The following is a 44,536-nucleotide window of genomic DNA, read 5'->3' on the forward strand; positions in this document are numbered from 1 at the left end:
GACTTCTTGCCAGAATCATTCATAACTTGAACCTTGTTATCAAGGCGGTAATCAATGTAAGGACCTTTTTTTAGTGAACGTGCCATCTACTATTTTTTTCTTCTACTGATGATAAGACGATTAGTGTTTTTCTTTGGATTACGAGTTTTCTTACCCTTAGCCAATAAACCAGTACGTGAACGTGGGTGACCTCCTGAAGAACGACCCTCACCACCACCCATTGGGTGATCAACTGGGTTCATAACAACACCACGAACACGTGGACGACGACCCAACCAACGATGACGACCTGCTTTTCCTAAGTTCACATTCATGTGATCCGAGTTTGATACGGTTCCGATTGTTGCAACACAACGAGCCAATACCATACGCATCTCACCTGAAGGCAACTTCAACGTAGCATATTTTCCATCACGCGCTAACAACTGAGCATACGTACCTGCAGAACGAACCATTTCAGCTCCTCTACCCGGTTGCAACTCAATCGCGTGAACTAATGTACCCAAAGGGATATTTGCCAGAGGCAAAGTGTTACCAACCTCCGGTGCAACTGATTCACCCGAGATTACGGTTTGGCCTACTTGAATACCTGCAGGAGCTAAGATGTACGTCTTAACACCATCAGCGTATTCGATTAATGCAATACGAGACGTACGGTTAGGATCATACTCAACAGTCAAAACAGTCGCTGGTACATCAAACTTTTGACGCGCGAAATCAATTACACGGTAACGACGCTTGTGACCACCACCGATGTAACGCATCGAGCGACGACCATCCGCATTACGACCACCGGTACGCTTGATAGGCTCCAAAAGGGGCTTATACGGCTTATCCGTTGTAATCTCCTCGAACGTAGGCGCAATGCGATGACGCTGTCCTGGAGTTGTTGGTTTAATTTTTTTAATTGCTGCCATTTAATTAGTTCAATTTATCGGGATGAACCCCCTTAATTTAGTTGTATTAAATTCCTTGGTAGAAGTCAATTACTTCTCCCGCTGCTACTGTAACGATCGCCTTCTTGTAAGTTGACGTGCGCCCTGAAGTAACTTTTGTACGTGTGCTCTTGGATTTAACTTTTCCAATCTGACGCATTGTCTGTACATCTTGTACATCAACTCCGTACATTTTCTTAACCTCCTTGGCAATTTCAATCTTGTTTGCTGTCAATTCAACTACAAACACGTATTTGCCTTTTTCTTGCATGGCTTGCGACTTTTCAGTCAAGGCCGGACGTTTAATAATGCCCATTGTTTATTTCGTTTAAACAGAACCGAAGTCCCGTAAATTATTTACTAAATGTTGACTCAATTTTTTGGATCGCATCCACGGTAATTAACAATTTCGATGCATTAACCAAATCATATGTATTTACGTCTGCCGCGTTCGATACCTTTGTTTTCGGTACATTACGACCTGACAATACCACGTTCTTGTCTACTTCATTCGTAATCAATAACGATTTTGTGTTGTCCAAAGAAAGAGCCTTCAACATAGCTAAGTATGCTTTTGTTTTTGGAGCATCAAATGAAACAGCATCCAAAACTGCGATATCGCCTGACTGAGCCTTTGCAGCTAAAGCTGATTGACGAGCCAATGACTTCACTTTCTTATTCAATTTGAAATGGTAGTCACGTGGACGTGGACCGAAGATACGACCACCACCTTTCATTAAAGGAGATTTCATCGAACCAGCACGCGCACCACCCGTACCTTTTTGTTTCTTAATCTTGCGCGTTGAACGCGAAACTTCTGCACGCTCCTTCGCTTTGTGCGTTCCTTGACGTTGGTTAGCTAAATATTGCTTCACATCCAAGTAAACCACATGCTCGTTTGGAACGATTCCAAAGACCTCGTCAGAAAGGGTTACTTTCTTTCCGGTATCTTTTCCTGCGATGTTATATACTGATAATTCCATACTTCAGAATGTCTATAGGCTATGCCCGAATTTTAATTTTCAATGATTACGTATGAGTTCTTTGCTCCCGGTACCGATCCCGATACAACCAATAGGTTTTTCTCAGGATAAACTTTCAAAACTTGTAGGTTTTGAACCTTCACTCGATTACCACCTGTACGACCTGCCATGCGCAAACCTTTAAATACACGAGATGGGAATGAACACGCACCAATCGAACCTGGGTGACGACCACGGTTGTGCTGACCGTGCGTTTGACCACCTACACCGGCAAACCCATGACGCTTTACAACACCTTGGAAACCTTTACCTTTCGATGTTCCTACCACGTCAACATACGTATCAATTTCTAGCATTTCAACAGTCAAAACATCCCCTAATGCTAAAGGTTGTTCGAACGTACGAAACTCAACAAGTTTTTTCTTGGGAGTGGTGTTAGCTTTTTTGAAGTGACCCAACAAAGATTTTGTTGTGTGCTTATCCTTCTTTTCACCATAACCGATTTGAACGGCGTTATAGCCTTCTTTCTCAACGGTCTTTACCTGCGTTACCACGCAAGGTCCGGCTTCAATCAGCGTACAAGGGACAGATCTTCCGTCTTCCATGTATAGGCTGGTCATTCCGATTTTTTTACCAATAATTCCAGACATAGTATTTTATATTTATTAAAAAATATGCTTACAAGGCGATCGAGGCTTGTTGTAAGACTTTTATTCAAAATCGTTTCGCAACGATATAAGAATCACATTAAATAAGCAGAATTGGTACAAGGCGACAAAGTGGAGTCACTGTGGATAACAGTGAAAATCACTCTGTGTAGCTTAATATTCAATTAATACGTTGGGCATTCAACTTGTACTAACCAATACCAGTTCTGACACAAAAATCGAGCTTACCTCAATTTAAACCCTGTTTCGACCCGCATTTTTGTGTTTAAAATAAATTCGAGAAGTTCTGCCAACCTCTTTCGGAATTGAAAACTGCGTTTGTCGAACGGGAGTGCAAAGGTACAGAAAAAAATAACACGTGCAAGAGTATGTGTAAAAATATTTTGAAAGTCAGGGAATTAGGGAGCAGTTGCTAGTTGTCAGTCAACAGTTTTCAGTGTCCAGTTATCAGTCCGGAGTCCGGAGGAATAGTCAATATGTTAAATCATCAATTTAGCTACTATAGTTTATTCCTGCATAGACTAGCGACTAATAACTGACTACTTTTACCTTCGGACTCTGGACTAACTACTCGCTAATGTCCACCTCTCCCCCTAGGCTGCGGACTTCGGACTGACGACTAAAATTGTATTTTTCTTATTTTTACGCCTTTAAATTGAACTTATTTTAGTACTTTTGGACTTTACTTGTTGAAAATCAGGTACTTTATATTTATTTCCAAAGAAAAAAAAGCATTATGTCAAGTTTAGCCAATCAAACAGGAGTGTTGCACGGAGATGCGGTTCAAGCGTTATTTGAAATCGCGAAAAAAAATCAATTTGCACTTCCTGCAGTAAACGTTACCGGTACTAATACAGTAAATGCCGTGTTGGAAACAGCCAAAGCTGTTAACTCACCTGTAATCATTCAATTTTCCAATGGTGGTGGTATTTTCTACGCCGGAAAAACCCTTTCAAACGAAAATCAAGCTGCTGCAATCGCTGGTTCTATCGCCGGCGCATACCACGTTCACCAAATGGCCAAAGCTTATGGTGTACAAGTTGTATTGCACACTGATCACTGCGCTAAGAAACTTTTACCGTGGATCGACGGGCTATTGGATGCTGGTGAAAAATACTTTGCTGAAACTGGCCAACCACTTTTCTCTTCACACATGATCGATCTGTCAGAAGAGCCTTTGGAAGAAAATTTGGAAATCTGCGCTAAATACCTTGAGCGTATGTCCAAAATGGGTATGACGCTTGAAATCGAGTTAGGAGTTACGGGTGGCGAAGAAGATGGCGTGGATAACTCGGATGTTGACTCTTCTAAATTATATACACAACCAGAAGAAGTTGCTTACGCATATGAAGTGTTGAGCAAAATCTCGCACCGCTTCACAATCGCAGCTGCCTTCGGAAATGTACACGGTGTATACAAACCAGGTAACGTAAAATTACAACCCGTAATCTTGAAAAACTCGCAAGAGTTTATCAAAGCGAAATACAATTTGACTCCTGAGAAACCCATCAACTTTGTATTCCACGGCGGTTCTGGTTCATCTCGCGAAGAAATTCGTGAGGCATTATCTTATGGTGCAATCAAAATGAATATCGATACAGATACACAATGGGCCTTCTGGGACGGAATTTTAGGATTCTACAAAGCAAACGAAGGTTACTTACAAGGTCAAATCGGCAACCCTACAGGAGACGATTCGCCTAATAAGAAATACTACGACCCACGTGTTTGGTTGCGTAAGGCAGAAGAAGCATTAGTAACGCGTTTAAAAACCGCTTTCGAAGATTTAAACGCGACAAACGCAAATCAATACTTATAATCTTTCGAGAATCTTGCATTAAAAAGGGGGCTGCTGCGCAGCCCCCTTTTTTCTTACCTTTGCCAATCCTCCAAGGTTTGGCAAAGGTAGGGGATTTCAAGATTTTCTCAATCTTCATCGCCTGACAAAAAAGTGCGAATATCAACATCTTGATTTTCCTTCATATGGAAACGGATGAATTCTGGTAGACTACCAAACCAGTCTAAAACAAACTTACGATCTACCACCGATTCACTTGGCGTCACAATATACCGATAGGAGCTCCAATCCCACATTCTAAAATCATCGCATAATTTGTTCTTCTCAGGATTAACATGAATATATTGAATCAAATAAGACAAGTAATGACTATCCCCTACAAGAACCCGCTTAAATGGACCCTCAAACAAAGAACCCGTACGGGTATGATGTTTGTTAAATGCTAAAGCATAGGTGCGGAAAAATATTTTAAACTGCTCCGCAATCAATTCATGTTCTGTGCGTCCCATCAACTGCTCCTCACTAAAGTAACGAACTCGAACCAAAAAATGAAAGTGATTCGCATTTAAACTGTACGAAACGACGTCCAAATATTCCCCCAGGTATCGTTTCCATAAAATCATAAAGTAATAGTAATTCGAACGCGACTTGAACATTAACTTCCGATCAATTGCACGATTATAAATGTGGTAATAATTCCCCGACTGAAATCGAGTTAAATAATGCGATAAGTGTGACATAGTTTTAGTGATTAGATTTTCACTAAAACTAGGCACGGATAAACGAAAAATAAATATGGTTAAAGCATTTTACCAAGAACATGATAATCGCATTTTCCTGAACTAAAAATATCAGCGCTAACCCCTACCTTTGCCAAACCTTGGAGGATTGGCAAAGGTAAGAAGGCGTTTACTTTCGAAAAACAATATTTTTTGTCAGCTCATTCAAGGCTTTTATCTTCGCTTGAAAATCCCCCTTCAAGGTCTTCCGCGCAGCCTCCATCCCCTCAAGCCCCTCCTGTATCTCCTCCGGAATCACATCCTCCAAAAACGCTCGAATCCGCTTAGCTAACGTCGGCGACTTACCATTCGTAGAAATCGCAATCTTCAAATCCCCCTTCTGCACAATCGACCCCAAATAAAAATCACATAAGTCCGGCGTATCCGCAACGTTACAAAGTAAATGACGCGCTCCACATTCCTCTTTTATCTCCTCATGCAACGCACGATTATCCGTCGCACAAATCACTAAATCCCGGCCATCCAAATCCGCCATCTCAAACCCACGCTCGTACATAACAACTTGCGGATAATCTGCTAAAAATGCCACCGTATCCGCGCGAAACATCGGTGCCACCAACGTTACCCGCGCCGCAGGCGAATTGCGCAACAAGGCAGACGCCTTCTCAAGCGCCACATTCCCGCCCCCCACGACCAGCGTGTTCAAACGGTCCAACTTTAAAAAAATAGGGAAAAGCTCATTCATGGGCTTATTTTTTACCGGCCAACTGGCCACAGGCCGCATCAATATCTTTACCGCGCGATCGGCGGACATTCACAATCATCTTCTTACTCTCCAAAAACGCCGTAAACTTAGCCAAGGCATCCGCCTCAGCATTCACAAAATCAGCCTGCTTAATCGGATTGTACTCAATAATATTAATCTTACATGGCAAGCGACGCGCAAATTCATACAACTCCCGCGCATCCTCAACCGAATCATTAAACTTATTAAACATGATATACTCTAACGTAATCTCATTCTCCGTCTTCTCATAAAAATACCGCAACGCCTCCGCCAAAGCCTCCAACGTATTCGACTCATTAATCGGCATAATGCGATTCCGCTTCTCATCATTCGCCGCATGCAACGACAAAGCCAAATTAAACTTCACCTGATCATCACCCAACTTCTTAATCATCTTCGCAATACCCGCCGTCGAAACCGTAATCCGACGCGACGCCATACCCAAACCCTCCGGCGATGTAATCATCTCCACCGACTTCAGCACATTGGCATAATTCAATAAAGGCTCGCCCATCCCCATATACACAATATTTGTCAAAGGTATCCCATACTTCTCCTGCGCCTGATCCCGAATCAACACCACCTGATCATAAATCTCAAACGCCTCCAAATTCCGCTTCCGATCCATATACCCCGTCGCACAAAAACTGCAGGTCAACGAACAGCCCACCTGCGACGAAACACAGGCCGTCATCCGCTCCCGCGTCGGAATCAAAACCCCCTCAATTAAATGATCATCATGCAAGGCGAAACTCGACTTAATCGTCCGGTCCGTACTCACCTGCATCTCCGAAGTCGTTACACACTGCAAATCAAAGTTGGCCGCCAACCACTCACGCGTCGACTTAGGTATATTCCCCATCGCATCAAACGAGCGCGCCGACTTCTTCCAAATCCACTCATATACCTGTTTGGCGCGAAACGCAGGCTCCCCATGCTGAACCATTTCCTGCTTCAACATCTCCAAACTCAAATTCCGTATCGCCCGCTTCTCCAATACCATGTTATTTTTTCAATAATTCACCCACTTTGGCAGAAATTGCCTTGCCGTCCGCTAAACCAGCCAGCTGCTTCGACGCAACACCCATCACTTTCCCCATATCCGCCGGACTTGTCGCTCCCACAGAAGCAATAATCTCAGCAATACGTGTCGTCAATTCTGAATCTGACAATTGCTTGGGCAAAAACTCCTCAATAATCGTCAACTCCGCCTGCTCCTTCTCCGCCAAATCCGCCCGATTTTGAGCCGCATAAACCTCCAACGAATCCTTCCGCTGTTTGGCTGCTTTCATCAAAATCTTCATCTCTGCGTCCGCAGAAATACCTCCCTCTGAAGCGCCCGAAGTCTCTTCTAATAATATCATCGATTTAATCGCACGTAAAGCACGTAAGCGATCTGCATCTTTTGCACGCATAGCATCTTTAATGCCTGCCTCAATTGTTTCTTTTAAAGCCATTTTATTGATTTATTTGAGCCAAAACTCCTTCTAAAAACTCACGATGATTACTCAAGCGTGGCACTTTATGCTGCCCCCCTAATTTCCCTCTACTCCGCATCCAACCATAGAATGTACCAGCTGGTGCTTCATGAATTCTAGGAGGTCCCAAAACCAAATCGTAGGAACGCTTCGCATCATAATCCGAATTGTTCGAACGTAAGGTTTCGTCCAACACAGCCGCAAAGGTACGTAAATCTTTTGGTGCTCGCGAAAATTCAATCACCCATTCATGACTTCCGCGTTTTCCCCCATCCATATAGGCCGGCGCAGCCGTATAATCTTTGATTTCAGCATTCGTTTCCCTACATGCTGCCGCAACTGCCTGTTCCGCATTTTCAATAATTAACTCTTCCCCAAACGCATTAATAAAATGCTTCGTCCGACCAGAAATCTTTACCCGATAAGGGCTCAAAGATGAAAAACGAACCGTATCCCCAATCTTATATCGCCATAAGCCTGAATTCGTCGTAATCACCATGGCATAATTTACCCCCATTTCCACCTGCTCCAGCGGCATAATCAATTCCGTCTCCTCCCCCGTTTCTCCCATCGGAATGAACTCATAAAAAATCCCATAATCCAACATCAGTAACATCTCGTCCGGACGATTTAAGTCATCCTGAATGCCAAAAAATCCTTCCGAAGCATTATAAATCTCCAAAAATCGCACCTCCGAAGACGGAAAAATATGCGTCTTAAATAAATCCCGATATGGCCCGAATGCCACCGCCCCATGTACTAAAAACTCAAAATTAGGCCAAACCTCTAATATTGACTGCTTACCCGTTATCTCCAAAATCTTCTCAATCAGCACCAAGGTCCACGTTGGAACCCCCAAAATACTTGTTACATTTTCTTGAGAAGTTTCCAGCGCCATTTTCTCAATCTTCTGATCCCAATCCCCCATCAACGCCACATCCAACGACGGCGTCCGAATCATCTGCGCCCAAATGGGTAAATTCTTCATAACCACCGCTGAAACATCTCCCATCAACATACTTGAATTCATGGAATCAGTTGTCAAACTACCACCAATCGATAATCCTTTCCCTTCAAAAATCTTAGTATCCGGCTTGTTTTGAATCAATAAGGTAATCATATCCTTTCCTCCCATCATATGGCATTCCTCCAAAGATTCTTTGGAAACTGGAATAAATTTACTCCGAGCATTTGTGGTTCCAGATGATTTAGAAAACCAATTGATAGGTGAAGACCACAATACGTTCTGTTCCCCTTGCATCATCCTTTCGATATAAGGAAACATTTCTTCATACGTCGAAATAGGTACCCTTTCACGAAAAGTAGCATAAGAACTAAAATCAGCGTAACCATATTTACGCCCCCATTCCGTATCCCGCCCAGCCTCAATTAATTGCGCCAATCCATCATACTGCAGATCCAACGGGCGCTCATACATAGCCTCAATCCGCGGCATACGCCGCTTCATAAACCACAATAAAGTCTCATTAAATAAGGACATATTAACGAATCATGGGGGCTCTGTTGGGATAATCGGTAATAATGCCGTCCACTCCCAATTGTTCAAAACGTTGCATCTCCTCAGTCGAGTTAATCGTCCAAGGCACCACCTGCATCCCATGCGCATGACAAAATTGAATCATATCAGCTGTCAAATAACGATGACTGGAACTAAAGATGGCTGGAGTAAATCCTAATTCAGCTAAAACGTTAGTTGGCGATTCTTTTTCGACTAAGGCCGATAAATTTACCGACCCCCAAACAGTATGCCAATACTTTAATACCTGAAAATCAAAACTTTGCAAGACCACATAAGACCAATCGACCTGAGCCGCAATCACAGCATGAACCGCCTTAGAAAACTCAGCTACATCGGAAGGCTGTGACTTTCCATATTCAGACGGATCTGATTTAATCTCAATATTGTAGTAAACTGGCTTACCCGATGTCCTACGAAACTCCTCTCCCAAAGCCAAAACATCACGCAATAAAGGTTTGACCGCCGCTACCGCACGTTGTTCAGGAAATAAGCGATTCCCTCTTTTCCCAACATCATACTTGGTTATCTCTGAATACATCATCCGATACAAATTCAAAGATTCTTCTTCCGATTTCAAAACTGGATTCCCTGAAGGATGACTAGCATACAACGAGTTCATGTATGGTTCATGGCTAACGACCACCTCTCCATCTGAAGAGAGACATACATCCATTTCCAAAACCTGCACACCTATGTTCAACGCATGCCTAAAAGCAGGCAATGAGTTTTCAGGGTAGATACCCCGGCAACCTCTGTGGCCTTGAATAAATGGAAATTGTGCCATAATTGAAGTACTTAAAAATAACAAACAGAAAAGAAGCTTCATCTTATTTTTTCAAGAGCTGTTTTTTGGCTAAAGCTTCGTTAACTTTTTGATAGAGCTCCATAAAATCTTGTGGCTCTTGTACATAAGAAGCAAAGCTGTTGGTAAATACCGTCGAGTCAACCCCATGTCGTTTCAGTGTTGCACGCTCCAACTGATTATATAAAATGACTGAGGTGTCTGCACTGACGATATTCATTGCACTAATTTTCCCTTCATCCAAATGAATATCTGCCAATATTTCTGCCATTTGGTCCTCAGGAAGACGATTTGAAGTTGACGAATCCGAGCAAGCCCAACAGGCCAATAAGAGAATAAAGATATAAAATCGCATAAACCAAATTTGATACAAATTAGAAAGCTTTTCTCGCTTTTCATCCAAAGTGCTCAAAAAATCGGTAATTTAGCACGATTCTAAGGCAAAATTTCAGCAAATAGAAGTGGATATTCGATCATTCCTTTCTCGTATTGTACAACTGGAAATTCGCATTCGCAAGGCGATAAACACCCAAATGCACGGCAACTTTTCCTCAATTTTCAAGGGGTCAGGCTTAGAATTTAGTGACCTAAGACAATATCATTATGGCGACGATGTTCGACACATCGATTGGAATACCACGGCTAAGGGCCATGGTACCTTTGTTAAACTTTACAAGGAAGAAAAAGAACAAACCGTGTTTTTTTTGTTGGACGTTAGCGCCTCTCAACTCGTAGGTAAGCGCCAAGCACAGAAGCTAAATACCTTAAAAGAAGTCGCTGGGGTATTGGCATTTTCTGCGATGCAAGAGGCTGGCCACATAGGCTTCTGCGCTTATTCAGACCAAAATGAGAAATTTATCGCGCCAGGCTCTGGCAAAAAACATGGCTATAAAACGATTTTAGAAATCTTTAAATTGAACCCTACGGGATTAGGCACCGATTTAAAGGCAGGCTTAAAATTTACCCTGCAAGCATTAAAAAGAAAAAGTCTTGTTTTTGTTCTTTCTGACTTCATTGACGACAATTATCAAGATTTGCTTAAAGCCATAGCTCAGAAACATGATTTAGTCGTTGTTCATATTCAAGACAATATTGAATATGAATTACCCAAAATGGGAATCATTCCAATATATGACCCGGAACGCAGACAGACTACCTGGGTAAATACCTCAGCTAGCGCATTTCGGGAGCAGTTAAAAGATAATTTCAAGGGTTATGAAGCACTAAAGACCCATTGTAAACAATGGCAGGCAGACTATGTTCGCATCCAATCCGGCGAAGATTATGTCCCCGCTTTGGTCAAACTTTTTAATGTCCGAAAATGATGCAAGAAAAACCCATTCGCGTTCAGGGACACTTTTTAGAAGATTCTGCCAAAATTGGCCAAGACATTCACTACATCTTGCGCGTGTCACATGCGCCCAAACAGGAAATATTTTTCCCGAGCATTCATCAAAATTTTGGGGTATTTAAGCCCGTCAAGAAAGACTACTTCCCCACGAGGACTGACGAAAAAGGAATTAGCATAGATTCTGCAGTCTATACATTTCGACAATTCTCCATTCGCGATTTCCAAACAATCCAAATAAAAGTAGCGATTCAAACAGAATTAGACTGCACCCTGGTGGCCCCAAAAGCAGATACCATATATTTAAAAAGGCTTATGCCTAATGCAAAGTCAATCAAGATTGACTCCCTCATTCAAGCAATTCCAGTAAGTCCGCTTAAGCCTAAACCTGATTTACGTAATCTTACTATTGGTGCCGTCAGTATACTTTTGACAGCAGGCCTAATTTATTGGGTATTAGGCAAACGTATTCGTCAAGGGATAAATCTTTACCTGTTATGGAGAAAAAATATAGAATTTAGACGCGCTTACCAACGGCTTATACGCAACATTTCAAATTCAGCTAAAGGACTCCAAAATCTTGAAAATGCCATGGCCTTGTGGAAAAATTACTTGGAAAAGCTCACCAATATTCCTTTTGCGACATTTACAACAACTGAGATGGTCGACAATTTACCCGATAAACGATTAGGAAAAACATTAAAAGAAGTTGATTCCACCATTTATGGAGGCAACTTCTCTGCTCGTACCCTCAATGCCGTAAGCGTATTACTTGAGATTGCAGAAACCGTATATTTACAAGAAAGAGACAAAATCAATAACGAGGCAAAGCGATCATGAAATTCAATCTCTCTTATTCTTGGCTTCAACTGAAATCCATTTTCAATTATTCTTGGGAAAATGAATTGTATCTATATTTAATTCCACTACCCTTTTTAATTATACTTATCCGTTTAGTAGCCAAAAGAAAGAATCAAGCACGGGTCGTATTGTCATTCAATTCCCCACTTACACAAAATAAATTTACCCGATTCTTAACATTCTTGCCGGATACGATCCTGAGTATGTGCATCGTAGCACTTATTTTAGCCCTTGCTGACCCATATAAATCCATATCCCATTCACGTATCCAACAAGAAGGTATTGACATTGCCATCGGCATAGATATTTCATCTTCCATGTTAAGCAAAGACGTTTTACCTTCCCGTTTGGCCGTTGCAAAACAAACTGCTAATGCCTTCGTCTCCGCTAGGCATTTTGATAAAATCGCCTTAGTGGCATTTGCCGGTTCGCCTTACCTAGCTAGCCCTATCACGTCAGATACCAGTTTCTTATCACATTCGTTAAGGACACTTTCAAGCCAACAAATTACAGAAGAGGGTACAGCTTTAGGTGATGCGCTCGGGATGTGCATCAATCAAATTCGCGAGGAAAACAATCCAAAGAAAATCATTATTCTCATTAGTGACGGGAATAATACGGCAGGTAATTTAGATCCTATGACCTCCGCAGAATTAGCTAAAAACTTTAAAATTAAAGTATATACCATCGCTGTAGGTACCCTTAAAGCTAATCTTGATCCGGTTGACGAAAGTACCTTACGCATGATAGCCGAGCAATCAAACGGCCGCTTTTACCGGGCTACAGACCAACAAACATTAAAAAAGATTTTCCAAGACATTGATGTTCTAGAAAAATCGAGAAAACTCTTGGTCAAAGATGTGAAACATGAGTCAGCGGCCATTGTATTTTACCAACTAGCCTTTTTTCTATTCTTTCTTAATCTCCTGCTTAAAGTTATCGGGATCAGCAATACACTAGAAGACTAATTATGATATTATTCCCCAATGCCAAAATCAATTTAGGCCTTTATGTAACCGAAAAAAGAGCGGACGGTTTTCATACTATAAGTTCTTGTTTTTACCCAGTACCCTGGTCTGATGTATTGGAAATTACCCCGAATACTACATTTGAATTTAGTACGTCAGGTTTGGAGATATCAGGAAAATTAGAAAGCAACTTGTGCTATCGTGCCTATAAACTACTTGAAAATTCACACCAAATTGGCCCTGTTCATATACATCTTCACAAAGTTATACCGATGGGAGCAGGCCTAGGTGGGGGCTCCGCTGACGCAGCTTTTACCTTGATTGGACTTCGGGACTTGTTTCAACTGCCATTGAGTAATCTGGATTTAATTCCATTTGCGCAACAATTGGGGAGCGATTGCGCTTTTTTTCTCACAAACAAAGCACAAATGGGATCCGAAAAAGGGGATGTCTTAGCGCCTATCGAGCTGAACCTAAGTGGCAAATTTTTGGTATTGATTTATCCAAATTTTGGCATTTCGACTCAAGAAGCCTATGCAAAAATCAAGCCCAAAAAAGCTTTAAAAAACTGGGGAAAAAAATTATCAAATCCCCCAATAACATGGAAAGAGACTATTTCAAATGATTTCGAAAATAGCCTCTTTCTTGCTTATCCTTTACTAGCGGAAATCAAAGATGAACTCTACACCCGCGGGGCAGATTATGCTTCCATGAGCGGGTCAGGCTCAACAATCTTTGGCTTATTTGAAAAAGAAATCAAATTACCTGAACATTGGAATAGCTATAAAACTTGGTCGGGATTCTTACCTTAGTCTTTGGCAAAAATAGCTTCTAATGCAGATGCCCCGCGAATTACCACCTTACCTGCTGGCATTTCTTTCGTCGGCCGAATGCCCACCCAATCCACATCGCTACTGCGAATTTCAACAGGAATTTGAACCATCGTACCATCGGCTTTCTCCACATATATAAAGCCTCCTTTACCTACCCGAGCTAATCCCGCCTGCGGAATAGCTAAAACCTTTTGTACCCCTATTTGAACGCTTGCATTAACAAATTGACCAACCGTGAATTTATCTTCATCGGCTTCAATACTGAAATGCCCATGTACAGGGGTTAAACGCGTTTCCAAGTTAACTTGCTTACCAACTAAAAATACTTTGCCTACGGACTTATTACCATCACCTTCAAATTCAATCGTTTGACCAATTTTTAGTTTGGATAAATCTCTTTCAAATACACTTAGCTCAACATGCTTATGCGCAACACCAACAATTTTTACCAATACATCCGTTGGCGTTATGTATTTCCCAATAGCCAAAAATTGATCCTGGATAAAACCGTCAATCGGGGCTCTCAAAGTTACATTAGCACTCATTTTGCCTTGCGCCAAAGCCTTCATGTCACATCCAACAATCTCTAATTTCATCGCTAAGGCGCGTGAAACTGCTTGTAGATTACCTAATTCTGCCTCAGCTTGTTGATACTTTTTCTTTGATCCTACTTCTTCTTGTTGTAAAACTTGCTGGCGCGAACGTTCGGACATCAACAAATTCATTTGGCTTTGAGCCTGAAGGTATTCTTGTTGCATCTGTATATACTCCATACTCGCGATGGTAGCTAAAACCTGCCCTTTGGAAACTTGCTTTCCGGGTAATACTTCTATGGTAGACTTTACATACCCGGCAATTGGCATAGAAACGGATGCCATTGAAAGGGGCGGCACATCCACTAAACCGGTACAAAAAATGCGCTCTGCCATGGACTTTTCTTCCAAAACTCCGAACTCAATTCCTGCATTTTGCTTTTGTTCTGCAGTCAATTTAACTGCCGTACTCACAGCGGTAGATTCCGTGGCAGCCTCTTTCCCACAACTGGCCAATAAAATGGCTACAGATATTATGATGATTAACTTATTCATTTCCTAAGATGGTTTCAATTTGTACGATTGACTGATTATAAGCCAATACCTCTTGTAAATATTGTTCACGAATTTGCCAAGCCTGCTGCGTATTCTGTAACATCTCCACATATTCGATTTCTCCTTGTTGGTAACTTTTCAAGGCCGTTAACTCCAACCATGCCGCTTGCGCCAATCCCGTTTGCTGGTAATAATTTATACCATTTAAGTGCTTTTCTAGTTGGACAAATTGGCTTGACAAATCCGCACTAAGTTGTGCAATTCCTTGATCTTTCTGACTAGCCAGCAATAACTCGTTCTGTTCTGCTGCTTTAATTCGCGCCTTTTGGGCTTTGGCAAAAATGGGAATTGAAATTCCGGCTTGAATGAAATTTTGCCCCGAATTATTTTCAATACTCTGACTTACTGCACCTACGCGAATATCGGGCATAAGTTTTTGACGTTCAATATCGGTCAATAATCTACCATGCTGAATTTGCTCGTTAAATAACTGGATGGCGGGCATGTTTGCGATGTCCTTGCCTTTCTGCAAGGTCATGGTTATGGGCTCATCTCCCTTAATTTCAAAGGGGCCAGGATGATTAATCCAATAGGCGAGCTGCGCATAATTTGCCTTCATGTCCAATTCAAGAGCCAATTGTTTTTGCTGAAATTCCCGTAACCGCGCCTCCGCTGCTACAAATTCAAGCTTCCCGGTTTCTCCTTCCTTATATTTCAAACTTGCCGCACGACGCATTTGAACATATAAACTATCTTGTTGTTTGAGGAATACCGCCTGTTTTTGTTGAACAATTAATTGATAATAATACCATTTAACACTCGCGGTTACCAAACTTCGCGTAAGTGCAAGGCGCTTTTCAGTAATCATTTTCTGCGAACTGAGCGCTTTGACCTGAGCTTTCAACAAGCTAGGCCAGGGGATACTTTGATTTGCGATAACCGTATAATCTTGACTAAAATAGGTTTGTGTTTTCCCATATTGAAAGTCCAGCGTTCCTTTCGGCAATTCACGCCCCGTAGCAATCAGCGCATCAGCCGTTTGCACTTCAAATCCACCAGAACGAATCAAACTATTTTTTGCTAAGGCCTCTTCTACGCATTGATTTAAGCTTAATTGCGGTTTTTGAGCTTGCACAGAGAAAAAACTAAAACTAAAAATAAGTAAGATGATCCATGTATTTCCAGCTAAATTATCTTTCCTTTCCTTTCTTCCCATCACCATGGAATACACTACAGGAATCACAACTAAAGTTAAAAACGTTGCCGTAACTAAGCCCCCAATGACAACCGTCGCTAGAGGTCTCTGAACTTCGGCTCCTGGAGATGTACTCAATGCCATCGGTAAAAAACCCAACGAAGCAACCGCCGCAGTCATAATTACCGGACGGAAGCGCAAGGCCAACCCTTTTTGTAAACGTTCTTCTACTGATAGTCCCTCATTTGCCAATTGCTTAAAGAAAGACAACAAGACAATTCCATTCAGAACCGCCACACCAAACAAGGCGATAAATCCAATCCCTGCCGAAACGGAGAATGGCATATCCCGAATCCACAAGGCCCAAATTCCACCTATAGCAGATAGCGGAATGGCTAGGTAAATTATCGAAGCTTCCAAAAATGACTGGAAGGTGAAAAACAAAAGAACAAAAATCAATATCAAGGCAACCGGAACGACCAAGGCAAGACGTGATTTCGCTGCTTGCAAATTCTCGAAAGTCCCTCCATAGGTTACATAATAACCCGCTGGTAAAACGACTTTTTCTTTCATCACCCTCTGAATATCAGCTACCACACTCTCAACATCGCGATCACGCACGTTGATTCCGATGGTAATCCTTCGGTGGGTATCGTCCCGCGAAACTTCAACAGGGGCATTTTGAAAATCGACCTCTGCAACTTCTTGTAGTGGAATTTGACCTCCATTAGGCAGCTCAATATACAACTCCCGTAAATTTTGAATATCCTGTCGATGCACAGAATCCATGCGAACCACCAAATCAAAACGTTTTTCCCCTTCCATAACAATACCCGCGGTTTCACCTGCAAATGTTGTTTTAATTAACTGGTTAATCGATTGAACATCGAGGCCGTATTGAGCCAGTTTGGCTCTATTGAATTTTACTACCAGTTGGGGTATCCCATCGATTTGTTGAACCTTGATATCCCCTACGCCTTTAATTTTTCGAATGTATCGAGCAGCATCGGTCGCGTTATCAAATAACAACTCCAAATCTTCGCCAAAAATCTTAATCGCAATATCCGATTTAACGCCGGCAATTAATTCATTAAAACGCATTTGAATAGGTTGTGTGAATTCAAAATTTACTTCTGGGAACACATTGAGAGCCTCGTCCATTTTAGCTTCGAGTTCTTCCATACTATCGGCTTTCTTCCAAGCACTCGGCTCCTTCAAGATAATCAGTAAATCACACGCATTGATTCCCATCGGATCTGTGGGAATTTCAGATGCACCAATGCGCGAAACCACTTGTTTGATTTCGTCGGGAAATTGTTTCAACAAAAGCTTCTGTGCTTCTGTATTCACATGGATACTCTGCGACAGTGAGGCATTGGTGGGAAGAATAAGCTCAACCGCAAAATCTCCTTCATTCAATTCTGGAATAAATTCTCCTCCAAGGGTCGTAAACAACCCTACACTTCCTAGTAAAAGCACAGAAGATGCAATCACTACGGTTTTCCGCCGGCCTAGAGCCCAATCGACCATGGGTTTATACCAATTAAACATGGCATGCATGATTCGATCCGCCAGCGTCACCCTATGATCAATTTTCTTGTTCAAAAACAAGGCAGACGCCATGGGAACATAAGTCAAAGAAAGAATTAAAGCGCCTAAAATGGCAAAACTTACCGTTTGCGCCATAGGCCTAAACATTTTTCCTTCTATGCCGCCCAAAGCCATAATCGGTAAATACACAATCAAAATGATTATGACACCGAACGCTGCCGATTTAAAAATCGACATGGCTGAAATACCCACCTCTTCATCCATTTCATGTTGGGAAAGGATTTCCCCCTTTTTATGCAGGTGGAGTCGGTGGATAATCGATTCAACAATGATGACAGCCCCATCAACAATCAAACCAAAATCTATTGCCCCTAAACTCATCAAATTTGCCGAAACTCCGAAAATGTGCATCATCACAAAAGCAAAAAGTAGGCTTAGCGGAATCACAGAAGCCACGATTAAACCCGCTCGGAAATTACCTAGTAATAAAACCAAGATGAATACTACGATTAAACCCCCTTCAATCAAGTTCTTTTCTACCGTAGAAATGGCTTTCCCGATCAACAAACTGCGATCCAAGTAGGGAACGATTTTGATTCCTTGCGGCATTGTCTTTTGAATCTCCTGCATGCGAACTTTAACGTCTTTGACAACTTCGTTCGCACTAGCGCCTTTGAGTAAGAGCATAACTGCTCCCACGACTTCGCCTTCCCCATTTCGCGTCATGGCACCGTAGCGAACTGCTTTGCCAAATTGAACAGTCGCAACATCTTTTACCCGTATGGGCATCCCCTCGGTACCTCGCTGTGCCACAACGACATTTTCAATATCGCTTAGACTCGCGAGCATTCCTTCCGTACGAATGAAATAAACATCGGTGCCTTTCTCTATATAACTTCCCCCAGAATTGGAATTGTTTTTTTCCAAAGCAGTGAAAATCTGATTGACCGTAATGTGCATCGCTCTAAGTCTTTCAGGGTTAATTGAAACCTCATATTGTTTCAAATTTCCACCAAAAGAAGAGACTTCAACTACACCGGGTATACCCAATAACTGGCGTTTAATAATCCAGTCCTGATAGGTACGCAAATCAGCTAGACTGTATTGGTCTTTAAATGCAGGATCTACCTCCAAGGTATATTGAAAAAATTCACCTAAACCGGTGGTTATAGGGGCTAATTCTGGAATTCCTGCCCCGCGAAGCAAATAAGGCTCTGCCCCTTTCAGCTTTTCTGAAACCTGCTGACGGGCAATTTCCATGGGTACGGCGTCATCAAAAACAACGGTTATAATCGATAAACCCATCCGAGAAACGGAACGTATGCCTTTGACATTGGGAATTGTTCGTAAAGAAATCTCCAGCGGGTACGTAATGAATTTTTCTACTTCCGATGCCGCCAACGCGGGAGATTGCGTAATGACCTGCACTTGATTCGAAGTGATATCTGGCAAGGCGTCGATAGGCAATTTACTGAGAGAATAGCCTCCCCAAAAAATGAGCCCTAAAACAAATAGGCCTACAACTAATTTGTTGCGTATACTGAATGAAATAATGGAATTAATCATAGCGTGTAATTACATAAGAAAATTGAAAAACAATCTTCTTAGTACCTTGGAGGCGCAATCAAAACACGTTCTAATGAAAATTGATATTGATTTTCCCAAAAGGTTCTTAGCCGACGAGTCGCAAGAAAAGTTAACGGAATTAAAAGAAGTAATTGAAACACTGGCAGAACATAGCCTATAAAACCTGAAAAATCAAAATGAGGAAGACTAGGGTGGTTGGTCGTTTTAGTATGCTTGGAATCAGCGGCATAATGCATCCATAAGAAATCAATAAAACGAAATGAGGCTCCTGAGATTTTCTTATGATCTTGAAAATGTTTGAGTAGTTCGTTCGCTTTGAATGACTGTTCCAAACCTACCTTGGGAATAAGGCTCCCAGAGAAGAAAAGCATCAACAATATGAAAGCGATTACATTTTTCATCTCCCAAATGTAGAAAAAATTCGAAATTTATTGGATATTTATAGGCTTAATTTACTTAAGAATTAAGATTAAGGCCAAACCCTCTGACTGAGGGGGAATATTATGGATGAAATAAATCTTTTGTGGCATCAATTAACTGATTCAGAAACAATTATTCGCTCCGGCCTTTTTGTTATTACCTGCATCGTATTTGCCGAAAATGGCCTGTTTTTTGCCTTTTTTCTGCCAGGAGATTACCTGCTTTTTTTAACGGGGGTTTTTGGCGGTACAGGTGTATTAAAAGAGCCTTTGAGTACCATTCTCATTAGCATCTTTTTGGCAGCTGTCTTAGGTTCCATGCTTGGCTATCTAGTTGGCCGATTCTTTGGCAATTCATTGCAGCGAAGGCCGGATAGCTTTTTCTTTAAAAAGAAACACTTGGATTCCACACGTGAATTTTTCGAAAAATATGGATTTATGGCCTTGGTAATTAGTCGTTTCTTGCCCGTTGTAAGAACATTTACCCCCATTTTGGCCGGAATTAGTCACATGACATGGTATAGCTATATATTATTGAATCTGATTGGTGGAGCGCTATGGGTTGGCATATTGGTTGCAGGAGGCTATTACATGGGACAATATTTCCCTTGGATTATCAATTACGTCCAATACATTATATTGTTTTTCCTAGGAATAACAACCTACACCCTCATCAAAGGATACTTGAAACTACGTAAATGATTGAACAATTTGGCTATGTTGCTGCATTCCTGTTGGCAGGAATTACATTCCTAGGTTTAATACTAACACTGGCTAGTTTTATTCGCCCTAACCGGCCGAATGTTGAAAAACTAAGTACCTACGAATCGGGGGAGGAGCCCGTTGGAAATGCCAATACCCGATTCAATCCTCGATTTTATGTTATTGCCTTACTCTTTGTTCTTTTTGAAGTGGAATTAGTTTTCCTATTTCCATGGGCCGTTATCTTTGCCAATAAATCACTTCGCGTAATCCCCAACTGGTCTACCTACGCGCTTGTTGAAATGTTTTTGTTTGTCGGCATACTCGCGCTAGGTTTAGCATTCGCCTGGAGGCGCGGATATTTAAACTGGGAAAAGCCCGTAAATGAAGTTAAGGATGTCGAAAGTCCTGTACCAACTGAAGCATATCAACGCTTTAAGAAGAGTTAAAACGCTGGGTCTACGCTATACACTTTATTTCTAAATTTCAAGGCTAAAATCAATTCATGAGACCCCAATGATGCCCGCATAGGTCCATTGGAATGGGTCTCGTAAGAGTATGTCAGGTTGACTTGTTGGCTTAAATGCATCCCCAACATTAAACTGATCGCTTCATTGTGGCGGTATGTAGCACCAGCCCAAATTGCATCATTAAATGTTACGCGCATATTGGCTTCCATTCCCAAGGAAAAGCCTCTCATATATTTTACCAATATCGAGGGTGAGTATGTCCAAAATTCGCCGGAACGGATTTCCATCCCAGTTTGAAAAAAGAGGTTAGGGCTTGTGCTTCCCAAAAGCAAAGCCTGATAGTTTTCTGTTCTGTCTGGATTAATTTCCTTTCGGGTCAATGTATCAGACCCGTCACTTGACCTCAAATAACTGAAACTATCAAAAATCATTTGGTTGGCCGACAAGCCTGCATAAAAATTACGATTATAATATAGCAAACCTACATTCACTAAGGTTTGGCCACCCGAAACTTGACCACTCGGATTCAAAGATGGAAGGTTTTGATCCTGGTACATAATAAATGGGTCACCGGGGTCTTTCACATTAAGTCCTGACATATTGAGATTCCGGAAATAATAGCCCCCTGTAGCTCCTACGGCAATTTTATTTTCACCTCCCACGGAGAGATGATAAGCATACGTTCCTGCAATGGATGTACTTGTTAATCCTCCAATCTGATCGGAATAGGCCTGAATCCCTATTCCTTGATGAAATCCGCTTCGCTTGGTTTTCTGTCGAATGTAGGTTGGGGAAAAATTCCTACGAATCGTTTTAGACATAAAAGGTGTTTTCCCGGTAGAAGTACGGTCGGATTTATCAAGCGCAAAATTCCCCGTAACGTAAGCGGTTTTGTTCGTGGTATTGATTCCTGTCCACTGCGTACGAAACCCCGACTTGACATCAATGTAATCTTCAAACCCCGCGAAGGCAGGATTATAAATATATTTATTCATCATAAACTGCGTAAATTGAGGTGTTTGTTGCGCAAAGCCCACAAAAGTCAGTAAGGAGAATAAAAGGGAAATTAAAAATCTCATTCGATAGGTGTAGAACCACAAATTTCGCTTAAATATATTTAATTTCGTCAGAACTTTTCGGAAATCTATCAGGTATTTACTCAATGGCTTCCTTCATATTTGGCTAATGCAAACAAAATCATATCCGCTCAATCAAATAAATGGCTTCGGAAAACTGCTTTTACATTATTTAGCAGGTGATCAGGATTTAAAACCATTGTATGGCAATTTGCCTACGCTAGCTTCTTTTCAAGATCAAATAGACTCAAAAAAATCAGTAAACCGATCTTTGTTGGTTGAAGTCCTTGAAGATCAATATCGCGGCCTACAGGATATTCCGAATTTACAATCACTAGCAAACGAGAAGACGTTTACCGTAACAACAGGACATCAATTAAACCTTTTAACGGGTCCCTTGTACGTTATTTTTAAGATTGCGTCAACCATTAATCTCGCCAAAACACTTAAAAAAGCCTACCCTTCTTATCATTTTGTTCCGGTATATTGGATGGCAACGGAAGACCATGATTGGGAGGAGATTAATCACTTGCACCTATTCGGTAAGAAAATCGAATGGAATACTGACCAAAAAGGACCTGTAGGTCGATTTGATGTGTCGGCTTTGGCTTCCATTTGGAAGGAATTACCCAGTGACATGCCATACTTTAAGGATGCCTATACAGATGCCCAAAATTTAACTGACGCTGTACGAAAATACATGCATGGGATGTTTGGCGAAGAGGGATTAGTTTGCTTAGATGCAGATGATGTACGCTTGAAAAAATGCCTTATTCCAATAATGGAGACTGACTTGTTTGAGCACAAACACCTTGCTTGTGTTAAATCAAGCAATGAGAAGTTGAGCGATTTAGGATATACACCACAAATTTATGCACGCGAGATTAATTTCTTCTACATGCAAGATGGGATGCGTGAACGAATCGAGAAGCAAGGGGAGAAATATCAGGTACTCAATCAACCAATCCGTTTTAGTAAGCAAGAATTACAGAGAGAAATCCATACACATCCCGAACGATTTAGCCCAAATGTTGCATTGCGCCCGGTTTATCAAGAATTAATTCTTCCTAATTTAGCCTACCTGGGAGGTGCAGCGGAAGTGGCCTATTGGCTACAGTTGAAAGGTATTTTTGACCTACACCAAGTACCATTCCCCATTTTACTACCTCGTAATTTTGGCGTGGTGATACCCCCTTTAGAGGCCTCACGCATCGAAAAATTGGGATTGACGATTCCTGAGCTATTCCAAGATGAGCGGACCTTACTAAAACAGTTTGTTGACAAGCACACTAAACACACCTTGGATTTAGGGAATGAACAGGAGCGCCTATCTTCGCTCATGTCAAAAATCGCTCAGAAAGCTCAAGCAATCGATGAGACACTGGAAGCATCTGTTTTAGCGGAGGAAACGCGCTGGCAAAAAGGTTTAGAACGGCTTACCAAGAAAATGCGCAAAGCAGAAGAACGCAATCAAGCAATAGGCCTTGGTCAAATAAAAGCGATAAAGAACACCTTATTCCCCGGAAATACATGGCAAGAGCGGCACACAAATTTTTTAGAATTTGCCTTGAATTACCCTACATTTACCCAAGAGCTTCTAAAGGTATTAGATCCTTTACGGTTCGATCTTTACGTCATGTATTTACCAGAAAAAGATGCCTGAAAAACTTAACACAGAGGCGTTTTTGGATGCAGCCATGCATTTCCCCATTTTGGATGTTCGTTCTCCGGGTGAATTTGAACGTGCACACATTCCAGGAGCAATTTCTTTTCCAATCTTCGATAATGAAGAACGGGCCCAAGTAGGAACTACCTACAAGCAGATAGGGAAAGATGAGGCGATCGAATTAGGCCTTGCTATTGTAGGGCCAAAATTAGCTCATTGGGTTAAGGCCGTGAAAAAAATTGCGATTGATAACACGGTATTAGTTCACTGCTGGCGTGGAGGCATGCGATCCGGCAGCATGACCTGGTTATTTGAGACTACTGGCCTTAAAGTAAAAATACTCGTTGGTGGATACAAAGCATACCGAAATTATGTCGTAAGCAGGTTTGATGAGAAAATTCCTTTTGTCGTTTTGGGGGGGAAAACAGGAAGTGGCAAAACGGATATTTTGCTTGAAATGCAAAAACGGGGTACCCAAGTGATTGATTTAGAAGGAGTCGCGCATCATCGTGGTTCTGCTTTTGGGCATTTGGGATTAGCTCCTCAACCCAGTAGTGAACAATTTGAGAATGAAGTGGTAGCACAATTACGTCAAATGAATTACCAAAAACCTATTTGGATAGAAGATGAAAGTAGACATATCGGTCAAGTGTTCATGCCACTAGGATTATATAGTCAATTACGCGCTGCACCTCTATTATTTTTGGATATTGATGCTCAATACCGACTCCCTTATTTAGTAGAAGTATACGCCCATTATCCGAAAGAAGCATTAGCTCAGGCTATCGGAAAGATCAAGAAACGGCTTGGGGGAGATTTCTATAAAAAAGCCTTGGAGGCATTAGATGAAGATGATTTTTACCAAGTAGCAGCGATAACCTTAAATTATTATGATAAAGCGTATATGCATGGTTTACATAAGCGCTCGAAAGAGCAAATCCACGTGTTAGTAATCAACACATTGGATACGCATTTACAGACGGATGCCGTATCAGCTCATCCGATTTGCCAACAAAGTATATAAATAGCCTATGTTACCCGAAAAATTTAAAGCTGCTCTGTTGGAACGCCACGTGAACACACGGTCGTTCCCCGCAACGTCAGATATCAAAAAACTATTTACCAAAATTGTCTTAACGCTTTTCCCAGAACAAGCGCGTAAGCATGTTACGCAAATGGAGGAACTCCAATCCATTTGGGAAGGAATCGAAAATGGACTAGAAAGTCTATTGTATGACATGACTGATGTCTTGCCTGATACACCCCAAAAAATTACTTCACGTTACATGGAGCGGATACCTGAAATTTACCAACTTCTCTTGACCGATGTGGAAGCCATGGTTAATGGGGATCCAGCGGCGACAACGGATTATGAAGTTATTCGAACCTATCCCGGTTTTTATGCTCTAGCTTTTTACCGGTTGGCACATGGTTTACATGCAGAAAAGGTACCTTTAATTCCTCGGATACTCACGGAATACGCGCATTCAAAAACCGGTATCGATATTCACCCGGGCGCTCAAATAGGCCAATATTTCTTCATGGACCATGGTACAGGGATCGTAATTGGAGAAACCTGTGTCATCGGGGAACATGTGAAAATCTACCAAGGTGTTACCTTAGGGGCTTTATCGGTAGATAAGTCTATGGCTTCTACTAAGCGCCATCCTACCATTGAAAATGGCGTAGTTATTTACTCTGGAGCTACGATTCTAGGTGGAGAAACGATTGTAGGGGCAAATTCTATCATCGGCGGAAACGTTTGGTTAACCCGAAGTGTCGCTCCAAATACAAAAATTTATCACCAAGAAAATCAAAAAGTAATTCAGGAATAAGATGGCAGCATTATTGGATTTGGTGGGCAATACGCCTCTGGTTGATTTAAATAAATTACACAATAATCCCCATGTTCGAATCTTGGGGAAATTGGAAGGCAATAACCCTGGAGGCTCGGTCAAAGACCGCGCTGCCAAAAATATGATTGAGGAAGCGTTAAAAAGAGGGGATATCAAACCTGGTATGCAACTAATCGAGGCGACGTCTGGAAATACAGGTATTGCATTGGCTATGATTGCCCGCCTGTTTGATTTAGAAATTGAGCTCGCCATGCCGGCTAATTCCACGCGAGAGCGTGTACTAACCATGGAAGCATTTGGCGCAAAGGTTACCTTGACAGAAAGTATTGAAGCCGCTCGAGATTATGCCGTTGAAAAAGCAGCTTCTGGTAATTATGTTTTACTTAATCAGTTCGAAAACCCTGATAATTATTTAGCGCATTATAAAACGACTGGACCCGAAATTTACCGTGATACACAGGGAGAAGTAACGCATTTTGTGAGTTCAATGGGTACCACTGGGACCATAATGGGTACTTCTATGTATTTAAAAGAACAGAATCCAGCGATTCAAATCATTGGGTGTCAGCCTACTGAAGGTTCGAAAATTCCTGGAATTCGCCGCTGGCCGGAGGCGTATCGACCTAAAATATACCAACCAGACCGCGTAGATCGTATTATGGACATATCAGAAGAAGAGGCTACTGAAATGACGCGAAAAATGGCAAAAGTGGAAGGTGTTTTTGGGGGAATGAGTAGTGGCGGCGGTGTCGCCGCAAGCATTCGATTAGCTAACGAATTAAAAGAGGGGCTAATTGTCTGTATTATATGTGATCGCGGGGATCGCTACCTATCAAGTGGGTTATTTGGGGAGTAAAACTCCAAGCAGTTGGTAGTGCGTAGGAGACATCCAGCGCATTTGTTGCGTGCCGTCAATGGAATAGGTCTGAACTTTCCCTTCGGCAAAATTCATGTGTAGTTTCTTTTTCGTTTCAAATAAAAAATTCTTTTCCTCCATGATTATTTCCACTTTAGCAGGGCGATCAAATGCATCCATTTGAATATACAATTTCTTCACAGCAAGCTTTTCTCCTGCTTTCAAAGAGTACCAAATAATACCTTCCTCTGACAAATTATCGTAGCTTGATGTAGCGGCGGGCTTGTTTAAGTCGGCGTGCAAAAACATGGCCCATTCTTGTTTCCAGTCAATATTTACAAGCTGCTTAACCTCTTTTTGGCCATCAAGTAAAATAGTTTTATTTACGGAATGAGGATGTTTTGCTAATGAATCAATTTGGGAAGTCAGGTATTTTTCCCAAGGGTAAAAATTAACTTGCGCGCTTTCGTTCTTATCAGGTTTACAAGCCAAAAAGGATACTATTGTTAAAAGAAGAAGGCTTACGCGAAAAAGTAACATACCTTAAAGGTAAAAAAAATCCTTGACGCGAAAAAACGTCAAGGATCTTATCAAGTTAGGTTCCAATCATCTCATCGATGGGGATACTCAATACGCGTGTAAGGTTATAAATTTTTTGCGCATTTGGATAATGTTTTCCTGATTCCCAATAATTGTAAGCACTTTGACTAACTCCCACCGCGGAAGCAACTTGCTGTTGCGTCATGCGTTTGGACTGCCGTGATTTAATCAGTAGGACTGAAAAAAGGTGTTTTGTTTTCATGATCTTTAGGGTTAGGTGAATTATTCATAGGGGAATATTTAAAAATGAATTAGCATTCGCAATGCTTTGGGCTATATATTTCTCGATTTATCAATACTTTGATACAAAATGTCTTAAACAGTAAATCTTTAAGCCTATTTGGAAATAAATTTTCTCAATTGGAAAGTGCCAAAAACAAAAAGCCCGAGAAATAAATTCTCGGGCTTTCTAAATTAGTTAGTGATGAGCTTAAAGATTTCCTTTTTTCAACTCTTTTACAGCGAAGTCAGCAGCACGAGCTGTCATCGCCATATAGGTCAATGAAGGATTCACACAAGAAGCCGATGCCATAGCAGCACCATCCGTCATGAATACGTTTTTCACTTCATGAACTTGGTTATTCTTGTTCACAATGGAATTCTTAACGGAGGTTCCCATACGCGCTGTACCCATTTCATGGATACCTAAACCGATATGAGTCGTTTGGCTATTGTAAGCATTAATATTTTTGAAACCTGCTGCTTCTAACATTTCAGCCGCATCATTCATCATATCTTGACGCATCTTCATTTCATTTTCACCAAAATTTGCTTCAAACGAAAGAACAGGTAAGCCCCATTTATCTTTTTGATCACTTAAAGTAAAACGGTTATTCGGATCAGGTAAAATCTCGCCAAAGCCTCCGAAACCAACAGTCCAGCGACCTGGATGTGTTAAGCTTTCTTTGAACTGTGCGCCAAAACCATCTTGACCTACACCACGTCCCCAACCTTCACGGCTTGCACCACCTTGGTATCCAAAACCACGTGTATAACCACGCTTATCCTTGCCCCAATTGCGGTAACGCGGGATATATAAACCATTAGGACGGTTACCGAACATGTAATCCTTTTCAAATCCTTCCACTGTTGCTGATGCACCTACACCTAAATGATGGTCCATGATGTTACGACCTAATTGATCCGAATCATTTCCTAAACCATTTTGATAGCGGTTCGATTTTGAATTCATCAAGATCGAAGTAGAGCCGATAGCTCCCGCATTCACAAAAATAATTTTAGCAAAATATTCTTTGGACTCAAGTGTATTTTGATCAATCACGCGAACACCCTTAGCCTTTTGTGATTGTTCATCATAAATAATCTCTGCAACGATTGCGTTGTGAATCATCGTTAAACGTTTCGTACGTTGTGCCGCTGGCAAAGTTGCCGATAATGAGCTAAAATACGCTCCATAAGGACAACCGCGCATACATTTGTTACGGTAGTTGCATGAAGAGCGACCTAAATCCGTATGCTGCTTGCCTGGTTTTGTTAGGTGAGCCACACGACCAACAGTCACAGGCCGACCTAATTTCTTGTTTACCTCATTCTTGAAATGAACTTCGGGCGCAGTCATTTGCATGGCTGGCAAAAAGTCCGAATCAGGTAAAACCTCCAAGCCCTCGGCCTGGCCTGAAATACCGGCAAATTTTTCAACGTACGAATACCATGGGGCCAAATCATCGTAGCCAATTGGCCACGGTGTACCGATTCCTTCTTTCTCATTGGCTAAGAAATCCTCACGGTTCCAGCGATACGTTTGGCGACCCCATAACAAGGATTTACCCCCAGTATGGTAGGCGCGAATCCAATCGAATCCCCCTTTTTTCTCGATGTATGGATTTTGCTTATCGTTTTCAAATAAATAACGATGCTCCTCTGATGGCGTGTATCCTGTACGCATACCTGCCCAATATTCCTCGGCAGCCATGTTGGTAGGCCGACCGCGGTGGTCGAATTCCCATGGATTTTTCATCGCTGTTTCATAGCCTTCGATGTGTTTGATCTCGCGACCACGTTCCATTACGGCTACTTTTAAGCCTTTTTCTGTTAATTCTTTTGCAGCCCAACCACCCGAAATACCGGATCCAATGACGATAGCGTCAAATGTTTGGCTCTTGATTGCATCTATATTAAGATTCATTTTTTCGTATGATTTGGGATTAATAAACAAATGATTTTTGGTCAGGCTTCATGTCCGTAATGACCTCGAACTTGCCTGGAACGGGATGATATTCAAAAGATCCCTCAATGCCTTTTTCGGAAGTATAATAGCCTAACAACGTTAATTCCTTCATTACACGCCAGAAAGGTACGCCACCAGCTCCTTCTAAAATATCTTTATCTACGTTGTCTCCTACTTTCACTTTGCTCGCTGAATAGCTACGCATCAGTTCCTTCGTGTCTGCTTCTAAAAGCGTCAACATAGCCACTTGTGCTTCTGGGGATTGGTCTAAAAACTTCGCTTTCGCAAGGTTATCTACCCCTTTTTTGAAACTCACATGCTCCGGTTTCTTATAGCAATCGTTCAACATCATTTCAATGAAAGGAGGAACGCCGGCTTCAATCGCACCGGCAGTAGTAGTTTTTGGAATAATATGTTCGGCCACAGCAGCAACGATTTTGCGCTGGATATCCGTCAAAATAAAGGTCCCCGCTTCCGCGACAATACCTGCTTTTTTTGCCTCCATAGCAAACAAGGTCGGCGCACTAAAAACACCTCCTACGAGCATTGCTATTCTCGAGACAGCATCTCTTCTGTTAAGCATAGTTTTATTGTTAAATTGTTTAGGTCGCTTGTCTAGATTTAGCAAAATTAGACAAGCCACAAAATTAATCAGATTCTTCGTTTTTCAAGGAATTATTTGGCTTTTTCTAACTTTAAAACCAAATCTATTCGATATGGCGGAAGGTTTTTTACATCAATGTGGATCCCTTGTTTTTCCAAAGTTCCTGACAAAGTTTGCGTTTCACCTAGCATCGTTACCGGCCCTTTTTTATAAACCCCTGGAATATAAATAGTTTCATCTTGAGGTCGTTTCAAAAGGTGAACATACACATGCGTTTCGGTCTGCGTAGTTACTCCCCAAGTTTGAGGGCTCAAAGGGCCTCCGCGCGTTCCATAAACGGATTCGCCATGGCCTTTTAACCAGCGTCCCGCGACAGCAAGCGAATCGGTAAACTCCGGCTGAATCTCACCTGTTGGCATCGGCCCTACGTTTAACAGTAGATTGGCATTGCGGCCGGCTGCGCCTACTAATAGATGAATGATTTGCTTGGGCGTTTTAAATTTACGGTCGGTGATATTATAGCCCCACGCCCCATTGATGGTTTCGCAGGATTCTAAAGGAAGCGCAGACGCTTGTTGGAAACTTAATCCTGAATGGTTTTCTCCCGGTAAATCACGTTCAAACATTTGGAAATCTTCTCCAGGAATCGGATCCAAATGGTGATTATTCCCAATCATACAGGCAGGCTGTAGCTGATGAATTAGGCTATAGATTTCATCGTATTTCCAATCCATACGCGATTTCCGGTCGGCACTTCCCTCCGGGTTCGTTTGATCCCAATGCCCATCAAACCAAATATTATGAATCTCCCCATAGTTGGTTAATAACTCCGTTAACTGCGCTTTCATGAATTTCAAATAGGACGCGTAGTCCCCTTTCCCTTTTCTGCCACTTTTTTGGCCGGTGCGACCCGTTTCCCATGGATAATCTTCACGGTACCAATCCAAGGTTGAGTAGTATAGTCCCAACTTCATGTCTTGTTTTTTACAAGCCTCCGCAAGTTCTTTTAATGCATCACGGTGAAAGGGCGTATTCGTGATTTTCCACTCGGATTGTTTGGTATCCCAATTGGAAAAACTATCATGATGCCGCGTGATAAAAATGATGTATTTCATGCCGGCGTTTTTGGCGATGCTCACCCATTCATCCGCATTGAATTTACTCGGGTGAAATCCAGGCATCAAACGACCGTAATCATTTTTCGAAATACCTTTATTGTTCATGACCCATTCGCCGTCGCCCAACATGCTTGATAAGCCCCAATGAATGAACATGCCATACTTACGATCTTGAAATGCTTGCCGTTCAGCTAAATTTGCTGCAGAAGGCGTGTATTGTTGGCTGATAGCCTGAAAACTGATGATGGTAAGCAGAGAAAGAAAAATTTTCTTCATGATAGATTGGTTTAGAAAAAGCAAATTATGATTTTTTTGGATAGGTTTATCAGAAAGCCGATAGGATTTTTGGTAGATTTTTTTGTTTTTTGTACCGCTACTGCAGGTTCATATACCCCGGCAGCCTATTAGACAAAAAATCATTTATGCAAGAAGTAAGTCCTATATTCGACAACAATAAAATCCCCGTTAAAAAACTTTGGCAAGTCATCATCGCCTCCTCGGTAGGAACGGTCATCGAATGGTATGACTTTTATATATTCGGTAGTTTGTCTGCCATCATATCCTTATCCTTTTTCCCAAAAGACGACCCTACAGCTGCTTTTCTATCGACCTTAGCCGCCTTTGGTGCAGGTTTTGTTGCTCGACCATTTGGTGGTATTATCTTCGGTCGTTTAGGCGACAGGATAGGTCGGAAATACACTTTTTTATTAACCCTACTGCTGATGGGTGGCTCAACTTTTGCCATTGCATTCATCCCTTCATATAGTGAAATTGGTTTAGTCGCTCCTAGCATTTTATTATTGTTGCGTATTGTCCAAGGGCTGGCGCTCGGAGGGGAATATGGTGGCGCGGCTACCTATGTAGCAGAATATGCTCCCGATGCGCAGCGCGGAAAATATACGGCTTATATTCAAACTACAGCGACTGTGGGATTTTTTGTGTCCATAGTAGTCGTATTGGTTTGCCAAAACCTCATGGGAGATGCCGTATTTAAAGATTGGGGCTGGCGTGTACCTTTTGCCCTATCGGGAATTCTCGTCATCGTATCCTATTTCATTCGTCGGAACATGCACGAATCCCCTTTGTTTGCCAAGTTAAAAGCAGAGGGCCGTTTATCTGAAAACCCATTGAAGGAGGCTTTTGCGAGCAAGGAAAATCGCCGATTGATGTTAATTGCCATGTTTGGTGCCATTGTAGGCCAAGGGGTTGTATGGCATACGGGGCAGTTTTATGCGCAGATATTTATTAACAAAATTCTCAAAGTTGACTTTACAACGACCAACCTGATTATTGCGGCTTCGCTCGTTATAGGCACCCCTTTATTCGTGGTATTCGGAAGTTTATCCGATCGTGTGGGTCGGAAAAAAATCATGTTGGGCGGCATGGCCCTTGCTGCGATTTTCTATTATCCTTTATTCGCGTGGATGTCTGACATCGTAGATCAAGAAGGGACTTTGGTCAATGATGCCTATCAATTGACACTCAAGGGGAAGGTTCAATTGGCCTTCATTTGTACCTGTTTGGTGACTTTTGCTTCGATGGCTTATGGCCCAATTGCCGCATTTTTGGTGGAATTATTTCCTACCAAAATTCGCTATACTTCGCTTTCTGTACCCTATCATTTTGCGAACGGGATTTTTGGCGGATGTGCTCCCTTTGTAGCAACCTGGCTGGGCGCTGTAACCCATTCAAATTTCGCTGGGATTTTCTATCCAATCGCCTTAGCAGCTTCGACGGTCATCATCGGAATGATTTATTTGCCTGAGACCAAAGGGCGGGCGCTGATGGATTAATTTTGGACGTTGGACATTAGACGTTAGACATTGGACGTTGTAGCGTTTCATGCCAAATTCACTAGGACTATAAAAACGAACGGCCCGATTTACAATATCTGATTGAATTCAATGATTTCTCCGGATGGACCTTTCACGTTGAAAAAGCGTGTTCCGTTTTTCCAAAACTGCAAAAAGGTAGGTGTTTCTTCCAAAATCTCAAACCCCGCTTTTTTCAGGGTTTCATAAGCATGATCCACATCGGTCACGTCAATCGCGAAATGATCGACATGGCCATTAGTGCGTTTTTTGATTTCAGCCAATTGCTTTTCAGGCATTTGGTATAACTCCACAATCACCTCGTGATTTTTCATCATCACGCAGGTGCCAAATCCCCCGTCAAATTCAAATGGCGATTCCATGACATTCTCGAAACCAAGTCGCTCATAAAAGGGAATCGACACTTCTAGGTCGTGGGCAGGGATGCCGATATGCTGGATCCGATGGATAAAATCAACTTTCATGTGCGTGTTCTTTAGGTACTAGAACCTAAAAATAGGAATTTTTGACCTTAAGGACGGGCATAGCCCAACTTTTGTACAAATTTAGGCTGATAATACCCCTGAAGTCCTAAAGTCGTCAATGAACCGGCCTCTGCCAAATTGATAAATCCATCGCTTTCTACATTCGATTCTTCCAAAAAGGCACAAGCTAATTCCCCTATCACCAAGTACGTTCCATTGTGCTTTATGGGAACAATATCTGCGAGCTTCAGTCCTAATTGCACCGGACTTCCCGTAACAAAGGGAACAGAAAATTCAGGGCGAAGTTGTTTGGTCAATTCAACATGGTCGAATTCGGAGACTCCAACTGGGTATTTAGCACTCGTTTGATGTGCGGCTTCTATTTGATTCAAACCGACATGATTCATGGTAAAAAACCCCGTTGATTCAATGTTTGCCAAGGTATGTGGCGTGGCTTCTTTGGGACGATTAATGAAACCTATCAAAGCTGGATCCGCGCCTAAATGAACAATATTGGTAAACAAAGCCACGTTGGAAACCCCCGCTTTATCTTGTGTAACAATCAAAGTCGTAGGCTTAAATCCGCTTAAGCAATTGACAAAATTGGCGCGTTGGTATCGCTCCATCGCCTGCAAATCCAAAAGGGTATAACATTTCATATTTATCTAACGCGGGAATATGTGCGATTGTTTAAACTTTGAAAATACGTCCGCGCTGATAAAAGAACCTTAAAATCACATACCAAATCAACAGGTAAGTTAAGGCCCCGGCCAAAGAAGCAACATAAGGATCTGAAATTCTTGACGCAAATAGGTAATCTTGAAGATATGCTGATATCCCCTTCCCGTCAATTTCCACCATATTCAAAGCACGCGGAATGATGCCTGAAAAGAAGAAGACCAACATCGGATTTACACCAAAAATCACAAAGGATTTTGTCCACGTTGTTACCTTCTGGATATCCACTATCCAATATAAAAGGCATAATAGGATCATCGCCCATCCCCCAGTATACAAGACAAATGAACTTGTCCACAGTGCTTTATTGATGGGAAAATGAAGATCCCAGATAGCTCCTAAAATACTGCATGAAAGTCCTGCCAACGCCAATAGACGCGTTTGGGAGCGAAAATAAAGACCAGCCAACATGCCTAAAATACCCGTAGCAAAAGCGGGTATTGTGCTTAATATACCTTCCGGATCCCAGGTTTTCGTTACTGACCATAAGTGCCCCGGCAACAAATAGTTATCAACATAAGCTGCCAAATTCGTTCCTTCGTGTAAGTTCCCAGCACCAATGCCCGGTACAGGAATATACTGCATCATAGCCCAGTAGCTAATCAGTAATACAACAAAAAAAACGATTAGACCTCGACCGCCGATACGGCCTTGTAAACTGGCCAACAAAGCATAAACCACCGCAATACGAGGAAGCACGCCCGGTAATCGTACATTGGCAAAATCTTCAAATCCGCCAAAAGCCAAAATTAAGGCCCCAATAAACAAGGCCATCAATACATACAATTTGCGGGCATACTCGGTAAAAAATAGCACGGTAACAAGCCCCGTAGCGGCCAGGCGAACGAGTAGCAACGGGAATCCTGACCAATCTGCGACATGAATTTTGGAGAAAAAACTTAAAAACCAGCCCAACAAAAGAAGACTCAAGGTTCGTGAAAGAATTTTAGATGCAGGAACACGTTGTTTAGCATTTAACGAAACGGACACCCCTACAATGAATAGAAAAAATGGAAAAACAAGGTCAGTTGGCGTACATCCGTTCCAAGCCGCATGCTCCAAAGGCGCATAAATATGTCCCCAATCACCCGGGTTATTCACAATCGTCATCATCATGACGGTGATTCCTCGAAAGACATCAAGTGACAGAATTCGATTTTTTGCATCCATTTTCGAAAATAAGCCATTTTTAAACTAAATCAATATTTAATTGTAATTTAGGGTCAGTTAATTCCCAAAAAATATGTCCAAAATCATTGTCGTAGGTAGTTCAAACACCGACATGGTCATTCAATCTGAACGAATTCCGAGACCAGGAGAAACCATATTAGGGGGTTCATTTTTCATGAATCCGGGGGGCAAGGGGGCGAATCAAGCCGTGGCTGCAGCAAGATTAGGTGGCGACGTCCATTTCGTTTGTAAGGTTGGACAGGATGTCTTTGGTAACATGGCGCGCCAACAATTTGAAAATGAGGGGATGCATACGGAATTTGTCTTGTCTGATGCTAAATTACCCTCGGGCGTTGCTTTAATCAATGTAGATGCGCAAGGCGAAAACAGCATTACCGTAGCTTCGGGAGCCAATAGTGCATTAAACATCGCAGACATTGATCAAGCAAATCGCCTTTTTGAAGCAGGTGATGTCTTATTGATTCAATTGGAAACACCACTCAAAACGGTTTGGCATGCGATAAAAAAAGCGCACGGTAAAGGGTTAAAAGTCATTTTGAATCCAGCTCCAGCGGCCGAAATTCCAGATGAAATCTATCCCTATATTTACGCCTTAACACCAAATGAAACAGAAACCGAACTGTTAACAGGCATTGCCATTGATTCTTTAGCAAAGGCGCAAGAAGCTGCACATATTTTACTCAATAAAGGATTACCGCATTTAATTATCACGATGGGTTCGCAAGGTGCTTATTACCAGTCGGCAGAAAATAAGTTATTCATCCCAACCAAAATCGTTCAAGCCGTAGACACGACGGCTGCCGGAGACTGTTTCAATGGCGCTTTGGCTGTAGCTTTAAGCCAAACGAAAGAATGGGAACCTGCGATTCAATTTGCTTGTGAAGCCGCGACCTTCTCGGTAACCAAATTAGGCGCACAAGCTTCCATGCCTTATTTAACAGATATCCAATGAGAAAGCTCATCTTACTTTTGATGATTGCGGCACAGGCTTTTGGCCAACAAAAACAGAAAATCATATTTGATTGTGATTTGGGAGACGACATTGACGATGCGTATGCGCTGAGTTTACTGCTTACCATGCAGGATCGTTATGAAATTTTAGGCATTACGACCTGTTATGGCCGAACAGAAGACCGGGCGCGTTTGGCTCAAAAAATGCTTGCGGAAACAGGGCAATCGCACATTCCTGTTTATGTAGGAAGGAATACGTCGAAAGTGAATGAGCGGGCCAACTGGTTTGCGGAGCAGTTTTATTGGGCAGAAGGTTTTAAACAAACTAAAAAAATGCCAAGCGATTTTGCGAATCAATATCGGCAATCGAAAGGAATTCGCCCAAGCTTGAAAAAAGAACCCAGTGCCGCAGAATTTATTCGTTCTACCTTAACGAAGTTTCCAGGCGAGGTGGTCGTTTTTTCAGTTGGCCCCGTAACAAATTTCGCAGATATCATTGATCAAGATCCTGAGGTACTGAAAAAAGCGAAAGCCATTTATGCGATGTTTGGATCATTCCGAATCGGTTATTCAGCACAAGCGCCCATCAATGCCGAATGGAATGTATTGGTAGACATCCCGGCTGCGAAAAAATTTGTTCATTCCGGTGCAAACATCATCTATGCCGGATTGGATGTCACCGCGATGGTGAAATTAGATCGACCAAATCGGGATAAAATAGTGCAAAGACAATCCCCATTAACCAATGCCCTAAGTGGACTTTACGTCCTCTGGGGAAATGAAACGCCTACCCTTTTTGATCCCGTGGCGATCGGCATGGAGGCTTATCCGAATTTGTTTAAAACGGAAAAAGTCCATATAGATGTGGATGAAAAAGGATTCACCCGCATTATACCTGACAAAACACCCAATGCGGAAATCGGCATTCAAATCGATACTGCAGGTTTTGTCGACCGCATCATGAAAAAATACCTCTATCAAAATCTACAACCCACACGATGAAAAAACTATTCATTTTAGCGCCATTTTTGCTCATGAGCATAGTCTCACTGGCACAAACAAAAATGTTCAACATTACACCTGCGGCCTTGCAAAATAAAATCAAAGGCGGTTGGGCGGGTCAAACCATCGGGGTTACCTTCGGCGGTCCTATGGAATTTCGTTACAATGGGACGATGATTAATTCGTACCAACCGGTGACTTGGTATGATGGCTATTTGAAGAAAACCATGCTTGAAAACCCGGGACTTTACGACGATTTATATATGGATTTGACTTTCGTGGAAGTTTTTGAAAGGGAAGGACTTCAAGCACCGATTGCATCTCATGCAAAAGCGTATGCACAAGCGGGCTATGCCCTTTGGCATGCGAATCAAGCAGGTCGATACAACATCTTAAATGGGATGATGCCACCAGCATCTGGCCACTGGAAAAACAATCCCCATGCAGATTGCATTGACTATCAAATCGAATGTGACTTTGCAGGCTTGATGTCACCAGCCATGCCGAATGCGGCTTCGCAAATCTCGGATCAAATCGGCCACATCATGAATTACGGCGACGGCTATTACGGAGGTGTTTATTTAGGAGCGTGTTATACCTTGGCCTTTGTCCATAATGACATTAATAAAATTGTCAACGAGGCTTTAAAGACAATCCCGGCACAAAGTAATTATTATAAATGCATCTCGGATGTGATTCGTTGGCATAAACAATACCCGAACGATTGGCGCAAAACGTGGCTAGAAGTTCAAAACAAATGGTCGGACGACATCGGTTGCCCGGATGGTGTTTTTGCTCCATTCAACATTGATGCAACGGTAAACTCCGCCTATGTGGTTATCGGCTTATTATATGGCCAAGGGGATTTTGGAAAAACGGTTGAAATTGCGACACGTTGTGGGCAAGATGCGGATTGTAATCCTTCTTCGGCAGCGGGGATTTTAGGAACTATGTTGGGCTATGACAAAATACCAGCGTATTGGAAATTAGGCTTAAAAGAAGCCGAGGATATCGACTTCAAATACACGACAACTTCGTTGAATAAAGTATATGAAATCGGCTATCGTCACGCTTTGAAAAACATCGAGATGCATGGCGGAAAAGTCTCAGCCAGTCAGATTCAAATCCCAATAGAAGCACCTAAAGCTGTACGATTCGAGCAAAGTTTTACAGATGTGTATCCCGTGGATCGGATTTGGGTGAATAAACCCTTGCAAGACGAATACAGTTTCCAATTTGAGGGAACGGGATTTGTGGTCAAAGGCGAAATGGCTAAATGGGCCTCCTTGGATCCGCATGCGTTTGACCTGGAAGTTTATGTAGATGGCGCTTTGATGGAGCATGTGAAATTACCTGTTTCCTTTACGACTCGTCGACATGAGGTGACATGGAAGTACGATTTGGCGCACGGTAAGCATAACGTAAAATTGAAATTATTGAACCCTACAGCAGGCTATGATTGCAAATTGGCTGACATTTTGATTTATCAGGAAAAAGCGATTCGCGTAAATGATCAGAAAAATTATCGATTAGGAAATTTATAAACGACTGACTTATGTTCATTATAGAGACGTATACCATGGCTGTTTGCCTGTGTGTGATAACGATGCTTTGTTGGGGCTCTTGGGCAAATACACAGAAGCTAACAACATCCACATGGCGCTTTGAACTTTTTTATTGGGATTATGCATTGGGTATTTTGGCCACATCGCTTGCGCTTGCCTTTACCTTGGGCAGTACAGGAACTGCAGGTAGAGCATTTTTGCCGGATGTAAATCAAGCTACTTCGGAGAATATTCAATCAGCCTTAATCGGTGGTGTGGTATTCAATGCGGCCAACATTTTATTGGTCGCGGCCATCGGAATTACGGGGATGGCCGTAGCGTTTCCTGTGGGAATTGGCATTGCCTTGGTTTTAGGTGTCTTTGTCAATTACATCGATCAACCTAACGGAAACCCTTTGATTATTTTTGGCGGGGTTGGATTAATTACCTTGGCGATTATCTTGAATGCCTGGGCGTATGGGAAACGGAGCACAACGGGCATGTCTATCAAAGGGCTCTTAATTGCCGTGGTAAGCGGGTGTATGATGGGCTTATTTTATAAGTATGTGGCGAATTCGATGGTGGTGAATTTTAGTGTTCCTGAAGCGGGGAAATTAACCCCATACACGGCTTTGGTATTCTTTTCGGTAGGCATTTTAGCTAGCTCTTTGGTATTTAATACGATACAAATGTACCGCCCATTCCAAGGTTCAGCGTTGGGATTTGGGGATTACTTCCGAGGTAGCATGAAAGACCATGGCGTGGGCATGTTGGGAGGCGCCATTTGGTTTGTGGGCATGGCCTTCAGCATCATTGCCTCTGAAAAAGCGGGAACTGCAATTTCCTATGGACTCGGTCAAGGGGCCACGGTGGTAGCTGCTTTGTGGGGAATCTATATTTGGAAAGAATTTGATGGCGCTGATGCAAAAACCCAAAGAATGCTCAAGCTCATGTTGGCTTTATACATCCTTGGGTTAGGGCTTTTAATCTATGCCAAATAACTTATAAGGCTTTTCCTTTTTCCCACTGGCCGTTCACTTGAACGTCAACGGTTCCGCCGCCTTTTCTAAACAATTGGTAGCTTTTTACTTTCCCGTTCGCCCAAGTCATGTTCAGGGTGTAGCCTCCACGGGTTTTTAATCCTTTGACTTCCCCGGACTCCCAGGCTTTCGGCAATGCAGGAAGTAGGTAAATTTTAGATGAGGTTGACTGCACAAGCATTTCGGCTACGGCAGCAGCGCCGCCAAAATTCCCATCGATTTGGAATGGAGGATGCGCATCAAAAAGGTTTGGATAGGTTCCGCCGCCTCGTTGGTAGTTGATTTTCACGCCATCCGGTTCCACGTATTTCAGCAATTCGCGGTACATTTTATAGGCATGATCACCATCTTTTAGGCGAGCCCAAAGATTAATTCGCCAACCTTTTGACCAACCTGTTGTTTCGTCCCCTTTAATCTCTAAGGTTTTCTTGGCAGCATTTGTTAATGTTGGCGTTTCTTCAATCGTCAAATGATTTCCAGGATACAATCCATACAAATGACTTTGGTGGCGGTGTTTTGGATCCTGATCAGGCCAGTCGTGGTACCATTCTTGCAAATTGCCCAATTTACCTACTTGGTAAGGGTATAATTTTGCTAGCGCATCTTTCACTTGAGCGGTGAATGTTGGGTCATTTTTCAACACCTCTTGTGCCGCAATGATGTCCAAAAACAATTCACGGATCATGGCCAGGTCAGCCGTTCCACCATACAAGGTTGAACCGATGTAGCCCGTTGGGGTAATAAACTTATTTTCCGGGGAGGTGGATGGCGAGGTAATTAAGTTCCCTTTTTGTTCCTTAATCATAAAGGCCAAACAAAATTCAGCTGCCCCTTTCATCAATGGATAGGCCTTGTCTTTCAAAAACGTTTTATCCTGGGTGAACTGAAAATGCTCCCATAGGTGCGTCGTTGCCCATGTGGCCCCCATAGGCCAGTTGGCCCAACTCGGCTCTCCATTCCCAAAATCTCCCACAGGGTTTGTCATGGCCCAGATATCGGAATTGTGGTGCGTCACCCAGCCAGGTGCATTATAAAAAGTTTGGGCGCTGATGCGACCGGTCTTTTCGAGATTTTCAAGGAAGCCAAGAAAGGAAAGGTGCATTTCGGAGAGGTTGGTGTTTTCGGCCAACCAGTAATTCTCCTCGGCATTGATGTTCATGGTGTAATTACTACTCCAAGGCGGTTGGATATGGGGATTCCAAAGTCCCTGTAGGTTAGCTGGAACACGTGGGGTGCGCGAGCTGCTGATTAATAAATAGCGACCGTATTGAAAATAAAGAGCCTCAAGGTATGGATCCGATTCGCCTGTCGCATAACGCCTTAAACGCTCGTCGGTGGGTAATTCAGGGGCTTGTTTTCCTCCTAGGGTCAAGGAAACGCGCTGATAGAATTTCTGGTAATCAGCTAAATGCCGTGCATAAAGGGATTTATAGGGTATTAAACTTGCGTCTTGTAATTGCTTTAGGGCGAGTGAATCGTCATTTTTCCCTTCGCGTGATGGACTCTTGTCGAAGCCATTAAAGCTGGTTGCCATGGAAACCAGAATGACCGCTTCGGAACCGTTGGACAATACAATGGAAGAGTCGGTTCGCGTAACTTTCCCATCCGTTGATTGAAGTAGAATATCAGTAGAGAATCTTGTTCCTTTGTCGGCCTGAAAAACGATTGGGTTATCTTTTTTACGAACATAATTGGGATCCGCTCTCACCGGAGCGGTTCCATTCATATGTAAACGATTGGTCGAGGTACGAATATGGTACTTTAACTTTGAATCAATTCTTATGGCAAAAGAAAGACCTCCTTTTTGTCCGCTGGATAGGTGGATCGCAAAGATTTTATCAGGATTAGAGACGAAGTATTGTTTCTTGATCAGGTTCCCGTCGGCCAGATATTGGACTTTAGCTTCGGCGGTATTAAGGTCTAGTTCGCGGTAATATTGCGTGGTATTTTTTTCGGGGAAGTCGATGTACATCGTTCCGAGAGGTGCATAGGACTCGGAGAATTTACCTTGAATTTTTTTCACAAGTGAATCAGCGGCACGGTAGTTTTCGGCTTTAAGTGCTTCTCGTACGGCAGGCAGATTTTTATAGGCCTCGGGGTTCATGCGTGGATTCATGGGTTCGCCGGACCAAAGCGTTAAGTCGTTCAAAAAGATTTGATCGGTCTTTGTTCCGCCAAACACGGTCGCACCTTGCATTCCGTTACCAAGTACGAGCGTTTCCTCGAAATAGGTGGCAGGTTTATCATACCAAAGTTTGAGATTCTTTTGTGCGAACAAAGGTGTGCATAAAAGAATCAAGAAGCAGATATTTTTCATCAGTTTTTTGTTAGGTTTTACTGTGAATTTATTGTTTTTTTATAACCCTGCCGGGGTCTTCGACCCCGGCAGGGTGTCCACCACTTATGCCAATATACGTTTCATTTTTGCGAGTCCATTTTTGGCAACAGTCAATGCATCTTGCTTATAGAGTTCCTTATTGAAGAGTTCCAAAGAGATCACCTCGGGCTTTAGAATCTGCAATATTTGAGCGATAGGAGCTTCACCATCACCTGCGTAAATACGGTCAGCGTCTGTAATTTGACCGGGAGCAATGGCTTTCACGTAATCATTCACATGGAATACTTCGACGGCATCAGGCCCTACGATGTGTAATGCATCCACAGAAGATTCGCCCTTATAAATATGAAAAACATCCAACAATAAACGCGCATCTGGATGTGCAGCTTCGGCCGCGACAAAAAGTACTTCAGAAACTTTACTCAGATTTTTTGAATGCCCCCACATTTCTAAAATGGGCTTTACCCCCATCTGAGCCCCTAAATCGAGGACAACTCGGTAGCGTTCTGCGGCACGATGTAAGTCAAGGCCCGCCTCCTTCGTAGCTCCCATCGGAGGAGCAGCGGTACGAGGACAGCCTAGTTGGGCCAACATATCCATTTCGCGTTTCATTTGCTCAAGGCCTTGAGCGCGCACTTTTTCGTCATCAACAATCCATTGTGCGAAACCGATGGCATTTTGGATTTTCATGCCAAGATCATCGGCCCGTTTACGAGCCTCTACAAGCGTTCCACCCGATTTTAAGTAGGCTTCTAAAGTCGGCATCCAGATTTCACATGAACGAAAACCGGCTGCAGCAGCGATTTCAATTTCGCGTATATAGCCCAACTTTTGGCCCATGATGGTACTCATGTTCAAAGAAAGTTCGGGCTTGTATTTAGCGGATTTAGCGGTTTTTTCAGTCAGGGGGAATTGGGAAATTCCGGCAACTAAACCGCCAGCTTTCAACATAGCGCGGCGAGATAAAGTATTCATGGTAGGTTTAAAGTAAATTCAAACCAATTTACTGATAATTCGTTAATCCTGTCGAATTACCTTTAAGATATTCATCGGTCTCTCAACATTTACATCGTTGATTTCCAATAAATAAGTTCTAATACTGAAATTACAGGGGTAATTTATCGAAAACAACCGCATAAAAGCGTTGAGAAGACGCTTTAGTAACAATAAACATAAATACTACTAGTAGAATAGCAAATCTACGTTGTTGAAAAACTGACATGTAATCTTTAAAATACTAGAATTGCCCTTATATTTTCTTAATCAAATTGATTTTAAACATAAAAACACGTGTCTTATGTATAAGAACTTTAAAAAAACCTGAAATGCCTTTATTTCTAATTAAGAATATGAAATCCGTTAAAAAACGAACCGCTCTAGGATAAAAAATATGCGCATTTATGGAATAAAGATTTCTGTGAGTTCTTATCAAGGGGGTTGGATGGCCATTAAATGTGGACCGCTCCCTCAATCCCGTTCGCATATTTATCAAGGTGTTTCTGACCAATAATTCTCCAGAAACCGTATTCGAAGACATGGGCGAATAATAAATACAGTCTTTAAAAAAGTAGTGGGTAACCTGAGATAATCGCGTTGAATTAGGATTCAAAACCGGCGAACCACCATGAATGATATTGGAAGACCAAATCAATGCATCTCCCTTTTCTGCTAAAAACACCTTTTTTTCATAGGGTGAATTTTTCATTAATTCTTCCATAAATAATTCATATTCATGGTAGTTATCGTAACTGTTATCAATCAACTCCTCTTTGAAATGATTAAAATTATACTCGGGCATTTTTTGTGAGGATGGGTAATAAAACAAGGGGCCATTTTCTTCCGTCACATCCTCCAATGCCACCCAAACACCTGCCATAAATCGAGATGGTAAAGAACTAAAATGAATCGTATCAGAATGTGCCATTTGCTGTGAACCTCTATAAAAATTCAAGGTTTGAAATGGAACCGCCTCGCGGTCATACAAAAACTCTAACGTTGACAAAATGTGAGGCTTAATGGACAGATTTTTTGTTGGCTCAGAATACTCCCATAAATCTTGACATCGATTAGAATCGCGGTGATTTTTGAACGAAAAAGACTCATTGAACCCTTTACTTTTCATCTCATCGATTACGAGATCAAGTTCATCGTCGGAAAAAGCTTTCTTTAAAACAACGTAACCATCTGTATTGTATCTACGAGCCAACTCTTCCTGATCCGCTGACAACTTTTTTTCAGCTAATATTTTCTCAAAGAAGGGGGATTCAACCCAGGGTAAATTCATTTTCATTTCACAATCTATTTTTAGCCCATTATGCTATTCAAAGCCAAATTAATTAAATTCAGGCAATTATCTAAAGTTCAGCTACTCGATTGAAGTCGAATAAGGAAATTGCTTGACGTATTTTAACCGTTTAGTCTGCAAAAAAAGCCCTTATTGACTATTTTTGATTTATCCAAAAAATAAATAAAATCGAATATCATGGTGATTACATGCGTTTATATTGAACCCCCGGAGTAGGTTATCATTTTTAAAAATCGTTAAGTAACCCCATTCAATAAAATTAATCTAACAAAAAACCCCTCCTACTTTCGAAGGAAGGGTTTCTATTTTCTAACGTGGTGGTAGATCCCGGACTCGAACCGGGGACACACGGATTTTCAGTCCGATGCTCTACCAACTGAGCTAATCCACCGCGTTGGTCCCATGGATATGGGA

Annotated in this window: 42 protein-coding genes, 1 tRNA gene and 1 pseudogene; 16 read left to right on the forward strand and 28 right to left on the reverse strand. The window is 42.1% G+C overall.

Features of this window, described 5'->3' with window-relative positions; all coding sequences use genetic code 11:
* From ACIQZ2_RS08395 to rplC, 5 genes and pseudogenes are all read right to left on the reverse strand, one after another.
* A pseudogene (locus ACIQZ2_RS08395) lies at window positions 1-86 on the reverse strand (30S ribosomal protein S19); the annotation flags it as partial.
* Between the two features lie 3 nt (window positions 87-89).
* Window positions 90-917 carry a 50S ribosomal protein L2 gene (rplB, locus tag ACIQZ2_RS08400; RefSeq protein WP_395768408.1) on the reverse strand — a complete coding sequence of 276 codons (828 nt, stop codon included), beginning with the start codon at window positions 915-917 and terminating at the stop codon, window positions 90-92.
* Window positions 918-963: 46 nt separating this feature from the next.
* A complete protein-coding gene (gene rplW / locus ACIQZ2_RS08405; protein ID WP_315574829.1) occupies window positions 964-1,251 on the reverse strand; it encodes a 50S ribosomal protein L23 in 288 nt (95 codons plus the stop codon).
* A 37-nt stretch (window positions 1,252-1,288) separates the two neighbouring features.
* Window positions 1,289-1,918, reverse strand: a complete 630-nt coding sequence (gene rplD, locus ACIQZ2_RS08410; protein ID WP_395768409.1) for a 50S ribosomal protein L4 — start codon at window positions 1,916-1,918, stop codon at window positions 1,289-1,291.
* A gap of 32 nt (window positions 1,919-1,950) precedes the next feature.
* The gene (gene rplC / locus ACIQZ2_RS08415; RefSeq protein ID WP_395768410.1) at window positions 1,951-2,568 is read right to left on the reverse strand and encodes a 50S ribosomal protein L3; all 618 of its coding nucleotides are present in this window, start codon (window positions 2,566-2,568) and stop codon (window positions 1,951-1,953) included.
* A gap of 754 nt (window positions 2,569-3,322) precedes the next feature.
* On the opposite strand from rplC, the gene fbaA reads away from it, so the two are divergent.
* A complete protein-coding gene (gene fbaA, locus ACIQZ2_RS08420) occupies window positions 3,323-4,405 on the forward strand; it encodes a class II fructose-bisphosphate aldolase (RefSeq protein ID WP_395768411.1) in 1,083 nt (360 codons plus the stop codon).
* Window positions 4,406-4,512: 107 nt separating this feature from the next.
* Here fbaA and ACIQZ2_RS08425 read toward each other — a convergent pair whose 3' ends face one another.
* The 7 genes from ACIQZ2_RS08425 to ACIQZ2_RS08455 all read right to left on the reverse strand — a co-directional run bounded on the left by ACIQZ2_RS08425 (window position 4,513) and on the right by ACIQZ2_RS08455 (window position 10,086).
* The gene (locus ACIQZ2_RS08425; RefSeq protein WP_395768412.1) at window positions 4,513-5,124 is read right to left on the reverse strand and encodes a transposase; all 612 of its coding nucleotides are present in this window, start codon (window positions 5,122-5,124) and stop codon (window positions 4,513-4,515) included.
* Window positions 5,125-5,293: 169 nt separating this feature from the next.
* On the reverse strand, window positions 5,294-5,869 hold the full coding sequence (locus tag ACIQZ2_RS08430) for a bifunctional precorrin-2 dehydrogenase/sirohydrochlorin ferrochelatase (RefSeq protein WP_395768413.1): 576 nt from the start codon (window positions 5,867-5,869) through the stop codon (window positions 5,294-5,296).
* A gap of 4 nt (window positions 5,870-5,873) precedes the next feature.
* Window positions 5,874-6,914: a 23S rRNA (adenine(2503)-C(2))-methyltransferase RlmN gene (rlmN, locus tag ACIQZ2_RS08435; protein ID WP_395768414.1), complete on the reverse strand. Its 1,041-nt coding sequence runs from the start codon at window positions 6,912-6,914 to the stop codon at window positions 5,874-5,876.
* 1 nt (window position 6,915) lies between these two features.
* A complete protein-coding gene (locus ACIQZ2_RS08440) occupies window positions 6,916-7,368 on the reverse strand; it encodes a GatB/YqeY domain-containing protein (RefSeq protein WP_395768415.1) in 453 nt (150 codons plus the stop codon).
* 1 nt (window position 7,369) lies between these two features.
* Complete coding sequence (locus ACIQZ2_RS08445; protein ID WP_395768416.1) at window positions 7,370-8,890, reverse strand: GH3 auxin-responsive promoter family protein; 1,521 nt, start codon at window positions 8,888-8,890, stop codon at window positions 7,370-7,372.
* Window position 8,891: 1 nt separating this feature from the next.
* The gene (locus ACIQZ2_RS08450; RefSeq protein WP_395768417.1) at window positions 8,892-9,713 is read right to left on the reverse strand and encodes a glycerophosphodiester phosphodiesterase family protein; all 822 of its coding nucleotides are present in this window, start codon (window positions 9,711-9,713) and stop codon (window positions 8,892-8,894) included.
* A 43-nt stretch (window positions 9,714-9,756) separates the two neighbouring features.
* Window positions 9,757-10,086: a DUF4296 domain-containing protein gene (locus ACIQZ2_RS08455; RefSeq protein WP_395768418.1), complete on the reverse strand. Its 330-nt coding sequence runs from the start codon at window positions 10,084-10,086 to the stop codon at window positions 9,757-9,759.
* Between the two features lie 106 nt (window positions 10,087-10,192).
* Here ACIQZ2_RS08455 and ACIQZ2_RS08460 point away from each other — a divergent pair, with 106 nt between their 5' ends.
* From ACIQZ2_RS08460 to ispE, 4 genes are read left to right on the forward strand one after another with little or no spacing between them, the layout of a single operon-like run.
* Window positions 10,193-11,056 carry a DUF58 domain-containing protein gene (locus ACIQZ2_RS08460; protein WP_395768419.1) on the forward strand — a complete coding sequence of 288 codons (864 nt, stop codon included), beginning with the start codon at window positions 10,193-10,195 and terminating at the stop codon, window positions 11,054-11,056.
* Complete coding sequence (locus ACIQZ2_RS08465) at window positions 11,053-11,919, forward strand: hypothetical protein (protein WP_395768420.1); 867 nt, start codon at window positions 11,053-11,055, stop codon at window positions 11,917-11,919. The genes ACIQZ2_RS08460 and ACIQZ2_RS08465 overlap by 4 nt, the downstream gene beginning before the upstream one ends.
* The gene (locus tag ACIQZ2_RS08470; RefSeq protein WP_395768421.1) at window positions 11,916-12,908 is read left to right on the forward strand and encodes a VWA domain-containing protein; all 993 of its coding nucleotides are present in this window, start codon (window positions 11,916-11,918) and stop codon (window positions 12,906-12,908) included. Before ACIQZ2_RS08465 ends, ACIQZ2_RS08470 begins: the two co-directional genes overlap by 4 nt.
* Window positions 12,909-12,910: 2 nt before the next feature.
* Window positions 12,911-13,720: a 4-(cytidine 5'-diphospho)-2-C-methyl-D-erythritol kinase gene (gene ispE, locus ACIQZ2_RS08475; protein WP_395768422.1), complete on the forward strand. Its 810-nt coding sequence runs from the start codon at window positions 12,911-12,913 to the stop codon at window positions 13,718-13,720.
* Here ispE and ACIQZ2_RS08480 read toward each other — a convergent pair.
* The 3 genes from ACIQZ2_RS08480 to ACIQZ2_RS08490 are packed head-to-tail and all read right to left on the reverse strand — an operon-like array spanning window position 13,717 to window position 19,563.
* The gene (locus tag ACIQZ2_RS08480; protein WP_395768423.1) at window positions 13,717-14,829 is read right to left on the reverse strand and encodes an efflux RND transporter periplasmic adaptor subunit; all 1,113 of its coding nucleotides are present in this window, start codon (window positions 14,827-14,829) and stop codon (window positions 13,717-13,719) included. The genes ispE and ACIQZ2_RS08480 overlap by 4 nt on opposite strands.
* The gene (locus tag ACIQZ2_RS08485) at window positions 14,822-19,141 is read right to left on the reverse strand and encodes a CusA/CzcA family heavy metal efflux RND transporter (protein WP_395768424.1); all 4,320 of its coding nucleotides are present in this window, start codon (window positions 19,139-19,141) and stop codon (window positions 14,822-14,824) included. The genes ACIQZ2_RS08480 and ACIQZ2_RS08485 overlap by 8 nt, the downstream gene beginning before the upstream one ends.
* A 38-nt stretch (window positions 19,142-19,179) precedes the next feature.
* Window positions 19,180-19,563 (reverse strand): hypothetical protein, encoded by a 384-nt coding sequence (locus ACIQZ2_RS08490; RefSeq protein WP_395768425.1) that lies wholly within the window; start codon window positions 19,561-19,563, stop codon window positions 19,180-19,182.
* Window positions 19,564-19,665: 102 nt separating this feature from the next.
* Here ACIQZ2_RS08490 and ACIQZ2_RS08495 point away from each other — a divergent pair, with 102 nt between their 5' ends.
* On the forward strand, window positions 19,666-20,283 hold the full coding sequence (locus ACIQZ2_RS08495; protein WP_395768426.1) for a DedA family protein: 618 nt from the start codon (window positions 19,666-19,668) through the stop codon (window positions 20,281-20,283).
* Window positions 20,280-20,732, forward strand: a complete 453-nt coding sequence (locus ACIQZ2_RS08500; protein WP_395768427.1) for an NADH-quinone oxidoreductase subunit A — start codon at window positions 20,280-20,282, stop codon at window positions 20,730-20,732. The genes ACIQZ2_RS08495 and ACIQZ2_RS08500 overlap by 4 nt, the downstream gene beginning before the upstream one ends.
* Here ACIQZ2_RS08500 and ACIQZ2_RS08505 read toward each other — a convergent pair.
* Window positions 20,729-21,832 (reverse strand): PorP/SprF family type IX secretion system membrane protein, encoded by a 1,104-nt coding sequence (locus tag ACIQZ2_RS08505; RefSeq protein WP_395768428.1) that lies wholly within the window; start codon window positions 21,830-21,832, stop codon window positions 20,729-20,731. The genes ACIQZ2_RS08500 and ACIQZ2_RS08505 overlap by 4 nt on opposite strands.
* A gap of 106 nt (window positions 21,833-21,938) precedes the next feature.
* Here ACIQZ2_RS08505 and bshC point away from each other — a divergent pair, with 106 nt between their 5' ends.
* The 4 genes from bshC to cysM are packed head-to-tail and all read left to right on the forward strand — an operon-like array spanning window position 21,939 to window position 26,207.
* A complete protein-coding gene (gene bshC, locus ACIQZ2_RS08510; protein ID WP_395768429.1) occupies window positions 21,939-23,492 on the forward strand; it encodes a bacillithiol biosynthesis cysteine-adding enzyme BshC in 1,554 nt (517 codons plus the stop codon).
* Window positions 23,485-24,519, forward strand: a complete 1,035-nt coding sequence (gene mnmH, locus ACIQZ2_RS08515) for a tRNA 2-selenouridine(34) synthase MnmH (RefSeq protein WP_395768430.1) — start codon at window positions 23,485-23,487, stop codon at window positions 24,517-24,519. Before bshC ends, mnmH begins: the two co-directional genes overlap by 8 nt.
* Window positions 24,520-24,526: 7 nt before the next feature.
* Window positions 24,527-25,330 carry a serine O-acetyltransferase gene (locus ACIQZ2_RS08520; RefSeq protein WP_395768431.1) on the forward strand — a complete coding sequence of 268 codons (804 nt, stop codon included), beginning with the start codon at window positions 24,527-24,529 and terminating at the stop codon, window positions 25,328-25,330.
* Between the two features lies 1 nt (window position 25,331).
* A complete protein-coding gene (gene cysM, locus ACIQZ2_RS08525; RefSeq protein WP_395768432.1) occupies window positions 25,332-26,207 on the forward strand; it encodes a cysteine synthase CysM in 876 nt (291 codons plus the stop codon).
* On the opposite strand, the gene ACIQZ2_RS08530 is transcribed toward cysM, so the two are convergent.
* The 5 genes from ACIQZ2_RS08530 to ACIQZ2_RS08550 all read right to left on the reverse strand — a co-directional run bounded on the left by ACIQZ2_RS08530 (window position 26,193) and on the right by ACIQZ2_RS08550 (window position 30,993).
* Window positions 26,193-26,747: a hypothetical protein gene (locus ACIQZ2_RS08530; protein WP_395768433.1), complete on the reverse strand. Its 555-nt coding sequence runs from the start codon at window positions 26,745-26,747 to the stop codon at window positions 26,193-26,195. The two genes, cysM and ACIQZ2_RS08530, sit on opposite strands and share 15 nt — an antisense overlap.
* Before the next feature lie 55 nt (window positions 26,748-26,802).
* On the reverse strand, window positions 26,803-27,009 hold the full coding sequence (locus ACIQZ2_RS08535; protein ID WP_395768434.1) for a helix-turn-helix transcriptional regulator: 207 nt from the start codon (window positions 27,007-27,009) through the stop codon (window positions 26,803-26,805).
* Between the two features lie 228 nt (window positions 27,010-27,237).
* Window positions 27,238-28,953, reverse strand: a complete 1,716-nt coding sequence (locus ACIQZ2_RS08540) for a GMC oxidoreductase (RefSeq protein ID WP_395768435.1) — start codon at window positions 28,951-28,953, stop codon at window positions 27,238-27,240.
* A 19-nt stretch (window positions 28,954-28,972) separates the two neighbouring features.
* A complete protein-coding gene (locus ACIQZ2_RS08545; protein WP_395768436.1) occupies window positions 28,973-29,578 on the reverse strand; it encodes a gluconate 2-dehydrogenase subunit 3 family protein in 606 nt (201 codons plus the stop codon).
* A 92-nt stretch (window positions 29,579-29,670) separates the two neighbouring features.
* The gene (locus ACIQZ2_RS08550) at window positions 29,671-30,993 is read right to left on the reverse strand and encodes an alpha-L-fucosidase (RefSeq protein ID WP_395768437.1); all 1,323 of its coding nucleotides are present in this window, start codon (window positions 30,991-30,993) and stop codon (window positions 29,671-29,673) included.
* 146 nt (window positions 30,994-31,139) lie between these two features.
* Here ACIQZ2_RS08550 and ACIQZ2_RS08555 point away from each other — a divergent pair, with 146 nt between their 5' ends.
* On the forward strand, window positions 31,140-32,510 hold the full coding sequence (locus tag ACIQZ2_RS08555; protein WP_395768438.1) for an MFS transporter: 1,371 nt from the start codon (window positions 31,140-31,142) through the stop codon (window positions 32,508-32,510).
* An 89-nt stretch (window positions 32,511-32,599) separates the two neighbouring features.
* Here ACIQZ2_RS08555 and ACIQZ2_RS08560 read toward each other — a convergent pair whose 3' ends face one another.
* Genes ACIQZ2_RS08560 through ACIQZ2_RS08570 form a run of 3 tightly spaced genes read right to left on the reverse strand, consistent with a single transcriptional unit; the run spans window position 32,600 to window position 34,921 of the window.
* Window positions 32,600-33,013, reverse strand: a complete 414-nt coding sequence (locus tag ACIQZ2_RS08560) for a VOC family protein (RefSeq protein WP_395768439.1) — start codon at window positions 33,011-33,013, stop codon at window positions 32,600-32,602.
* Between the two features lie 47 nt (window positions 33,014-33,060).
* Complete coding sequence (locus ACIQZ2_RS08565) at window positions 33,061-33,672, reverse strand: flavin reductase family protein (RefSeq protein ID WP_395768440.1); 612 nt, start codon at window positions 33,670-33,672, stop codon at window positions 33,061-33,063.
* A gap of 31 nt (window positions 33,673-33,703) precedes the next feature.
* Entirely contained in the window at window positions 33,704-34,921 is a 1,218-nt protein-coding gene (locus ACIQZ2_RS08570; protein WP_395768441.1) for an acyltransferase family protein, read from the reverse strand.
* 73 nt (window positions 34,922-34,994) lie between these two features.
* Here ACIQZ2_RS08570 and rbsK point away from each other — a divergent pair, with 73 nt between their 5' ends.
* From rbsK to ACIQZ2_RS08590, 4 genes are read left to right on the forward strand one after another with little or no spacing between them, the layout of a single operon-like run.
* Entirely contained in the window at window positions 34,995-35,894 is a 900-nt protein-coding gene (rbsK, locus tag ACIQZ2_RS08575) for a ribokinase (protein ID WP_395768442.1), read from the forward strand.
* Window positions 35,891-36,895: a nucleoside hydrolase gene (locus ACIQZ2_RS08580; protein WP_395768443.1), complete on the forward strand. Its 1,005-nt coding sequence runs from the start codon at window positions 35,891-35,893 to the stop codon at window positions 36,893-36,895. The genes rbsK and ACIQZ2_RS08580 overlap by 4 nt, the downstream gene beginning before the upstream one ends.
* 32 nt (window positions 36,896-36,927) lie before the next feature.
* Window positions 36,928-38,439: an ADP-ribosylglycohydrolase family protein gene (locus ACIQZ2_RS08585; RefSeq protein ID WP_395768444.1), complete on the forward strand. Its 1,512-nt coding sequence runs from the start codon at window positions 36,928-36,930 to the stop codon at window positions 38,437-38,439.
* An 11-nt stretch (window positions 38,440-38,450) separates the two neighbouring features.
* On the forward strand, window positions 38,451-39,440 hold the full coding sequence (locus ACIQZ2_RS08590) for a GRP family sugar transporter (RefSeq protein WP_395768445.1): 990 nt from the start codon (window positions 38,451-38,453) through the stop codon (window positions 39,438-39,440).
* Window position 39,441: 1 nt separating this feature from the next.
* On the opposite strand, the gene ACIQZ2_RS08595 is transcribed toward ACIQZ2_RS08590, so the two are convergent.
* The 4 genes from ACIQZ2_RS08595 to ACIQZ2_RS08610 all read right to left on the reverse strand — a co-directional run bounded on the left by ACIQZ2_RS08595 (window position 39,442) and on the right by ACIQZ2_RS08610 (window position 44,513).
* Complete coding sequence (locus tag ACIQZ2_RS08595; protein WP_395768446.1) at window positions 39,442-41,796, reverse strand: glycosyl hydrolase family 95 catalytic domain-containing protein; 2,355 nt, start codon at window positions 41,794-41,796, stop codon at window positions 39,442-39,444.
* An 84-nt stretch (window positions 41,797-41,880) separates the two neighbouring features.
* Window positions 41,881-42,792, reverse strand: coding sequence for a sugar phosphate isomerase/epimerase family protein (locus ACIQZ2_RS08600; protein ID WP_395768447.1), 912 nt, complete (start codon window positions 42,790-42,792; stop codon window positions 41,881-41,883).
* A 274-nt stretch (window positions 42,793-43,066) separates the two neighbouring features.
* Window positions 43,067-44,107: a phytanoyl-CoA dioxygenase family protein gene (locus ACIQZ2_RS08605; protein ID WP_395768448.1), complete on the reverse strand. Its 1,041-nt coding sequence runs from the start codon at window positions 44,105-44,107 to the stop codon at window positions 43,067-43,069.
* 330 nt (window positions 44,108-44,437) lie between these two features.
* Window positions 44,438-44,513 (reverse strand) — tRNA-Phe (locus ACIQZ2_RS08610).
* Window positions 44,514-44,536: the final 23 nt, after the last annotated feature.

Origin of the sequence: Aquirufa sp., from assembly GCF_044342065.1 — a bacterium.
Classification (GTDB): domain Bacteria; phylum Bacteroidota; class Bacteroidia; order Cytophagales; family Spirosomataceae; genus Aquirufa.

Excerpts from the sequence above, each read along its gene's own strand:
- rplB (WP_395768408.1), bottom strand. The coding sequence starts at position 917 with ATGGCAGCAATTAAAAAAATTAAACCAACAACTCCAGGACAGCGTCAT.
- rplW (WP_315574829.1), bottom strand. The coding sequence starts at position 1,251 with ATGGGCATTATTAAACGTCCGGCCTTGACTGAAAAGTCGCAAGCCATG.
- rplD (WP_395768409.1), bottom strand. The coding sequence starts at position 1,918 with ATGGAATTATCAGTATATAACATCGCAGGAAAAGATACCGGAAAGAAA.
- rplC (WP_395768410.1), bottom strand. The coding sequence starts at position 2,568 with ATGTCTGGAATTATTGGTAAAAAAATCGGAATGACCAGCCTATACATG.
- fbaA (WP_395768411.1), top strand. The coding sequence starts at position 3,323 with ATGTCAAGTTTAGCCAATCAAACAGGAGTGTTGCACGGAGATGCGGTT.
- ACIQZ2_RS08425 (WP_395768412.1), bottom strand. The coding sequence starts at position 5,124 with ATGTCACACTTATCGCATTATTTAACTCGATTTCAGTCGGGGAATTAT.
- ACIQZ2_RS08430 (WP_395768413.1), bottom strand. The coding sequence starts at position 5,869 with ATGAATGAGCTTTTCCCTATTTTTTTAAAGTTGGACCGTTTGAACACG.
- rlmN (WP_395768414.1), bottom strand. The coding sequence starts at position 6,914 with ATGGTATTGGAGAAGCGGGCGATACGGAATTTGAGTTTGGAGATGTTG.
- ACIQZ2_RS08440 (WP_395768415.1), bottom strand. The coding sequence starts at position 7,368 with ATGGCTTTAAAAGAAACAATTGAGGCAGGCATTAAAGATGCTATGCGT.
- ACIQZ2_RS08445 (WP_395768416.1), bottom strand. The coding sequence starts at position 8,890 with ATGTCCTTATTTAATGAGACTTTATTGTGGTTTATGAAGCGGCGTATG.
- ACIQZ2_RS08450 (WP_395768417.1), bottom strand. The coding sequence starts at position 9,713 with ATGGCACAATTTCCATTTATTCAAGGCCACAGAGGTTGCCGGGGTATC.
- ACIQZ2_RS08455 (WP_395768418.1), bottom strand. The coding sequence starts at position 10,086 with ATGCGATTTTATATCTTTATTCTCTTATTGGCCTGTTGGGCTTGCTCG.
- ACIQZ2_RS08465 (WP_395768420.1), top strand. The coding sequence starts at position 11,053 with ATGATGCAAGAAAAACCCATTCGCGTTCAGGGACACTTTTTAGAAGAT.
- ACIQZ2_RS08470 (WP_395768421.1), top strand. The coding sequence starts at position 11,916 with ATGAAATTCAATCTCTCTTATTCTTGGCTTCAACTGAAATCCATTTTC.
- ispE (WP_395768422.1), top strand. The coding sequence starts at position 12,911 with ATGATATTATTCCCCAATGCCAAAATCAATTTAGGCCTTTATGTAACC.
- ACIQZ2_RS08480 (WP_395768423.1), bottom strand. The coding sequence starts at position 14,829 with ATGAATAAGTTAATCATCATAATATCTGTAGCCATTTTATTGGCCAGT.
- ACIQZ2_RS08485 (WP_395768424.1), bottom strand. The coding sequence starts at position 19,141 with ATGATTAATTCCATTATTTCATTCAGTATACGCAACAAATTAGTTGTA.
- ACIQZ2_RS08490 (WP_395768425.1), bottom strand. The coding sequence starts at position 19,563 with ATGAAAAATGTAATCGCTTTCATATTGTTGATGCTTTTCTTCTCTGGG.
- ACIQZ2_RS08495 (WP_395768426.1), top strand. The coding sequence starts at position 19,666 with ATGGATGAAATAAATCTTTTGTGGCATCAATTAACTGATTCAGAAACA.
- ACIQZ2_RS08500 (WP_395768427.1), top strand. The coding sequence starts at position 20,280 with ATGATTGAACAATTTGGCTATGTTGCTGCATTCCTGTTGGCAGGAATT.
- ACIQZ2_RS08505 (WP_395768428.1), bottom strand. The coding sequence starts at position 21,832 with ATGAGATTTTTAATTTCCCTTTTATTCTCCTTACTGACTTTTGTGGGC.
- bshC (WP_395768429.1), top strand. The coding sequence starts at position 21,939 with ATGCAAACAAAATCATATCCGCTCAATCAAATAAATGGCTTCGGAAAA.
- mnmH (WP_395768430.1), top strand. The coding sequence starts at position 23,485 with ATGCCTGAAAAACTTAACACAGAGGCGTTTTTGGATGCAGCCATGCAT.
- ACIQZ2_RS08520 (WP_395768431.1), top strand. The coding sequence starts at position 24,527 with ATGTTACCCGAAAAATTTAAAGCTGCTCTGTTGGAACGCCACGTGAAC.
- cysM (WP_395768432.1), top strand. The coding sequence starts at position 25,332 with ATGGCAGCATTATTGGATTTGGTGGGCAATACGCCTCTGGTTGATTTA.
- ACIQZ2_RS08530 (WP_395768433.1), bottom strand. The coding sequence starts at position 26,747 with ATGTTACTTTTTCGCGTAAGCCTTCTTCTTTTAACAATAGTATCCTTT.
- ACIQZ2_RS08535 (WP_395768434.1), bottom strand. The coding sequence starts at position 27,009 with ATGAAAACAAAACACCTTTTTTCAGTCCTACTGATTAAATCACGGCAG.
- ACIQZ2_RS08540 (WP_395768435.1), bottom strand. The coding sequence starts at position 28,953 with ATGAATCTTAATATAGATGCAATCAAGAGCCAAACATTTGACGCTATC.
- ACIQZ2_RS08545 (WP_395768436.1), bottom strand. The coding sequence starts at position 29,578 with ATGCTTAACAGAAGAGATGCTGTCTCGAGAATAGCAATGCTCGTAGGA.
- ACIQZ2_RS08550 (WP_395768437.1), bottom strand. The coding sequence starts at position 30,993 with ATGAAGAAAATTTTTCTTTCTCTGCTTACCATCATCAGTTTTCAGGCT.
- ACIQZ2_RS08555 (WP_395768438.1), top strand. The coding sequence starts at position 31,140 with ATGCAAGAAGTAAGTCCTATATTCGACAACAATAAAATCCCCGTTAAA.
- ACIQZ2_RS08560 (WP_395768439.1), bottom strand. The coding sequence starts at position 33,013 with ATGAAAGTTGATTTTATCCATCGGATCCAGCATATCGGCATCCCTGCC.
- ACIQZ2_RS08565 (WP_395768440.1), bottom strand. The coding sequence starts at position 33,672 with ATGAAATGTTATACCCTTTTGGATTTGCAGGCGATGGAGCGATACCAA.
- ACIQZ2_RS08570 (WP_395768441.1), bottom strand. The coding sequence starts at position 34,921 with ATGGATGCAAAAAATCGAATTCTGTCACTTGATGTCTTTCGAGGAATC.
- rbsK (WP_395768442.1), top strand. The coding sequence starts at position 34,995 with ATGTCCAAAATCATTGTCGTAGGTAGTTCAAACACCGACATGGTCATT.
- ACIQZ2_RS08580 (WP_395768443.1), top strand. The coding sequence starts at position 35,891 with ATGAGAAAGCTCATCTTACTTTTGATGATTGCGGCACAGGCTTTTGGC.
- ACIQZ2_RS08585 (WP_395768444.1), top strand. The coding sequence starts at position 36,928 with ATGAGCATAGTCTCACTGGCACAAACAAAAATGTTCAACATTACACCT.
- ACIQZ2_RS08590 (WP_395768445.1), top strand. The coding sequence starts at position 38,451 with ATGTTCATTATAGAGACGTATACCATGGCTGTTTGCCTGTGTGTGATA.
- ACIQZ2_RS08595 (WP_395768446.1), bottom strand. The coding sequence starts at position 41,796 with ATGAAAAATATCTGCTTCTTGATTCTTTTATGCACACCTTTGTTCGCA.
- ACIQZ2_RS08600 (WP_395768447.1), bottom strand. The coding sequence starts at position 42,792 with ATGAATACTTTATCTCGCCGCGCTATGTTGAAAGCTGGCGGTTTAGTT.
- ACIQZ2_RS08605 (WP_395768448.1), bottom strand. The coding sequence starts at position 44,107 with ATGAAAATGAATTTACCCTGGGTTGAATCCCCCTTCTTTGAGAAAATA.